The sequence below is a fragment of the Hymenobacter negativus genome (assembly GCF_017571495.1).
Lineage (GTDB): Bacteria > Bacteroidota > Bacteroidia > Cytophagales > Hymenobacteraceae > Hymenobacter > Hymenobacter negativus.
The window spans coordinates 288,358-346,028 of record NZ_JAGETZ010000002.1 but is presented as its reverse complement, the minus strand read 5'-3'; the positions used below and the strand labels follow the sequence as shown (position 1 = coordinate 346,028).

Annotated in this window: 52 protein-coding genes and 2 tRNA genes (1 of these 54 running past the window's edge); 28 read left to right on the top strand and 26 right to left on the bottom strand. The window is 57.1% G+C overall.

Annotation, left to right across the window (positions count from 1 at the left end):
• The 4 genes from truA to J4E00_RS05680 form a co-directional block, all read left to right on the top strand.
• Positions 1-608, top strand: the 3' portion of a protein-coding gene (truA, locus tag J4E00_RS05695; protein WP_208174130.1) for a tRNA pseudouridine(38-40) synthase TruA. The gene continues 148 nt to the left of window position 1, outside the view; only the last 608 of its 756 coding nucleotides appear in the window; its start codon lies off the left edge, out of view; its stop codon occupies positions 606-608.
• A gap of 116 nt (positions 609-724) precedes the next feature.
• On the top strand, positions 725-5,191 hold the full coding sequence (locus J4E00_RS05690) for a gliding motility-associated C-terminal domain-containing protein (protein ID WP_208174128.1): 4,467 nt from the start codon (positions 725-727) through the stop codon (positions 5,189-5,191).
• Positions 5,192-5,375: 184 nt separating this feature from the next.
• On the top strand, positions 5,376-7,154 hold the full coding sequence (locus tag J4E00_RS05685; protein WP_208174126.1) for an ABC transporter ATP-binding protein: 1,779 nt from the start codon (positions 5,376-5,378) through the stop codon (positions 7,152-7,154).
• 89 nt (positions 7,155-7,243) lie between these two features.
• A complete protein-coding gene (locus J4E00_RS05680) occupies positions 7,244-7,762 on the top strand; it encodes a hypothetical protein (RefSeq protein WP_208174124.1) in 519 nt (172 codons plus the stop codon).
• 6 nt (positions 7,763-7,768) lie between these two features.
• On the opposite strand, the gene J4E00_RS05675 is transcribed toward J4E00_RS05680, so the two are convergent.
• The 4 genes from J4E00_RS05675 to J4E00_RS05660 all read right to left on the bottom strand — a co-directional run bounded on the left by J4E00_RS05675 (position 7,769) and on the right by J4E00_RS05660 (position 9,754).
• A complete protein-coding gene (locus J4E00_RS05675) occupies positions 7,769-8,485 on the bottom strand; it encodes a hypothetical protein (protein WP_208174122.1) in 717 nt (238 codons plus the stop codon).
• Positions 8,486-8,607: 122 nt separating this feature from the next.
• Positions 8,608-9,294, bottom strand: coding sequence for a hypothetical protein (locus tag J4E00_RS05670; protein ID WP_208174120.1), 687 nt, complete (start codon positions 9,292-9,294; stop codon positions 8,608-8,610).
• A gap of 204 nt (positions 9,295-9,498) precedes the next feature.
• A tRNA-Pro gene (locus J4E00_RS05665) sits at positions 9,499-9,572 on the bottom strand.
• Between the two features lie 108 nt (positions 9,573-9,680).
• A tRNA-Pro gene (locus tag J4E00_RS05660) sits at positions 9,681-9,754 on the bottom strand.
• 189 nt (positions 9,755-9,943) lie between these two features.
• Between J4E00_RS05660 and J4E00_RS05655 the strand changes: the two genes are divergently transcribed.
• Entirely contained in the window at positions 9,944-10,423 is a 480-nt protein-coding gene (locus J4E00_RS05655) for a T9SS type A sorting domain-containing protein (protein WP_208174118.1), read from the top strand.
• Positions 10,424-10,495: 72 nt separating this feature from the next.
• Here J4E00_RS05655 and J4E00_RS05650 read toward each other — a convergent pair whose 3' ends face one another.
• Both J4E00_RS05650 and J4E00_RS05645 read right to left on the bottom strand, forming a co-directional pair.
• The gene (locus J4E00_RS05650) at positions 10,496-10,888 is read right to left on the bottom strand and encodes a VOC family protein (protein WP_208174117.1); all 393 of its coding nucleotides are present in this window, start codon (positions 10,886-10,888) and stop codon (positions 10,496-10,498) included.
• A gap of 70 nt (positions 10,889-10,958) precedes the next feature.
• Entirely contained in the window at positions 10,959-12,749 is a 1,791-nt protein-coding gene (locus tag J4E00_RS05645; RefSeq protein WP_208174115.1) for an ABC transporter ATP-binding protein, read from the bottom strand.
• Positions 12,750-13,011: 262 nt separating this feature from the next.
• Between J4E00_RS05645 and J4E00_RS05640 the strand changes: the two genes are divergently transcribed.
• From J4E00_RS05640 to coaE, 8 genes are all read left to right on the top strand, one after another.
• The gene (locus tag J4E00_RS05640) at positions 13,012-14,103 is read left to right on the top strand and encodes a Glu/Leu/Phe/Val dehydrogenase dimerization domain-containing protein (RefSeq protein WP_208174114.1); all 1,092 of its coding nucleotides are present in this window, start codon (positions 13,012-13,014) and stop codon (positions 14,101-14,103) included.
• 120 nt (positions 14,104-14,223) lie between these two features.
• The gene (nusB, locus tag J4E00_RS05635) at positions 14,224-15,420 is read left to right on the top strand and encodes a transcription antitermination factor NusB (protein WP_208174112.1); all 1,197 of its coding nucleotides are present in this window, start codon (positions 14,224-14,226) and stop codon (positions 15,418-15,420) included.
• A gap of 139 nt (positions 15,421-15,559) precedes the next feature.
• Positions 15,560-15,871: a YtxH domain-containing protein gene (locus J4E00_RS05630; protein WP_208174110.1), complete on the top strand. Its 312-nt coding sequence runs from the start codon at positions 15,560-15,562 to the stop codon at positions 15,869-15,871.
• A 126-nt stretch (positions 15,872-15,997) separates the two neighbouring features.
• Positions 15,998-16,996 carry an isocitrate/isopropylmalate dehydrogenase family protein gene (locus J4E00_RS05625; RefSeq protein WP_208174108.1) on the top strand — a complete coding sequence of 333 codons (999 nt, stop codon included), beginning with the start codon at positions 15,998-16,000 and terminating at the stop codon, positions 16,994-16,996.
• A gap of 72 nt (positions 16,997-17,068) precedes the next feature.
• Complete coding sequence (locus tag J4E00_RS05620) at positions 17,069-17,578, top strand: DUF1573 domain-containing protein (protein ID WP_208174106.1); 510 nt, start codon at positions 17,069-17,071, stop codon at positions 17,576-17,578.
• A gap of 12 nt (positions 17,579-17,590) precedes the next feature.
• Complete coding sequence (yajC, locus tag J4E00_RS05615) at positions 17,591-17,920, top strand: preprotein translocase subunit YajC (RefSeq protein WP_208174105.1); 330 nt, start codon at positions 17,591-17,593, stop codon at positions 17,918-17,920.
• A 3-nt stretch (positions 17,921-17,923) separates the two neighbouring features.
• Positions 17,924-18,643: a hypothetical protein gene (locus J4E00_RS05610; protein WP_208174103.1), complete on the top strand. Its 720-nt coding sequence runs from the start codon at positions 17,924-17,926 to the stop codon at positions 18,641-18,643.
• A 4-nt stretch (positions 18,644-18,647) separates the two neighbouring features.
• Positions 18,648-19,256, top strand: a complete 609-nt coding sequence (gene coaE, locus J4E00_RS05605) for a dephospho-CoA kinase (RefSeq protein ID WP_208174101.1) — start codon at positions 18,648-18,650, stop codon at positions 19,254-19,256.
• Positions 19,257-19,371: 115 nt separating this feature from the next.
• On the opposite strand, the gene J4E00_RS05600 is transcribed toward coaE, so the two are convergent.
• Entirely contained in the window at positions 19,372-19,692 is a 321-nt protein-coding gene (locus tag J4E00_RS05600; protein ID WP_168671712.1) for an ArsR/SmtB family transcription factor, read from the bottom strand.
• A 244-nt stretch (positions 19,693-19,936) separates the two neighbouring features.
• Here J4E00_RS05600 and J4E00_RS05595 point away from each other — a divergent pair, with 244 nt between their 5' ends.
• The 3 genes from J4E00_RS05595 to J4E00_RS05585 all read left to right on the top strand — a co-directional run bounded on the left by J4E00_RS05595 (position 19,937) and on the right by J4E00_RS05585 (position 23,566).
• A complete protein-coding gene (locus J4E00_RS05595; RefSeq protein WP_208174099.1) occupies positions 19,937-21,166 on the top strand; it encodes a Glu/Leu/Phe/Val dehydrogenase dimerization domain-containing protein in 1,230 nt (409 codons plus the stop codon).
• A 336-nt stretch (positions 21,167-21,502) separates the two neighbouring features.
• Entirely contained in the window at positions 21,503-22,246 is a 744-nt protein-coding gene (locus J4E00_RS05590) for a TIGR00730 family Rossman fold protein (protein WP_236049578.1), read from the top strand.
• A 129-nt stretch (positions 22,247-22,375) separates the two neighbouring features.
• Positions 22,376-23,566 carry a lycopene cyclase family protein gene (locus J4E00_RS05585; protein ID WP_208174096.1) on the top strand — a complete coding sequence of 397 codons (1,191 nt, stop codon included), beginning with the start codon at positions 22,376-22,378 and terminating at the stop codon, positions 23,564-23,566.
• Positions 23,567-23,571: 5 nt separating this feature from the next.
• Here the strand turns inward: J4E00_RS05585 and J4E00_RS05580 are convergent, their stop codons facing one another.
• The 3 genes from J4E00_RS05580 to J4E00_RS05570 form a co-directional block, all read right to left on the bottom strand.
• Positions 23,572-24,291, bottom strand: coding sequence for an ABC transporter ATP-binding protein (locus J4E00_RS05580; protein WP_236049507.1), 720 nt, complete (start codon positions 24,289-24,291; stop codon positions 23,572-23,574).
• A gap of 79 nt (positions 24,292-24,370) precedes the next feature.
• Positions 24,371-24,592 (bottom strand): DUF2795 domain-containing protein, encoded by a 222-nt coding sequence (locus J4E00_RS05575; protein WP_035561220.1) that lies wholly within the window; start codon positions 24,590-24,592, stop codon positions 24,371-24,373.
• Positions 24,593-24,693: 101 nt separating this feature from the next.
• Complete coding sequence (locus tag J4E00_RS05570) at positions 24,694-26,013, bottom strand: DUF349 domain-containing protein (protein WP_208174092.1); 1,320 nt, start codon at positions 26,011-26,013, stop codon at positions 24,694-24,696.
• A gap of 338 nt (positions 26,014-26,351) precedes the next feature.
• Here J4E00_RS05570 and ettA point away from each other — a divergent pair, with 338 nt between their 5' ends.
• A complete protein-coding gene (gene ettA, locus J4E00_RS05565) occupies positions 26,352-28,016 on the top strand; it encodes an energy-dependent translational throttle protein EttA (RefSeq protein WP_208174090.1) in 1,665 nt (554 codons plus the stop codon).
• Positions 28,017-28,105: 89 nt separating this feature from the next.
• Here ettA and J4E00_RS05560 read toward each other — a convergent pair whose 3' ends face one another.
• The 12 genes from J4E00_RS05560 to panC all read right to left on the bottom strand — a co-directional run bounded on the left by J4E00_RS05560 (position 28,106) and on the right by panC (position 41,398).
• Positions 28,106-31,177: a reprolysin-like metallopeptidase gene (locus J4E00_RS05560; protein WP_208174088.1), complete on the bottom strand. Its 3,072-nt coding sequence runs from the start codon at positions 31,175-31,177 to the stop codon at positions 28,106-28,108.
• A 199-nt stretch (positions 31,178-31,376) separates the two neighbouring features.
• Positions 31,377-32,234: an SMP-30/gluconolactonase/LRE family protein gene (locus J4E00_RS05555; protein ID WP_236049574.1), complete on the bottom strand. Its 858-nt coding sequence runs from the start codon at positions 32,232-32,234 to the stop codon at positions 31,377-31,379.
• Between the two features lie 178 nt (positions 32,235-32,412).
• A complete protein-coding gene (locus J4E00_RS05550; RefSeq protein WP_208174084.1) occupies positions 32,413-34,149 on the bottom strand; it encodes a hypothetical protein in 1,737 nt (578 codons plus the stop codon).
• Between the two features lie 88 nt (positions 34,150-34,237).
• Entirely contained in the window at positions 34,238-35,194 is a 957-nt protein-coding gene (locus J4E00_RS05545) for a hypothetical protein (RefSeq protein ID WP_208174082.1), read from the bottom strand.
• 136 nt (positions 35,195-35,330) lie between these two features.
• On the bottom strand, positions 35,331-35,693 hold the full coding sequence (locus J4E00_RS05540) for a hypothetical protein (RefSeq protein WP_208174080.1): 363 nt from the start codon (positions 35,691-35,693) through the stop codon (positions 35,331-35,333).
• 65 nt (positions 35,694-35,758) lie between these two features.
• The gene (locus tag J4E00_RS05535) at positions 35,759-36,352 is read right to left on the bottom strand and encodes a hypothetical protein (protein WP_208174078.1); all 594 of its coding nucleotides are present in this window, start codon (positions 36,350-36,352) and stop codon (positions 35,759-35,761) included.
• A gap of 230 nt (positions 36,353-36,582) precedes the next feature.
• Positions 36,583-37,206: a helix-turn-helix transcriptional regulator gene (locus J4E00_RS05530; protein WP_208174076.1), complete on the bottom strand. Its 624-nt coding sequence runs from the start codon at positions 37,204-37,206 to the stop codon at positions 36,583-36,585.
• 267 nt (positions 37,207-37,473) lie between these two features.
• Positions 37,474-38,151 (bottom strand): zinc metallopeptidase, encoded by a 678-nt coding sequence (locus tag J4E00_RS05525; protein ID WP_208174075.1) that lies wholly within the window; start codon positions 38,149-38,151, stop codon positions 37,474-37,476.
• A gap of 135 nt (positions 38,152-38,286) precedes the next feature.
• A complete protein-coding gene (gene rfaE2 / locus J4E00_RS05520) occupies positions 38,287-38,766 on the bottom strand; it encodes a D-glycero-beta-D-manno-heptose 1-phosphate adenylyltransferase (RefSeq protein ID WP_208174073.1) in 480 nt (159 codons plus the stop codon).
• Positions 38,767-38,896: 130 nt separating this feature from the next.
• Positions 38,897-39,949, bottom strand: coding sequence for a lysylphosphatidylglycerol synthase transmembrane domain-containing protein (locus J4E00_RS05515; protein ID WP_208174072.1), 1,053 nt, complete (start codon positions 39,947-39,949; stop codon positions 38,897-38,899).
• A 90-nt stretch (positions 39,950-40,039) separates the two neighbouring features.
• Positions 40,040-40,387 carry an aspartate 1-decarboxylase gene (gene panD / locus J4E00_RS05510; RefSeq protein WP_208174070.1) on the bottom strand — a complete coding sequence of 116 codons (348 nt, stop codon included), beginning with the start codon at positions 40,385-40,387 and terminating at the stop codon, positions 40,040-40,042.
• 165 nt (positions 40,388-40,552) lie between these two features.
• Positions 40,553-41,398 (bottom strand): pantoate--beta-alanine ligase, encoded by an 846-nt coding sequence (panC, locus tag J4E00_RS05505; RefSeq protein WP_208174068.1) that lies wholly within the window; start codon positions 41,396-41,398, stop codon positions 40,553-40,555.
• A 119-nt stretch (positions 41,399-41,517) separates the two neighbouring features.
• Between panC and J4E00_RS05500 the strand changes: the two genes are divergently transcribed.
• The 8 genes from J4E00_RS05500 (at position 41,518) to J4E00_RS05465 (ending at position 50,237) form a co-directional block, all read left to right on the top strand.
• Positions 41,518-42,330 (top strand): glycogen/starch synthase, encoded by an 813-nt coding sequence (locus J4E00_RS05500; RefSeq protein ID WP_208174066.1) that lies wholly within the window; start codon positions 41,518-41,520, stop codon positions 42,328-42,330.
• A complete protein-coding gene (locus J4E00_RS05495; RefSeq protein WP_208174064.1) occupies positions 42,314-43,822 on the top strand; it encodes a DUF4270 family protein in 1,509 nt (502 codons plus the stop codon). Before J4E00_RS05500 ends, J4E00_RS05495 begins: the two co-directional genes overlap by 17 nt.
• 82 nt (positions 43,823-43,904) lie before the next feature.
• Positions 43,905-45,740, top strand: coding sequence for a glutamine--fructose-6-phosphate transaminase (isomerizing) (gene glmS, locus J4E00_RS05490; protein ID WP_208174062.1), 1,836 nt, complete (start codon positions 43,905-43,907; stop codon positions 45,738-45,740).
• A gap of 51 nt (positions 45,741-45,791) precedes the next feature.
• Positions 45,792-47,276 (top strand): DUF6056 family protein, encoded by a 1,485-nt coding sequence (locus J4E00_RS05485; RefSeq protein ID WP_208174060.1) that lies wholly within the window; start codon positions 45,792-45,794, stop codon positions 47,274-47,276.
• An 81-nt stretch (positions 47,277-47,357) separates the two neighbouring features.
• Positions 47,358-47,741 carry a Rid family detoxifying hydrolase gene (locus J4E00_RS05480; protein WP_208174059.1) on the top strand — a complete coding sequence of 128 codons (384 nt, stop codon included), beginning with the start codon at positions 47,358-47,360 and terminating at the stop codon, positions 47,739-47,741.
• Between the two features lie 58 nt (positions 47,742-47,799).
• Positions 47,800-47,991 (top strand): hypothetical protein, encoded by a 192-nt coding sequence (locus J4E00_RS05475; RefSeq protein ID WP_208174057.1) that lies wholly within the window; start codon positions 47,800-47,802, stop codon positions 47,989-47,991.
• A gap of 148 nt (positions 47,992-48,139) precedes the next feature.
• Positions 48,140-49,687, top strand: a complete 1,548-nt coding sequence (gene gltX, locus J4E00_RS05470; RefSeq protein WP_208174055.1) for a glutamate--tRNA ligase — start codon at positions 48,140-48,142, stop codon at positions 49,685-49,687.
• Between the two features lie 154 nt (positions 49,688-49,841).
• The gene (locus tag J4E00_RS05465; RefSeq protein WP_208174053.1) at positions 49,842-50,237 is read left to right on the top strand and encodes a hypothetical protein; all 396 of its coding nucleotides are present in this window, start codon (positions 49,842-49,844) and stop codon (positions 50,235-50,237) included.
• Between the two features lie 102 nt (positions 50,238-50,339).
• On the opposite strand, the gene J4E00_RS05460 is transcribed toward J4E00_RS05465, so the two are convergent.
• On the bottom strand, positions 50,340-50,951 hold the full coding sequence (locus J4E00_RS05460) for a toxin-antitoxin system YwqK family antitoxin (protein ID WP_208174051.1): 612 nt from the start codon (positions 50,949-50,951) through the stop codon (positions 50,340-50,342).
• A 172-nt stretch (positions 50,952-51,123) separates the two neighbouring features.
• Between J4E00_RS05460 and J4E00_RS05455 the strand changes: the two genes are divergently transcribed.
• The gene (locus J4E00_RS05455) at positions 51,124-51,906 is read left to right on the top strand and encodes a TIGR00266 family protein (RefSeq protein WP_208174049.1); all 783 of its coding nucleotides are present in this window, start codon (positions 51,124-51,126) and stop codon (positions 51,904-51,906) included.
• 19 nt (positions 51,907-51,925) lie between these two features.
• Here J4E00_RS05455 and J4E00_RS05450 read toward each other — a convergent pair whose 3' ends face one another.
• From J4E00_RS05450 to lptB, 3 genes are all read right to left on the bottom strand, one after another.
• Positions 51,926-52,165, bottom strand: a complete 240-nt coding sequence (locus tag J4E00_RS05450) for a hypothetical protein (protein ID WP_208174047.1) — start codon at positions 52,163-52,165, stop codon at positions 51,926-51,928.
• A gap of 134 nt (positions 52,166-52,299) precedes the next feature.
• Positions 52,300-53,850 (bottom strand): GH3 auxin-responsive promoter family protein, encoded by a 1,551-nt coding sequence (locus J4E00_RS05445; protein ID WP_208174045.1) that lies wholly within the window; start codon positions 53,848-53,850, stop codon positions 52,300-52,302.
• Between the two features lie 131 nt (positions 53,851-53,981).
• Entirely contained in the window at positions 53,982-54,713 is a 732-nt protein-coding gene (lptB, locus tag J4E00_RS05440) for an LPS export ABC transporter ATP-binding protein (protein WP_208174043.1), read from the bottom strand.
• 151 nt (positions 54,714-54,864) lie between these two features.
• Here lptB and J4E00_RS05435 point away from each other — a divergent pair, with 151 nt between their 5' ends.
• Positions 54,865-56,193 (top strand): OmpP1/FadL family transporter, encoded by a 1,329-nt coding sequence (locus J4E00_RS05435; protein WP_208174041.1) that lies wholly within the window; start codon positions 54,865-54,867, stop codon positions 56,191-56,193.
• Between the two features lie 27 nt (positions 56,194-56,220).
• Positions 56,221-57,594 (top strand): SGNH/GDSL hydrolase family protein, encoded by a 1,374-nt coding sequence (locus J4E00_RS05430; RefSeq protein ID WP_208174039.1) that lies wholly within the window; start codon positions 56,221-56,223, stop codon positions 57,592-57,594.
• The last annotated feature ends 77 nt before the right edge of the window (positions 57,595-57,671 follow it).

Below are 57,671 nucleotides of genomic sequence, written 5' to 3'. Positions count from 1 at the left end.
CCGATACGGGGGTGCACGCCAGCCATCAGGTGGCCCACTTCGATGCCGAACTACCCGAAGCCCTCCCGCTAGACGTGCTGCTCTACCGCCTACGCCGCGCCCTGCCCCCCGACATTGGAGCCCTGCGCCTGCACCCCGTGTCCGATGAGGTCCATGCCCGCTTCTCGGCCGAGGAACGCAGCTACGACTACTTCGTGGTAACCCAGCCCGACCCTTTCCGCCGCGACCAGGCCCTGTACGTAGACCGTCCGCTCGACGTACCGGCCATGAACGAGGCCGCCCGCTACCTGCTGGGCCAATTCGATTTTACCTCCTTCTCCAAGGTGAAGGGCGGCGAAAACCATTATGTGTGCTACTGCACCGAGGCCGGCTGGCATCCCGCACCGGGCGGCTGGGTGTTCCGCATCCGGGCCAACCGCTTTGTGCGGGGCATGGTGCGGCTGGTGGTGGGCACCCTGCTCGACGTAGGCCGGGGCAAGATGACGCCCCGCGAATTCCAACTGTTGCTGTGGGCGCAGAAGCGAGTGGATGCTGGCGGGGCAGCTCCCGCCAAAGGACTGTTTCTGAGCCGGGTGGAGTATGAGCCGGGCATTGTACCTACAGGCTAGCAACCTTTTAGGAAATAGTCCGGTCATGCATTAGCTTGCGAATATCAGGGCAAGCGGGGCACTGTTTTTGTGCAGTAGCCATCCGCTTTATCCTATTTCTTTCCGACGGCTTGCTTATGCGTTCAACACCTACCCTGTTGCTGCTGCTGGTTGCCCTTTTCTGCCGGCCCGCCCGGGCGCAGGAGGCCATCCGCATCATCGAATTTAATGAGAACAAGGGTCAATGGGATGCCCGTGCCCGCTACGGGGCGCACGTAGCCACCGGGGCCTGGCTTTTTGTGGAGCGTACCGGCCTTACCTATGCCCTCACCAGCGGCCTGCCCGACCATGCGCCCCATCGGTCCGGGACCAAAGCCGCCAGCGCAGCCCCGGCCTTCAACGACCAACTGCCCAGCCATGGTCTGCGAGTTGAGTTCGTGCAGCCCGAAGCCACGGCCACCCTGCAAGCCGAAGACCAGGCCCCCGGCCGTCAGCACTACCTGCGCGGTAACGGCCCCAAGCAATGGGCTTCCGATATCCGCACGTTTCGCCAGCTGCGCTACCGCGCCCTCTGGCCCGGCACCGATTTGGTGCTGCACGAAAACACCACCCACCAACTGGAATACGACCTGCTGCTGGCACCCGGGGCCATCCCTGCCCGCGCCCGCCTGCGCTACCAGGGCGCCGACGGCCTGCGCCTCGACCCCGCCACCGGCAACCTCCTGGTGAAAACATCCGCTGGCCCACTCACCGAGCAACAGCCCCAGGCCTGGCAAACCGATGCCAGGGGCCAGCGCGAGCCGGTAGCCTGCGCCTTCGAGCTGCGCGGTACTGAGGTAAGCTTTCGGGTGGGGAAATATGACCGCCGCCGTGCACTGGTGATTGACCCGGTGGTGCGCTTTGCCAGCTACACTGGCTCAACGGTAGAGAACTGGGGCTTTGCGGGTACTTCCGATGCGGCGGGCAACATGTATTCGTCGGGTGTGGTGTTTGAGCCCGGTTACCCCACGACTACGGGTGCCTATCAAACCTCCTTCAGCGCCAACACCGACATCGCCCTGATGAAGTTCAACACGGCCCTTTCGGGGCCGGGCGCGCGGGTGTGGGCCACCCACCTGGGCGGCAACGGCCTGGAATTTCCGCACAGCCTGCTGGTGAACAGCAGCGGCGAGCTGATGCTCATGGGGACGACCTCCTCAACCAACTACCCGACCAGCAGCGGTGCTTTGTGCCGCACTTTCCAGGGCGGGAGCAGCATCGCGCCCTACGGCGTGGGGTCGGCTTTCGTACTCACGAATGGCTCCGACCTGTTCCTGACGCGGCTGAGTGCCAATGGCAGCCAGCTACAGGCCAGCACCTACCTGGGGGGGGCCGCCAACGACGGCCTGCTCGACCCGGCCGCCGCGGCCCCCAATCTACGCTACAACTACGGCGATGCCTTTCGGGGCGACCTAGCGCTTGATGCAAGCGGCAACGTGTACATCGCCAGCGTGACCAGCTCCACCAGTTTTCCCTGCCTCGCTACTACCCCGACCTACCGGGGCGGCACCAGCGACGCCCTTATTACTAGCCTCAACGCCAGCCTGAGTCAGGTGCGATGGACCACGCTGCTGGGCGGCTCCGGCGCCGATGCTGCCTACTCGCTCCAGCGCGACGATGCGACCGGCGACTTGCTGGTAGCCGGCGGCACCAGCAGCACCAACCTATCGGGGGCTACGGGTGGCTACCAGCCGCTTTCTGGCGGTGGTATTGATGGCTTTGTGGCCCGGATTTCGGCTAATGGCAGCCTTACCCAGAGCACCTATCTGGGTACCAACACGCAGGACCAGGCCTACTTTGTGCGGCGCGATGGCACCGGCCAAGTCTTCGTGTTGGGCCAAACGCTGTCCAACAACTGGCCGGGACTGACTCCCGGCCTCTTTGTCGATGCGCGGGGCCACCAGTTTATTCAGCAGTTAGCACCTAACCTACGCACGGCGGGTTTCGCCACCGTGTTTGGCGGCGGCCGGGCCGTACCGGATATTTCTCCGACGGCTTTTGAAGTGGACTGCTACGGCCGGCTTTTCATCGCCGGCTGGGGCGGCGGCCTCGACCCCAACAACGGCTCCACTGTGGGCCTGAGCGTGTCGCTCAACGCCCTGCAGCCCGTCAGCGATGGCATGGACTTTTACCTCATGCAGCTCTCCGATGGGGCTCGAACGCTGGATTACGGCAGTTTTTTTGGCACCTCAGCCGATGACCACGTAGATGGCGGCACCTCCCGCTTCGACCCACAGGGCAACCTCTACCAGGCCATGTGCGCCTGCAACCAGGGCACCGGCGCGGGCCTGCCCATTCCGGCGGGGGCCAATTATTACAGCCCGGTAAATGGCTCGGCACACTGCAATAACGCCGCGTTCAAATTTGCCTTTACGGCGGGCAGTACCCCAGCCGGCCCCGATACCCTCACGGTCTGCGCCCGGGCCGGGGCGCTTGCGCTGGGAGGCTCGCCAGCCGGCGGCACCTGGAGCGGGCCTTTTGTGACTGGTAACGTCACCTCGGGCTACGTCTTCACCCCGGACACCGCCCGACTCGGCACGTTTGTGCTCACCTATACCAGCCCCCTCACCGGCCTGTGCGCGGGCACCAGTATCCGGCGCATCACCGTCGCTCCGCAACTCCTCGCCCAGATGCAGACGCCGCCTTCCACCATTTGCATGCAGCCGCAGGGGCCGCCGCCGGCCACTATACCCCTGCGGGCTACACCGGCGGGGGGCGTGTTTGTGGGTGTGGGCGTGGTGGGCGGCAACGCACCTTACTTCGACCCCGTGCGGGCAGGACCAGGCAGCCACCTCATTCGCTACGTGGTGGCGGGCAGCACGGCAGCAGGGCAATGCGCCGCGCTGGCCTCGGTGACGATAAACGTGCTGGGGCTACGTGTTCTGGACCTGGGGCCGCCCTTGGTGCTGTGCGCCAACGACCCGCCTCAACCTTTGAATGGTAACCCCTCGGGTGGCGTCTGGAGCGGCCCTGGCGTGAGCATGAACGCCTTGGGCGCGTATTTTTTCACCCCCAGCCCAGCTCTGGTTGGCACCCATGCCCTGCGCTACACCTTCACTGGTACCCTGGATTGCGCAGGGGCCAGCGACACCCTCTACGTTCGGGTACGCGCTCAGGGGCCAGCTGTGCGCGTGCCCACCGATACAACCCTTTGCACCACCGGAGCCACTTTCCGGCTCCGCGGTGGGCTACCAACGGGCGGAACTTGGAGCGGCCCCGGCGTGACTGGCTCGCTGGCTACGGGCTTTACCTTTACGCCTACTCCGGCCCTGGTGGGTGCGCAAAGCGTGGTGTATACCGGGGCTGTTATCGACACTTCGCTGTGTCCGTCGCGGGCCGTGCGCATAGTAAGCCTCACGGCGGGACGGGTACAATTAGGCATTCAGCGGCCGGTGATGTGCCCGGCAGCCGGGCCCCAGCCACTTTATGCATCGCCAGCGGGTGGAATCTGGACGGGGCCGGGTATCTCGGGCAACTCTGCTACGGGCTATACCTTTACCCCCAGTTCCGCATTGATAGGCCGCCAAGTACTTTCCTACACGTCAGCTTCTTCCACCACGCCTGGCCAGTGCCCCGGCACCGGTACACTGGACCTGGAAATAGCGGCCCCGCCGCTGGTAAGCATCGATTCACTGCCTTCGCAAAGCTTTTGCACCGGAGTGCCGCCCCATGGTGAGGTACTGACGGCCCAACCGGCCGGGGGCATCTTTGGCGGGCCAGGCGTGGTAGGCAACCGCTTCAACCCAGCGTTGGCTGGGCCAGGCCGCCATGTCATCACCTACACCATTCAGTTCATGACCTGTACCATCGTGGCCACCACCGTGGCCGAGGTGACGCAGCTCACGGCCATTCGCCTGCCCGCCGACACGGTGCTCTGCCTCGACCAAACCCCGTTCCGGCTGCACGCCACGCCAGCGGGCGGCACTTGGAGCGGCCTGCATGTGACAGCAGCCGGCATGTTTACACCGCCGACCTCGCCCGGTACCACAGTGCTCACCTACACGCTGCCCGGCGGTTGCGGCACAGCCCCCTACCGCGTCACAGTACCGGCCGAGCCCACATTCAATGCCCACTGGTCGGCTCCTGATTGCTCGGGCAACAACATTGCCCCACGCTTGGTCCGCTTCGAAGCCACTGGCTCGGCCGCCGGGCAGGTGCAGTGGGACTTTGGCGATGGCAGCACCTCGGCCAGTGGAGCCGTCGTGGAGCATACCTACCTCACGGGCGGCCGCTTCGCGGTTCGGGCGGCGTTGCCGCCCACTAGTACCTCAGTCGGCCCCTGCCCGCGCCAGGTAGCGCTGACCCCAGTAGAAGTGCAGGCCAGCATGGTACCCAACATCATCACTCCGAATAACGACCGGCAAAACGACACCTTTGCGCCGCGCATTGGCGGCTGTCCGGGGCGGCTCCAGGTGTTTTCGCGCTGGGGCCAGAAGGTATTTGAAAGCGCCGTGTACCACAATGAATGGGGCGGTGAAGGCCTGCCCGCCGGTATCTACTACTACTTGCTGGGCAGCACCGAAGGCTCGACGCGGGTGAAGGGCTGGGTGGAAATCGTGCGCTAGGCTCACCAATTGTCATCTTAATTCAAAAGCCGTTCGGACCTTGGTGCGAACGGCTTTTTGACTATCACAAAGTGGATACGCACCTCGGTACTGCCGGCTTTTGGCAGTGCGGAAGCCCACCGCACCAAAGTCCAGAACACCTTTCGAGGGCCAACGCGGTTTACTTCCGACCTTTGCCCTACTTATGGACCCTACCACTTCCGCTACCAAAACCGGCCAGGTATTCGACTGGGCCGTGCTGCGCCGCTTGCTGAGCTACGTACGCCCCTACCGGCGCATCTTCATCGGCCTGATTGTGCTCACTGTTGCCACAGCAGTGCTGGGCACGCTACGGCCGTTTCTCATTCAGCGCATGGTTGATGTCAGTATTGAGCAGGGTGACATGCGCGGGCTGAACACCATGTTTTTGCTGCTGCTGGTGCTGCTGGTGTCCCACTCGGGGGTGAGCTACCTGCAGACCTACTACGGCGGCTGGCTGGGCCAGTACATCGTGCGCGACATCCGCACCGACCTCTACCGCCACCTGCTCAGCCTCAAGCTCAAGTTCTTCGACCAGACGCCTATCGGTGTGCTCGTCACCCGCAACATTTCCGACGTCGAAACCCTCTCTGATGTCTTCAGCGAGGGCCTCGCAGCCATGGCGGGCGACATCTTGCAACTGCTCTTCATCATGGCCTTCATGTTCTGGATTGACTGGCGGTTAACGCTGATTAGCTTGTCTGTGATTCCACCGCTGCTGTTCAGCACCTACGTGTTCAAGGAGAAAATCAAGGGTTCGTTTCAAGACGTGCGCACGGCCGTAGCCAAGCTCAACTCTTTTGTGCAGGAGCACCTCACGGGCATGAACGTGGTCCAGATTTTCAACAACGAAGAGCGGGAGTTCCGCAAGTTCGAGGCCATCAACAAGGAGCACACCGAGGCCAACATCCGCTCGGTACTCTACTATAGCATCTACTTTCCGGTGGCCGAGGTACTGGGCGCCATCGGCGTGGGCCTGCTGGTGTGGTACGCTGCGCAAGGCCAGATTGAGGGCTCGATTTCGAAGGGTGCGCTCATTGCCTTCATCATGTACAACGCCCTGTTTTTCCGCCCCATCCGCCAGATTGCCGATCGCTTCAACACGCTGCAGCTGGGCCTCGTGAGCACGGAGCGCCTGCTCAAGCTGCTCGACAACCAGGACCTGATAGCCACCACCGGCACCTACGCCCCAGCTGAGCTGAAGGGCGACGTCGAATTTAAGCACGTCAAGTTTGCCTACAACGAGCCCGACTGGGTGCTCAAGGACATCAGCTTCCATGTGAAGCCCGGCCAGACCATTGCCTTCGTGGGTGCCACTGGCGCCGGCAAAACCAGCATCATCAACCTGTTGAGCCGCTTCTACGATATCCAGGACGGCAGCATCTGCATCGACGGCCGCGACCTGCGCGAGTACGACCTCAGCCTGCTACGCCGCCAAATTGGGGTGGTGTTGCAAGATGTGTTCCTCTTCGCCGGCAGTATCCGCGACAACATTACCCTTGGCAACAAAACCATCACCGACGCCCAAATCTGGGAAGCCGCCGACCTTGTGGGTGCTCGCCGCTTCATCGAGCGCCTGCCCGAAGGCCTTGGCTACCCCGTGATGGAGCGCGGTGCCACGCTCTCCGTAGGCCAGCGCCAGCTCATCAGCTTCGTGCGGGCCATGGTGTACCAGCCTCACATCATAGTGCTCGACGAAGCGACCTCTTCCGTCGACTCTGAAACGGAAGAGCTTATCCAGTCGGCCATCGAAAAGCTAATGCAGGGCCGCACCTCCCTCGTCATTGCCCACCGCCTCAGCACCATCCAAAAAGCCGATAAAATCATCGTCCTCGACAAGGGCGAAATCAAGGAAACCGGCACTCACGAAGAGTTGCTGCGCATCGAGGGTGGCTACTACGCCCAGCTCTACCGCATGCAATACATCGTTGCGAACGAAGAATGAGGAATAAAGGAATGAGAAGTTGCCGTCTAAATCAGTCGTCGTTTCCAATCCTTTATTCCTCGTTCTTTATTTTTAATTAAGCGAAGCGCATGCGTTACCTCTTCCTTGCCATCATCCTGCTTACCCTCGCTGCTGCCGGCACCTACGTGTACCTAGGCGGCACCCGCGAGTCGAAAATTACACTTGAAACCACAGCCGCCCCGCTTTACCTGGCCGGACAGCCCTTCCGCGGCGCAGTGAGCAGCGAGGCCTTCGGCCAGCTCTTCCGTCAGGCGAAGGATACGCAAACCCGCGTGCCCGGCGACCTGACCAACCTTTACCTCAATAACCCCGAAACCGCCCACGACACCATCACTGCCTTCATCGGCCTCGCCGTGGCCGATACCACGAAGGCCCTGCCAACGGGTTTCCGCTACCGCGTGGTGCCGGCCGGGCAGCGCGTGCTGGCAGCCCGCCTCCAGGGCGTGAGCTACCTGCTCGCCCCCAACAAGCTCTACCCCGACGCTTTTGAGGCCATCAAGAAGCAGAAGCTGACTCAGCGCGGCAATTTCTACCTGGAACGCTTCGGAGCCAAAGAGGCTTCCGAAGTTTTAATTGGAGTAAAATAACGTGGGCTATTTGCGCTTGCTCGGCGCGTCGGGCAGGCTCACGCCCACACTCAAGACGTAGGCCGAGAACTGATTGAATGTGGCAAAGGGCGCGGGGTCGGCCCACTGCCGGTAGCCGCCACGTAGCGTCAGCCACGGAGCGTTGTTGCTGCGTAGCTTGTACGTAGCTGCTAGGCCAATCTCCGTAATGGGCGAAGTGGCAGAGGCTATTTTTTCAGCTGTTGTGCAGCCGCATGAGCCTTTCACGGGCACCTGCCGGTTCTTGTCATATAAATTGGCACCGCCCAACCCAATCCCTGCCTGGAGCGCCAGCCGCCACGTGGGCCCATCACTTAGCAGCAGGCTGTTGCTCCATGTCACACTGTAGAGCATAACCAGGGGCCGCAGCACGCCGCCAAAGCCCTCCGCCACCGCATGGGCCGGCATTTGCCCCGTAATAGTGCCGCGCAGGCCCGTATTCCAGCGCGGATGTACCCAATACCCTCCCTCCAGGTCGCCGCCGACGTAGGGCGTCCCCCGGCGGTCGGCCAAACCTAACAGGCCCATATAAGCCGCCCAGCGTCCCGGCACCAGCGGTTTCTCTACAGCGCAAGAGTCGCGCTGGTGGTGGCAGCCTTGGTAAAAGGCTGGCGAAAGGGCAACATGGCATTGCGCCTGCGTGCGTTGTGCGCCTATGACACCAGCGGCACTTAGCAGCGCCAGCAGCGTAACCGTCTTTTTCATGGCATTTAGCGTTTAAATGATGCTATGAAAATACGTAAATAATCTGTCGATTTTATGAATCCAGCAAAAAGCCCTGGCCGCGACTGCAGCCAGGGCTTTTTGCTGGATTTAAACACCTGAAATTACTTGCGGCCGAAATAGTAGTTGGCCCCAAATTGCAGTTGCGTCAAACCAAAACCAGCATCAAATGAGCTAGCCGTTTCATCAGCATCTTTAACTTTCAAATGGTTGTATCCTAAACTACCAATGGAAGCTGTCAAACCAAATTTAGGCACCGGAAAAAAGACGATGCCCGGCGTAACCGCAGCATAGTAGCCGGTCGCTTTCAGCGTTGAATAATAATTGATTGGGTATCCGTTGTAGTACTGGGTCGATTGCTGAGCCTTCACGTCCGATTCGTACCCTGCTCCCACAGTAGCAGTCAGACCAAACTGCTCACTCAGCATTTTGTAGTACTGCACCATTGGTCCCACCCGCAGGGTAGAAGTAGAGGGCGGCCCCGATGGCTGGGAGTTAGAATTAGAAGAAGACTTGTACGACCCACCCGTAACGGTGTGATGGAACTGCAGGCCTAAAGCAAGATTGTCGGCCACAAAGCCTCCAACAGCAAAGTCCAGGCTGAATGTCCCTAGCTTAACCGTAGTGGTAGTTGAGGTGCCATTAAAGCTAGGGCTGGTGTATTCATCAGTATCGGTGTGGTAGCCCACGCTGCCCGTCAGCAAGCCTGTGCCTTTGCCAATGGTAGATTGTGCCTGCGCGGCAGAAAGGGTGCCAGCGAATGCAGCAAGTAATAGTACGGTATTTCTCATTGTGAAGGGAAAGTGAATTTGGGGCAAAGGTCCTGACGACACCCCCGTATTCAATGTCCTTTAACAACTATTTTTTCATCTACCATCTGCTAAAACCAGTCATGGCGAATGCTGTGTATCAGCTGAATGGATGGATTATGAACAGCATCAGAAAGCACAACGCCCCCACTGAAAAGGTGGAGGCGTTGAGACTTGCGGAAAATGTCGGGGTGGCAGGATTCGAACCTACGGCCTCGTCGTCCCGAACGACGCGCGCTACCGGGCTGCGCTACACCCCGAAAGCAGGCCGATGGGGCGACCTGTTTTCTTGTTCCAATAGTAAGCGGCCGAAAAAAGCCTCCGAACTCGTAAGTTCGAAGGCTTTTGAGAGAGCGGCTGCTCTTCCGTCGGAGTGGCAGGATTCGAACCTACGACCTCCAGCACCCCATGCTGGCGCGATACCAGGCTACGCTACACCCCGATTGGTATTGGAGCGACAAAGGTAAGGTTTTATTTGATTCTTGTGCAAGCCGGAATCAAATAAAGTTTTGCAATGGACGTTGTCGGAGGGTACCTCAGCCAAAGTTCTGGTTGCTTTTCCGGCAAACCGGCCTTAGAATTGCTTAGCTTTACAGTAGCCATTTTACTCCATCCCGTTCTTATCCTACTTATGAAAAAGTTATTACTATTCGTGCTAGCCAGTGCATTGGGTTTGGCCACTGCCAGCGCTCAAACTCCGGCTCCTACCAGTGCCCCGGCTACTGCTTCTGCTCCCGCGGCACCAGTTAAAGAAGAAGCCATTTTGCCCAGCGGCGTTGTGGCGGCCCCGGCGCCAGCCATTGCCCCCGCCACTACCCCCAGCGGCACCGCTCTCATTGCCCCGGCCCCCGAAACCCCAACTGCCAATCCCAACGCCATTAAGGTAAAAGCTGAATCAGCGGCGGGTAAGCTCACCGTGAAAACCGATAACCCCGGCCCCACCCGTGTCGAAGTAACCGACGCGGGCGGCCGCCCCGTTATTACGCACACCATGATGAACGGCCAGACGGCCGCCATCCTTAACGTAAGCCAACTGCCGGCTGGTGCCTACATCGTCCGTTGTACTGCCTATGAAAAAACCGGCATGCGCCGCGTCATGATTGGCCAGTAACAGCAAGTAATTGGCACAAATAAAAGAGGCCGGCATGCTACGCATGGCGGCCTCTTTTTTATTGATAGATAACTACTCTAATGGCTCCAATAGGTCCCATTTGTTGCCATACAGGTCCTCGAATACGGCTACGTGCCCATAGACTTCACTGCGCGGCGTTTCCAGAAACTTCAGGCCCCGGCTTTGCAGCACCGGATGGTCGCGCCAAAAGTCATCGGTGTGCAGAAACAGCCAGACGCGGCCAGCGCCCTGGCGGCCCACAGCAGCCTTCTCGTCTGCAGTTTTAGCTTCGGCCAGTAGTAAGCCGCAGCCAGTTGCGCCGGGCGGTGTGACCACTACCCAACGCTTGCCACCGCCCATGTCCAGGTCAGAATCCAAGGTAAAACCTAGCACATTGGTGTAAAAGGCAATGGCTTCGTCGTAGCTCCGGACGAGCAAAGTAACGTGGGCAAGGCGCTGGTTCATGGGCAGTAGCACGGATTTTTAGTCCGCGAGTGAACTAGTTTATTCGTGGACTAAAAGTCCGCACTACGAGTTAAGCTTCTTCGGTTTGCAGTTGTCGCTCGTAGAGGGCACGGTACAAGCCGTCGGTTTCGGCCATCAGGGCATCGTGGGTGCCGTGCTGCACAATGATGCCATCGTCGAGCACCAGAATTTCATCGGCCAGTTTCACGGAACTCACACGGTGCGAGATAATTAGACTGGTGCGGGCCGTCATGATACGCTGCAAGCTGCCTAGGATTGCATTCTCCGTCTTGGTATCAACAGCAGAAAGTGAGTCGTCTAGGATGAGGATTTTGGGCTCCTTAACCAAGGCGCGGGCCATGCTTACGCGCTGCTTCTGACCGCCGGAGAGCGTAATGCCGCGCTCGCCTACTTTGGTATCGAAGCCCTCGGGGAAAGCCACAATATTTTCGTACACGTCGGCGTCTTTGGCAGCTTGCAGCATTCGGGCTTCGTCGGGTTGGTCGAGGCCAAAGTTAATGTTGTTGCGGATGGAGTCGGAGAACAGAAAGACATCCTGCGGCACGTAGCCAATCTGACCGCGCAGAGCCCGCAGGGAGTAATCGCGCACATCCACGTCGTCTATTTTGATGTCGCCGGCCGTCACATCGTAGAGGCGGCAGAGCAACGCGGCAACCGTGCTTTTACCCGAGCCGGTGTTGCCGATAACGGCCAGTGTCTGGCCCGGTCGCACGCGGAAGCTCACGTTTTTCAGAGCCTGGATGCCCGTATCGGGATATGTGAAGGAGACGTTCTCGAACACAATATCGCCAGCCAACTCGCGCTCGACATTGTGACGCGAAATGATGTCGGTTTTCTGGTCCAGAAACTCGTTGATGCGAGCCTGCGAAGCTTCAGCCCGCTGCACCAGCGAGGAAGTCCAACCCAGCGCCGTGACCGGCCAGGTAAGTAGGTTCACATAAATTAGAAACTCCGCGATGGTACCCGTGGTGATGGTGCCGCGGATAACTTCTTGGCCCCCAACCCACACCGTAATGAGCGTACTCAAGCCAATCAGGAATAGGATGAGCGGAAAAAACAGCGAGTTTACGAAGTTCAGGCTCAGTGACTTTTCCTTGTATTCATTACTGGCTTTGGCGAATTGCTCGTGCGAATCGGCCTCCCGCACGAAAGATTTCAACACCCGAATCCCCGAGAAAGCTTCCTGCACAAACGTTGTCATGCCCGACAAGGCTCGCTGAATTTCGTCAGATTTTCGCTCAATTAAGTTATTGACGTAGAAAATACTGACTGACAGAATGGGCAGCGGCAGCAGCGTGTAGAGCGTCAGCTTCACGTTCACCATGAGCATGAGCGGCACAATAAGCAGGAACAACAGCACCAGCTGCAGGAAATACATAATGGCCGGCCCGAGGTACATCCGCACGCGGCTCACATCTTCGGAAATACGCGACATGAGGTCGCCAGTGCTGTGGCGGCGGTAGAAGCTGAGCGGCAGCGACTGGTAGTGCTGGTAAATCTGGTTTTTCTGGTCGTTCTCAATATGACGCGACATCACGATGAGCGTCTGGCGCATGAAGAACAGGAAGATTCCGCGCAGCAGGGCCAGGCCAATGATGAGCATGCCATAGAACAGCACGTTGCGCCCAAAGAGCTGGTACACGCCCTTCTGCGCCTCGGTGCCGGCATAGAGGTGGTAGAGGTCGATGCCCTCGTTCACCAAATCGAAGGCATAGCGCACCAACTGGGCCGGGAAAATGGCCAGTAGCGTACTCAACGCCACGAATAGCACTCCGGCCAGGAAATGCCACTTATAGCGGAAGATGAACGGGTTAACGGCGGATAGTGCGCGTACGGGCATGGCTGGGGAGGGGCCGGTTCGGGAAAATAGCGGTACTTTTGCGGCCTGAAACGTTGAGTCAATGGTCAAACCGAACGTCATGCTGAGCCTGCCGAAGCATTTCTACCGCTGTAGTAATTATTTACTTACGTGGTAGAGATGCTTCGGCAGGCTCAGCATGACGTTCTGGATTTTCGTATAAGCCCAAAGACCCAACAAAGTTACGCCGCACTGTTCCCAACCATCCATTCTCACAATTCCCACCAACCTTCAATTCATTCCCATGATTGAAACCCAAATTGTCGCCCCGGAGTCTATTTTCGACCAGATTGCTGAGCACCAGCACGAGCAGGTCGTGTACTGCCACGACCACGAGACTGGCCTCAAGGCCATTATCGGCATCCACAACACCGTGCTCGGACCGGCCCTCGGCGGTACCCGCATGTGGCACTATGCTTCTGACGCAGAGGCGTTGAACGACGTGCTGCGACTTTCGCGCGGCATGACTTATAAGGCAGCTATTTCGGGCCTGAATCTAGGCGGTGGCAAGGCCGTCATCATCGGCGACGCCAAAACACTGAAGACCGAAGCCTTGCTGCGCAAGTTTGGCCGCTTCGTGAAGAACCTGAACGGCAAGTACATCACCGCTGAGGATGTGAACATGACCACCAAGGACATGGAGTACATCCGCATGGAAACCACTCACGTTGCGGGCCTGCCCGAAAGCATGGGTGGCTCCGGCGACCCCTCGCCCGTAACGGCCTACGGCGTGTATATGGGCATGAAAGCCGCCGCCAAAAAAGCCTATGGCTCCGAGAGCCTGACTGGCAAGCGTATCGGTGTGCAAGGCGTGGGCCACGTCGGCACCTATCTGCTCGAGCACCTGCAAAAAGAAGGCGCCAAGCTCATCGTAACCGATTACTACGAAGACCGCGCCTTGGATGCGGCCAACCGCTTCGGCGCTACCGCCGTGGGCCTAGAAGCCATTTACGAACAGGAAATGGACATCTACTCGCCCTGCGCGCTCGGTGCTACTCTCAACGATGAAACCATCCCGCGCCTGAAGTGCCAGGTAGTGGCCGGCTGCGCCAACAACCAGCTCAAAAATGAAAACCAGCACGGCCCTGAGCTCGTGCGCCGCGGCATTGTGTACGCCCCCGACTTCCTCATCAATGCCGGCGGCCTCATCAACGTGTATTCTGAGGTGACCGGCGCCAGCCGCCAGGGCGCCCTCACCCAAACCGAAAAAATCTACGACTTCACCCTCCAGGTTTTGGCCCGTGCCGAAGCAGAAGGCATGCATCCCCAAGCCGCCGCTATCCGGCAGGCCAAAGAGCGCATTGCCAACGTGGGCCGGGTGAAGTCGACCTACTAAAGGAGAGTTGAGTTTTGAATGTTGAGTGTTGAGTTGCCAGACTTACTGTTTTAACGGACTGCCAATTCAACTCTCAACTTTCAACTCAACACTCAACATTCAAAACCCAACACTTCTAAGATGCTCAACCGCCGCCTCCTCCGTATCAAAGTCATGCAGTCGCTCTACTCCTACCACCAAGCGGTGGGAGCCGATTTGATGCTGGCACAGGACCGCATCGCGGCTGCTTTCGAGCCCGACCTGACGGCCAAAGAGGCTCCCGACCGCCGCAAGCTGGAAGGCCAGCGCAAGCTGGGCGAAGCTCAGCTGCGCGACTGGTACCGCACCGGTACCGCCCCCGAAAAAACGGATGATAAAGCCGTTGACAAGGCCGTGACCGACGCCATCAATTCCTTCCAGAACCAGGTGAAGAAGGACGGCGAGTTCTACGCCGGACAGCTACTGGTGGGTGCCGAAAGCATTCACGACCAATACCTGCACTTGCTCAACCTGCCCAAAGCGCTGCTCGGCGTGCTGGAAGAAGAGCAGAGCCGTGAGGAGCGTCGCCGCCTGGGCCCGAGCGAAAACGCCTTAGATACCAGCCGCCTGCACCAGAACAAGGCCATTGCCAAGCTGATGGCCAACGAGCAGCTGCAAGGCCTCACCATTCGGCGCAAGCTGGCTTGGGAAGGCGCCGAGGAACTTGAAGCGCTTACTGCTGCCTGGCAGGAAATGAAGGCCGACGAAACCATCCTCTCCTATCTCAGCGCCAAGCTGACGGATGAGGCCGAGATGGACTACGATGCCGACCTCGAAATCCTGCGTCACATCTACAAAGATTTTGTTTTCAAGGGCGAAGCGCTGCCACGACAGCTCGAATCGGCGGATTTGAACTGGGAGGAAAACCGGCCCATCGTGCGTAATCTGGTGCTGAAGACGCTGAAAATGCTGCCCTTCGGCGCTGACGAAAAACAGGAGCTGATGAACCTCTCCGCCAACTGGTCTGACGACCGGGAGTTTGCCGAAACGCTTTACAAGCAGACACTCCTCGAAGACGACAAGATGGAGAAGCTCATCGCCGGTTCGGTGCAGAACTGGGATGTAGAACGTGTGGCCCTGCTCGACAAAATTATTCTGAAAATGGCGCTCACTGAAATGCAGCTTTTCCGCGGCATCCCGGTGAAAGTCACTATCAACGAATACATTGAAATCAGCAAGCTCTACAGCACGCCCAAGAGCAAGCAGTTCGTCAATGGCATCCTTGACAAGCTGGCGACGGATTTGGCCGCCAGCGGCGACATTCGCAAATCAGGCCGCGGACTTTTGGATAACCAGTAGCGTAAGGCGTAGCTGGCAACAACTTTATTGCCCGTGGCCGAACATTGGCTCGATATAGCCACTTTTGCATCTACAGCCGCGCTTCCCCGTACGCAGCCCTGAAAACACTCTCATTTACTCTCATCCCCCTTCGATAACCATGGCCAGCAAAACCACCACCGGCATCCTGTGCTTCGCGGGCGGCGCCCTCACCGGCGCAGCCCTTGGCTTGCTCTATGCCCCCGAACCCGGCACTGAAACCCGCTCTTGGCTCAGCTACCAGCTGGAGAAATACCGCTCTGTGCTGGCTGACCTCACCGATAGCCTCGTGACCAGCCGCGAAGGCGCAGGCCAGTCATCAGCTAAAAGCGAAGGCCAGCGTGTGATTTCCGATGCCAAATCCAAAGCCGAGCAGTTGCTCGGTGATGTCGACCAGCTCATCAACCAAATCAATTCCCGCAAGGGCGCTTAATTTTTTTCGGGCATCTAAGTACTTGACGGAATGGGTGAAGGAGTGAACGACCGATAAATTTCAGTCTTTGCTCATTCATCCATTCCGTCCTTTGTGCTTACTCCCAATCACTCATTACCCCGTACAATGCACGTAGTAACCCTTATTCCCGGCGACGGCATAGGCCCCGAAATCACGAAAGCGGTAACCGATATTTTCGCGGCGGCGCAGGTGCCCATTCAGTGGGAAGAGCAGAATGCGGGCCAGACGACGTTCGACCAATCGGGCGAACTGCTTCCGACCTCGCTCCTCAAGTCGTTGGAAAAGAATAAGGTGGCCCTCAAAGGTCCGATTACCACGCCGGTGGGCAAGGGCTTCCGCAGTATCAACGTGACGCTGCGCCAGAAGTACGACCTCTACCAGAACGTGCGCCCCAGCAAAACCACGCCGGGCATCAAGACCCGCTACGAAGGAATTGACCTCGTGCTGTTTCGCGAAAATACGGAGGGCCTGTATTCCGGTCTCGAAATGTGGGACGAGCGTCTTGGTATTGCCGATTCCATTGCTCGCGTTACGGTCGAAGGCGCCCGCAAAATCTGCCGCGCGGCCTTTGCTTACGCCGTCAAACATGGCCGCAAAAAGGTGACGCTGGCCCACAAAGCCAACATCATCAAAATGGCTGGCACGCTGATGATTAATGCGTGTAAGGAAGCCAGCCTGGAGTTTCCGCAGATTGTGTTCGAAGATAAAATCATCGACAATATGTGCATGCAGCTGGTGGGCAAACCCGAGCAGTTCGATGTGATTGTGACGACCAACCTGTTTGGCGATTTGCTATCCGACCTCTGCGCCGGCCTCGTGGGCGGCCTTGGTGTGGTAGCCGGCGCCAACATCAGCGATAACATGGCCATTTTTGAAGCCGTGCACGGCTCCGCTCCTGACATTGCTGGCCAGGGCAAAGCCAACCCCACCGCCCTGCTCCGCTCGGCCATTATGATGCTGCACCACCTCGGCGAACATGCCAAGGCCGACCGGATTGATACCGCCCTGGAAAACACCCTGCTGAACCAGGAAGAGTGTACCGGCGACTTGGGTGGCAAAGCCAGCACCAGCGAGTTTGCCCAGAGCATTATTGCTAAATTGTAATTTCTAGGCAGTTTTTGCCCTATCTGTCGTCCTGAGCAGAACGAAGGACGACAGCAGTTGCTTCCCTATATTATGAAATACCAGATTCTTTTGGCTGCTACGCTCTTACTGGCAGCCTGCAACAACGATAAGAAGGCAGAAGTCGGCACCGAAGGCATGAATGCTGCCGCCACTGCCGAGTCTGATGCGGCCAACCCTACGATTGATAACCCCAACGTAGTAAATGAAAGCGAAGCGCCGAACCCTAATGCCCCGGTGATGAAGTTTGCCGAAGCGGAATTCGATTTCGGTGATATTCAACCAAACACCAAGGTCCGCCACACCTTCACATTCACCAACACCGGCAAGTCAGCGCTGCTGATTGAAGACGCAACCGCTTCCTGCGGCTGCACTACTCCAAGCTGGACCAAAGAGCCCATTGCACCAGGAGCCGAAGGCAAGATGGAAGTGCAGTTCGACAGCCAGGGCAAGCAGGGCATCATCAACAAGCAGGTTGCGGTGCGAGCCAACACCCAGCCCAGCATCTCTACCATCGTCATCAAAGGCAACGTTCTGACGGACGATGCCAAAAAGCCTCTTTAAGTTCTCTCCATCATGTTGTTGACCCTCCTACTACAAGCCAGCGGCGGCGGCGAATACATGCAGCTGCTTTTTCCAATTGCCATTGGCCTGGTAGTGTATATTTTTATGATTCGGCCCCAACAAAAGCGCACGGCCGATGCAAAAGCCTTCCGGCAGGCGCTCACCAAGGGCGCGCGCGTCGTCACCATTGGCGGACTACACGGGCTAGTAGTTGATATAACCGAAGAGACAGTGGTAGTGGAAGTTGACCGTGGCACCAAGCTACGCTTCGACCGCTCGGCTATTGCCCGCGAGGTGGGCAATAAAACTACTGCTGGCCCGGATACTTCCCTCGCCTCCTAAGCCATGCAGGGGCCGCTGACTCGGGCGGGCCGGCTGGTGCGCTGGTTCGTGCGGCCCTTCGCCGGCCAAGAAACCAGCTTTTACCGTGCCATCACGGCCTGCCTGCTGGCGGCGGGTCTGTTCTGGCAGATGAATGCGCTGAACAAAACCTACACCACGCGCATCAATTTCCCGCTGAACTGGCACTACGACTCGGTGCATTATGTACCGCTCCGGCCGCTGCCAGCGGCGTTGCCAGTTACCGTCACGGGCCAAGGCTGGCGGCTGTTGCGGGCCAATATGGGCTGGGGCACCCGTCCCGCCGACCTACGCCCCGTGCCCTTGCCTGGCACCCGCTACCTACCCGCCGAGGCTTGGCACCGAGGCTTGCAAAATGCTCTGGAAGGCGTGCAGGTCACGGAATGGGCCGGCGATACGTTGCGCCTGACCTTCGACCGCTATGCCAGTCGGAGGCTACCACTGGGGCTCCCAGCCGATTCGGCCAGTCTTTACAAAGCCCGTTTTTCACCGGCATTTGTTACGTTTCAGGGGCCAGCTACTTTGGTGAATGCGCTGCCGAACCCTTACCCCGTTGTGCTACCCCAAGCAGGCACGGACACCGATGCGGAAGTATTCATCATTGCGCCGGCGCGGGTGCGGGCCACGTCCTCATCGGTGCACATCAACCTGACCCGTATCACGCAGTCTCGTAGCGGGCGGCACCGCTCCTCCATTTCACACTAACGCTATGCTTCGCATCGGCATCACTGGCGGTATTGGCTCGGGCAAGAGCATTGCCAGCCGCTTATTTCACGCCCTCGGCACGCCCATCTACGACGCTGATACTCGGGCCCGCTGGGTAATGGAGAATGACCCAGAGCTTCGGCAGCAGCTAGCCGCTGCTTTTGGCCCGAATACGTACGATGAGAATGGACGCATCAATCGGCCCATGCTGGCAGGAACGGTGTTCAATACTCCGGCGCTGCTGGCTCAGCTCAATGGCTTGGTACACCCACAGGTCGGCCTCGATTTTGAGCGCTGGGCCGCGGCGCAGCAACAGGCCGGATTTCGGTATGTGCTCAAGGAAGCAGCATTGCTCTTCGAAGCAGGGTCATACAAGCAGCTCGACCGCATCATTACGGTATTTGCGCCGTTGGCAGTACGGGCAACCCGGGTATTGCGGCGCGACCCACACCGCTCCGCAGCCGATGTGAAGTCTATTATGGCCAAGCAGCTGAGCGAGGAAGAAAAGATGCAGCGCGCCGACTACATCCTCACCAACGATGACGTGCACCCGCTACTGCCGCAGGTACTGACGCTACACAATACTTTTAGTGCTCCGCTACAGCCTCACTGATAAGAAAGCCGTTGTGAAATGCCGCAAAGCAGGACTGACAACGAGAAACTGGATAGAAATAAAGAAAGGCTGCCTCTCACGAAGCAGCCTTTTCTTTTCGAACTAACCCAATGGATTAAATCCGACCCGAGTAATCTTCCAAGGTATCAATTACCTTGAGTAATTGCGGGACGGCCAACGAATAATAAATCTTCGTGCCGATTTTGCTGGATTTCAGCACACCCCGGTCCTTTAGGGTGATGAGGTGCTGCGAGGCAATAGCCTGAGGCAGGTCGAGGGCTTGGTAGATATCAGTAACGGACATTTGGCTGTCTTTGCCTTTGGTTTTACCTAAGAGGTCAACAATAGCCAGTCGCTTGGGATGGGAGAGAACCTTGAGCATAGCCGCGGCACGGTCCAACTGTTGCGCTTCTACACGCGAATGCAATGGTTTCATGAAATCGATAAAAAGTGAAGGGAAAATGGAAGAGTAGAATAAGTGCAATACATCGGTACTACGGGGGTAGTTCCGAAACCAATACGCAAAATAGCGGTAAAGGGGTTTATTATCCCTAATATAATTAGATATTTATTGTTTTTTATTCCTTTTTTAGAATCGTTGTCAATTCCCTCCGGGCTCCGGGTCTATTCCTACCTTTGTGGCCCTGCTAACTGGCAGGCTTTCCCTTTTCTATTGCCTAATGCTGGACCTGCTCACAAAGTTTGAAAACAAGCGCCCCGAAATTGTCTTTGAGTGGAAAGACGCCGAAACCGAAGCCGAAGGCTGGGTAGTAATCAACTCGTTACGTGGTGGGGCGGCTGGCGGCGGCACTCGCATGCGCAAGGGCCTGGACAAGCGGGAGGTAGAAAGCCTGGCCAAAACAATGGAAGTAAAATTCACCGTGTCCGGCCCGGCCATCGGTGGCGCAAAATCAGGCATCAATTTCGACCCGCAGGACCCCCGCAAGCGCGGCGTGCTGGAACGCTGGTACCGCGCCGTATTTCCGCTGCTAAAAAATTATTATGGCACTGGTGGCGACCTCAACGTGGATGAGATTCACGAAGTAATTGCTATTACCGAAGAGTACGGCCTCTGGCATCCACAAGAAGGTGTGGTGAATGGCTACTACCGCGCTACCGAACCCCAGAAAATTCAAAAGCTGGGCCAGCTCCGGCAGGGCGTAGTGAAAGTAGTAGAAGATGCTTCTTTCTCGCCCAACCTAACCCGCAAATACACCGTAGCCGACCTCATCACCGGCTACGGTGTAGCCGAAGCAGTGGGCCATTACTACCGCCTCTGGCCCGGCACCGACTTGCGCGGCCAGCGCGCCATCATCCAAGGTTGGGGCAACGTGGGCGCGGCGGCGGCTTACTACCTAGCCGGCCAGGGCGTACGCATTGTGGGCATCATCGACCGGGCCGGCGGCCTGCTAAACCCCGAAGGCTTCGGGCTGGAAGAAATCCGGTCGCTGCTGCTGGCCCGCAAGGGCAATGCCCTGACGGCGGATAATTTACTGTCATTTGAAGAAGTGAATGAGAAGGTCTGGTCGATGGGCGCCGAAATTTTTATACCAGCAGCTTCGTCGCGCCTTGTGACACGCGCGCAGGTAGAGCAACTGGTTGCTAATGGCCTCAAAGCCATCAGCTGCGGCGCCAACGTGCCGTTTGCTGACCCGGAAATCTTCTTCGGCCCCACCGGCGTTTTCGCTGATGAGCGCGTGGCGGTCATCCCCGATTTCATTGCCAACTGCGGCATGGCCCGCGTGTTTGCCTACCTCATGGAAACCGGCGCCGAAATCACCGACCAAGCCATTTTTGCTGATACGTCGCGCATCATCGGCGGGGCACTGGAGCGCACCTACCAGGAAAACACGCAGGCGACCGGCATCGCGCAACGCTCGTTTGAGATGGCGTTGCGGCAATTGGTGTAATTTTTTACCTGTGGGGAATGAGAGAAATGCGATAGGACGAAAAAGGCGACAATGAATTGTTCACATTTTTCACCCTACCGCATTTCTCTCATTCCCCACATTTTGTAAGGCATTTTTATTTGGTAACAATTCGATAACTTTGACGCCCTACTTTTGGTCGCCCCGCTTCCGGGGCGATTTTGTTTTTGTAGGAATTCCCAACTGAACAATATGTCTACTTTGAAAAAACCCAAAACCAGCAAGACCAAAGTTGCTGATGACCTGCTGAATGCCGGCAGCGGCAAAACCATTAAGCAGCCCAACGTAAACGACGACAAGCTCACGTCCATCACCGAGATGCGCCAGACGGCCAACGGCGAAACCGCCATGGCTCTGGAAGACGAGCAGCGCCTGCGCAAAGCCTTTGTGGATAAGGACTGGAACGAGATTAAGATTGCCGATAGCTGGCAGATTTTCAAGGTGATGGCCGAGTTTGTGGAGGGCTTCGAGAAGATGTCCAAAATCGGTCCTTGCGTGAGCATTTTCGGCTCGGCCCGCACCAAACCCGAGAACCCATACTACCAGATGGCCGAGGAAATCGCGGCCAAGCTGGTGCGCCACGGCTATGGCGTCATCACGGGCGGCGGCCCCGGCATCATGGAAGCCGGCAACAAGGGTGCCCGCTCGGAAGGCGGCAAATCGGTGGGTCTCAACATTGAACTGCCCTTCGAGCAGACCCACAACATCTACATCGACCAGGACAAGTGCATCAACTTCGACTACTTCTTCGTGCGGAAGGTGATGTTTGTGAAGTATGCCCAAGCTTTCGTGGGCATGCCCGGCGGCTTTGGCACACTCGATGAGCTGTTTGAGGCCATGACGCTGATTCAGACCAAGAAAATAAGCCGCTTCCCCATCGTGCTGGTCGGCTCGGCCTACTGGAACGGCCTGTTTCAGTGGATTAAAGACGTGATGCTACACGAGGAGCACAACATTTCGGCCGAGGACCTGAACCTGGTGCAGATTGTGGACGATGCCAGCGAAGCGGTAAAAATCATCGACGACTTCTACCACAAATACCTGTTGTCGCCGAACTTCTAAGACTGCCGTTTCTGCTGGTTTGTATAGATAAGGCAGATTGTTCGAAGTTACTTAGTGCCCAAAGGCCGCTTCCTATGGAGCGGCCTTTTTGCTGGGTAGCTTTGCGGCGGTTACTGCCACTGACTGCCTATGCCATTGCCCACTCAAGCTGCCGTAGAATACGACTACCTTATTGTGGGTGGCGGCGCAGCAGGCCTAAGTCTGGCATACCACATTGCCCAGGAGCCAAGGTTAGCTAATAAGAATGTGCTGCTGATTGAGCCGGAAGCCAAGGAGCAAAATGACCGAACTTGGTCGTTCTGGGCTGATGAACCGGGCTTGTTCGATGACATTGTGGCGCACGAGTGGCGGCAAATTGCGTTTCGCAGCCCCGGCTTCGATAAAGTAATTGACTTGGGGCGCTACCGCTACAAGACCATCAATGGGTTGGATTATTACCGCTTCGTGCACCGGGCGCTGGCAGCGAAGCAGCAGTTCACCCTGATGCGGGGCACGGTTGAGCACATTGAAAACACTGCCTCCGGCATCAGTGTAATTTCCTCTGCGGGCACTTTCACGGCCCGCTACGCCTTCGATAGCCGCCCGCCGAACCTGGTACAGCTGCGGCAACCGCAGAAGCACCGTTACCTGTTGCAGCATTTCGTGGGCTGGGAAATAGAAACTACTACCGACGTCTTCGACCCTACTACAGTGGAGTTTATGGACTTTCGTGGAGAGCAGCACCACGAGGCGCGGTTCATGTATGTATTGCCGTTTAGCCCGCGCAAAGCACTGGTTGAGTACACGTTATTTTCAGAAACGCCCTTACCAAAGAAAGAATACGAGGGTGCTATTCGGGAGTATCTGAACACGGCCTTGAGCCTCGAGAACTACCGTATCACCGCCGAGGAGGCGGGCGCGATTCCGATGACGGACCACCCGCTACCGGCCCGTACCGGCCGGCATATCATCAACATCGGCACGCGGGGCGGGCGGGCCAAACCTAGTACCGGCTACGCATTCAAGCGCATTCAGCAGCACTCTGCCCGGCTAGTGGATGCCTTGGCCCGCACCGGCAACTTGCCGGCCGATGTGAGCGGTGACAAGTGGCAGTTTCGCCTGTTTGACACCTTATTGCTCGACATCATGCAGCGGCGGGGCGAAACCACGCGGGACATTTTTCGGCAGCTATTTGAGCGAAACCCTATTGAACGCATTTTCCGCTTTCTGGATGAACAGACCTCTTGGGCTGATAACCTGCGGGTGATGAATTCGGTAGCGCCGGGACCGTTTATGCAATCTATTGCCCACGTACTGCGCGGGCAGCCCGGACGGCGCTAACAGCTTTATTTGACGAGTAGCGGGGGCATTTCCAACCACTTGCGGGCTTCCTGCACGGTGGCGGATGACAGCGGGCGCAGCTGCGGCTCCGGCTCGGAAAGGTTGAGCAGGTAGCCAGTCAGCTCCGGCAGATTGTCGAGGTCGTGGGTACTACACAGCACCGATTTATTACCCTGCACGGCCCAACTGTGAATCAAGCTGAATACCTGACGACGGTAGTATACGTCGAGCTGCTGGGTGGGCTCATCAAGCAGATATACCTGCGCGTCCTGTAAGCTGAGCTGGGCCAGCCATACCAGCTGCTGCTCGCCGCCGGAGAGCTGGGTGAAGTCGCGGGCGGCCAAATGCGCCATGCCCACGCGAGCCAGCGCGGCGTCAGCCAATGCATAATCGGTGGGATTGTAGGCGCTTAGCAGGCTATGATGGCGGTAGCGGCCCATCACCACGAGCTCGCGCACGGCGATGGCAAAATCCAAGGTGCCGCGCTGGGGCAGGTAGCCCAGCAGGCCCGTGGTGGCGGCACGGCGCAAGTGGCGCACTTCGTGCCCGTGCAGCTGCACACTCCCCTGATACGGCAATTGGCCCGTAAGCACCCGGAATAAGGTGGTTTTGCCACTGCCGTTGTGCCCCACTACGGCCACAAAAGCCGGTGCGGGCAGGCACAAAAAAAGGTTGCGGACTAGCACCCTTCCGGGGTAGCCCGCAACCAAATTTTCTATATTCAATGAAGATTGCGGAATGAGTGATGAGGAATTGGGAGCGGTTCCTAATCCATCATCGCTCATTCTTGCTTCTTCACTCACGCTAGTACTCGTCCTCGTTGAACATGAAGTCCTCTTTGGTCGGGTAGTCGGGCCAAACTTCCTCGATGTTTTCGTAGGGCTGACCGTCATCTTCCAGGGCCTGGAGGTTTTCCACCACTTCCATGGGCGCACCCGAGCGGATAGAAAAGTCAATCAGTTCGTCTTTGGTGGCGGGCCAGGGGGCATCTTCCAGATAAGAAGCCAGTTCGAGAGTCCAATACATAGTAAGGGTGGATAAAAAAAGGTTGGCGAAGGTAAGAGTTTCCCGTCAAGATACAAACGAGCTACCAATTGAGAAACGACAACGCAAAACGCTGGCGAAGGTTAGCTGGCGGCTTGCGCTTGCTGACTAAATAGGGCTATTAAATCGTTTTTCGTCCGAATTTTCCGCTCAAACGAGCGGATTTTGGTTTGTAGCATTTGCCGGAAGGCGTCGTTGGCGGTGCTGGGGCTGAGGTTGTCAAGGTTGTCGCGCAGGGTGGCCAACTCCTGGTGGTCGTCCTTGAGTAGCGTACGCAAAGTATCAGCCCGGAAGCGTGCCCGGTCGGCGGGGGCAGTTGGCATGGGCTCGCCATCGGCGCGCTTGCGCAAATGGTATTCCAACGCACTGAGCTCAAATATCTTATCACAAGCTACCATGAAGCGTTGCCAGATGCGGTCTGACTCTTCGCCGCGCACTGTGCCTACCTGTTTCCACTCGGCCTGCAGGGCTTTGGCCTGATGGATGGCTTCCTGAGGCGGAATGTTCATCAGGGCTTCGGCCCGCTCGGCGAGGGCGCGCTTGCGAGCCAGCAGCACTTCGGGCGTGGCCGGCGCACCGGGTACACCAGCCGTCTGCTGGGCGGCAATATGAGCTTTTAGGCGCTCAAAGAAGTGGTTGTTGGCGGCCCGAAACTTTATCCAGAACTCCGAAGCCTGCTTTTTGGGAAGGTTACCGTTCACCTCGCGCCACGCTTGCTGCAACTGCTTGAGCTGACGGGAAGTGGTTTCGAACTGGTCGGAGTTCTTGAGGGCTTCGGCCTGCTGAATGAGGTCGCGGTAGCGGGTCTGGACCCGCATGGTCATGGCCTTTTTATCCGACTGGAAAGCTTTGCGGCGGTCGAAAAACTCTTGGATGGCAGCCTGAAAGCGGCGCTCCAACTCGTCGGTCATGGCCTTGTCGACGGGGCCGGTTTTGAGCCAGCCCTGGCGCAGGTCTTTCACCTTTTCGCTGGCCGATATCCATTCGATGCTGTCGCGCAGAGTTTCTGCTTCCTGCACAAAACCGATTTTGGTGGCCAGGTTTTTCTCGCGATTGCGGGCCACGGTCACGGCCACGGCATCTTCGGCTTCGGTTAGGCGGCGGTGCAGGCTGGTAAAATCGCCAAGGCCATCGTACGTCAGGAGTTGCTCTTTGAGGTGCAGGGCCTTCATCAAAAAGGAGCCCTTGTTTTCGCTGGCTTCCATTTTTTCCAGCAGGGCATCCACTTTGGCGCGGAAGGTTTCGAAGCGTTGGGCAAAATACCGCAGGGCGGCATCGTCCGATTCTTTTACCAGCCCAATCTGGCGGGCGGGTTGGGAGAGCACGGGGCGCAGCCACACGCCATCGGCTTCCACGTAGCCGTAGCGCTTGGCTTCGGCCAGCAGGTGGTCGGTTGGTTCCATACAGAAAGGTAAACTCGTGGGTAGGAGAGTGAGAGGGTTGGGGGAAAAGGGAAGGGTATGCGCTGGGGCTGTGGCTGAAATGTGGTTCGGGAAGGAACTACAAGTTTACGGTAAAAAGGTGATGATGCGATGTAGTTTGTGGGAACGAAGCAGATGGCCCGGACTTGCAACCGCAGTAAGCGGCAGCAACGGCTACTTCGGAGAGCAAAAAAGTGCGGCTGCCCGGCCTACTTTGCCGTTCTTTGCGGCCCGCAGTGCCGGCCGGCCAATTGGCTTTTGCCTTACGATACGGCATCAGGGCCCTACTCAGTTCATTCTCTCACCATTTCCGCATTCCAATGAGCGACCAGACCATCATTTTCAGCATGGCCGGCGTGAGTAAGATTTACCCGCCCCAGAAGCAAGTTCTCAAGAATATTTACCTCTCGTTTTTTTACGGGGCCAAGATTGGCGTGCTGGGTCTGAACGGCTCGGGCAAGTCAAGTCTCCTGAAAATCATTGCCGGCGTCGACAAGCAGTTTCAGGGCGAAGTGGTGTTTTCGCCCGGCTACTCCGTAGGCTATTTAGAACAGGAGCCCCAGCTCGACCCCACCAAAACGGTGCGCGAGGTGGTGGAAGAAGGGGCCGCCGAAACCGTGGCCTTGCTAAAGGAATACGACGAAATCAACGAGGCTTTTGGGGCCGAAGATGCTGATTTCGACAAGCTGCTCGACCGGCAGGGCAAGGTGCAGGAGCGCCTGGACCAACTCGACGCCTGGAACCTGGACTCGAAGCTGGAACGTGCCATGGATGCCTTGCGCACCCCGCCGCAGGAAGCCATTATTGGTAATCTCTCGGGTGGTGAGAAGCGCCGGGTGGCCCTGTGCCGCCTGCTGCTACAGGAACCCGACGTGCTGCTGCTGGACGAACCCACCAACCACCTCGACGCCGAGAGCGTGCTGTGGCTGGAGCAGCACTTGCAGCAATACAAGGGCACTGTCATTGCCGTGACCCACGACCGGTACTTCCTCGATAACGTGGCCGGTTGGATTCTGGAGTTGGACCGCGGCTCGGGCATTCCATGGAAAGGCAACTATTCATCGTGGCTGGAGCAGAAAACTGACCGCATGGCCCGCGAGGAAAACACCGAGAGCAAGCGCATGAAAACCTTGCAGCGCGAGTTGGACTGGGTTCGGATGTCGCCCAAAGCGCGTCAATCAAAGGGCAAAGCCCGCCTAGCCAACTACGACAAGCTGGCCAGCGAAGAAGCCAAGGACAAGGAGCAAAAGCTGGAGCTATTCATTCCCGATGGCCCGCGCTTGGGCGCGCAGGTGATTGAGGCCGAGGGCATCACGAAAGCATTTGGCGACAAGCTGCTGTTTGAGAACCTGAGCTTTGCACTGCCCCAGGGTGGCATTGTGGGCATTATCGGGCCGAACGGCGCGGGCAAAACCACGCTGTTCCGCCTCATCACGGAGCAGATGCAGCCCGACGCGGGTACGTTCGTGGTCGGGCCCACGGTGCAGACGGCCTACATCGACCAGCAGCACGACACGCTGGAGGGCAGCAAGTCGGTATTCGATACCATCACGGGCGGCACCGAAACCATGCTGCTGGCCGGCCGGCCGGTGAACTCCCGCGCCTACGTGAGCAAGTTCAACTTCGGCGGCGGCGACCAGGAGAAGAAAGTAGGCACGCTCTCGGGCGGCGAGAAAAACCGCGTACACCTAGCCATGACGCTCAAGCAAGGGGCAAACCTGCTGCTACTTGACGAACCGACCAACGACTTGGACGTGAACGCTATTCGGGCGCTGGAAGACGCGCTGGAGAACTTTGCCGGCTGCGCCGTCATTATCAGCCACGACCGGTGGTTCTTGGACCGCCTGGCCACTCACATCTTAGCTTTTGAAGGTGATTCGGAAGTGGTGTGGTTCGAGGGCAACTTCACAGATTATGAAGAAGCCAAGCGCAAACGCCTGGGCGACGTGGAGCCGAAGCGCGTGCGATACAAGAAGCTAGGGTAACAACTGCTTCGGAAACCGGGCGTTTATTAAAATCAAAAAGGCCGGCGTTACTCAGCGCCGGCCTTTTTGATTTTAATAAACGCCCTCTCCTACTCCACCACTACGCGACGCACGGCCGGCGCCTGGCCCACAACCTGCACCGCCAACAGGTAGGTGCCTGCGGCCAGCCCAACCGTAGATAACTCAGTTGCTGAGCCCACAAATGCTCGCTGTGCTACTCGCTGGCCCAGCACGTTGCACAGCGTGGCGGTAGCAGCGGTAGTCGGGGTGGCCAACGTTATGCGGAAAGCACCACGGGTGCCCGCTGGATTAGGCCACACCTCAAACGTGGCGGCAGCCGCACTAGCCGTGGCCGATACGGTGGCGCAGCTAGCTAGCAGCGCGTAGTTGCCTTTGTCGCCGCCGTAGCCCGACACAAAAACCAGGTACGAAACGCCCTGTACCGAATTGAACGTGACGGTAGAAGGCTGAGCACAACCCGCAGCATTGGTGTCGTCGTTGCCGGCAATGCAAGTGTAGGGGCCGCCGCAGGCCCCTTGGTACACGAAGAGTTTGGTATCGTAATCGGTGGCTAAGTCGCAATTGGTAAGGGTGATGCTGCCACCGGTGCCCGCAATGGTGTAGAACACGCCACCACCGTCTACGCTCTCGCCGCAGAAGGTGGTGGGGTCGCCGGTGGCGGTGGCGCTTTCGGTACTGCCCGTAACCCGCTGGCCGCAAGCCAGAGGCAGCGCATTGCTGCATAAATCATTGGTGGGCACCAGCGGCACGGTGCGGAAGCGCAGGCTGGCAGCGGCTGAAGTGGCACCGTTTGCGCAGTTGCTCACTACCTGCACCGTGTAGGTGGTTCCGGCCGTCATGCCCGTTAGCGTCACGGGCCCGGCAGCCACGGTTTGACTGGTAGTGGCGGGGATGGTTGTTATGGTGTAGCTGGTGGCGGTTGAAGAGCCCACGAAATTGAAGGTTCCACCCGTCATAGTTCGGCTGGTCACGGCCAGGTCTGATGGAGCGCCACACAGTGGCGGTGCCATGGTCGTGAAGCTCGCCGAGCCCGCAACCGAAGTACTCCCGCCGCTACAGGTGCTGGCCACGTACACCGTGTAAGCCGTGCCGGGCAGCAGGCTAGTTAGGGTTATCGGCGAGGTTGTTACGGTTTGCGCAGTAGTAGCGGGCACAGTCGTTACCACGTATTGTTGAGCAGCGCTGCCGGGATTGAAAGCTACCCGTGCACCGGTATTGGTGATGTTGCTTACGACCAATGCCGTGGGCGGCGGGCATACGCTGGGGCTGCTGATAGTGAAGTTGGCATTTGAAATATCAAAGAAGTAGTTATCAGCGGCGGCCACCATGATACGGGCCTGCGTGGTAGTCACGCTGGGCAGCGTAATGGCGGTGGTACCGTTGTTCGGCACGTTCAGGGCCAGGGCGGTGGGATAGGTATAGCCACCATCGGTGCTCAACCGTACATTGACGAGGGCGCAGTTCACACCGTTGGCAGTGGTGCCGGCCACGCTCCAAGTCACGTTGTAGGTCGAGCCACCTACCCAGCTCAGCGCCGTATTGGGACTGGTAACCACGAAAGGCCCGGCCGCACTAGTCACGCGCAGCTTCACCGAGTCGCTGGTTGTGACGCCACCAATTACTCCGAGGGCGCTTTGGTGCAAGTCCTTGGCCACGCATTTAAATGTGAGCCGGCGCGTGACTGTGGGCAGTCGCTCGCCAATTGTGGCAACATTATTCACCACATCATTCAACTGGGGAAAATAGCGGGTGGGCACCGTAGTGGGAGGCAAAGCACGGAATAAGGGAATATTGTCGTTGGCTGCCTGCGGCACCGTTGGCCCACCGGGTGAGCCCAGGTCAAGTTCCTGCCAGCTATACACGAGGGCATCGCCCTCGGCATCGGCTCCACTGGCCGTGAGCACAAATGGCGTACCAATAGGCAGTGTGAGGCCACCTTGTGGAACGCTCACCTGGGGCGGCGTATTGCCGGTACCGGCAACCACGGCACAGGTCGTGGTCACGATGAAGGCCCGCATTTCCTCATAGCTGCCGATGTTGTAGTACGGGTCCGAGTAATTCTGAATATCCTGGCCGGGGCATAGCCCGGAGTACGACATAATGGTGCTGCCCGAACCCGGCTCCCAAGCCGTACCGGCCGTCCGGTTAGGGCCGCAATTGGTAACCGCATCACTGTTGAAAATGTGGTGTGCCCCGAACTGATGGCCAAACTCATGGCACACATACTTCACGTTGAAGAAGTCCCCGACCGGATTCAGCAGTGCCGTAGCGCCCTGCGCCTTGGTAGCCGGCTGGCATACGGAGGTGTAGGCACCACGCCCACCAGCATTCTGCCCCCCGAATACGTGCCCCATGTCATAATTAGCCGTGCCGATGACGTTGTCGATGGTCGCCTGGTTTTCGGGTAGCATGGCCATGGAGTCGCCGTCAGTGTAGGGGTCGGTGGTGGGGTCAGTGTAAATGAGCGCGCTATTGTTGGCAATCAGCACGAAGCGCACGGCTACCTCGGTTTCAAATAGACCATTTATGCGGTTGACACTCGTTACAATGGCCGCCATGGCCTGCGGTACCGTGCCACCGTGGAACTGGGTGTACTCGCCGGTAGCAGCCACGGCCAGGCGGTAGGTCCGCAGCAAGCCACCGCTACCAATAGCCGCCGGCCCGCCACCGCCCGGCTGCACTACCCGCGCAGCCCCAGTAGCCAGCTCCTTGGCTTTAACGGGTGGTTGCTGGCACACCATGCCAGGCCTGGCCTCTGGGCGTGCATCACGGCTAAAAAAGCTGAGGTAGTGCCGGGCATCGCCGCGCTGGCCGGGTTCGATGTAAACAGTGCCTACGGCCGCCGACAGCACCTGCGCATGAAAGCCGGCCGGGGTGATGTCGAGGCGCACGGTGGCCGTGGCATCGTCGAGCCCCCGGCCGGCGTAGGTTTGAATCTCGGGGTAGCGGGTGGCCAGCGCTGGGGCCATCACGGCCGTTTGCCACACGGCGAAGCGACCGGTGCCTCCATTTGGCAAGGGCAGCGCCAGCACCAGCGGCGCAGCAGTAGCACGGCCCTCGGGTGGCGCGGCAGCCAGCGCGAGGCGGGCGGCAGCAACATCCAGCGCTAGCGGCCGGGCACGTTCGAGGGCCGAGAGCAATGGAGATGTCCTTGGCGCTTCATCTTGAAATAGCGCAACAGGCAAAGAAGTCTGCCCATGCGCAACGGGTTGAATGCTGAGCAATAGCACCAAGCTGCCGAGCCAGTGTCGGGCATTGGATAAGTAGTTTTTTCTCAACGGAGTAGGCTAAAAATGTAGTCAGCCAAATATAGCCGCCTAATCCGTTGAAACAACTCCATCAATTCACCCCATGCACGCGCAGTGGCAAGATGTAAACCGCCTCCGAGGCGGTGATAAACAAGGTTTTTCGGTCCTTGCCGCCGAAGCACACATTGCCGGTCCATTCGGCTGGCACGTCGATGTGCTGGATTTGTTGGCCAGCGGCATTATACACCGTCACGCCCTTGCCGGTAAGGTACACGTTGCCCTCGTTGTCGATGGTCATGCCATCGGAGCCTTTCGGTACGAAAAGCTCGCGGTCGGTCAGCTTGCCGTCGGCCGCAATCTGGTAGCGGTAGGTTTTGTTGGCTTCGATGTCGGCCACGTAGAGCAGCTTGCCATCGGGCGTGCCCACAATGCCGTTAGGCTTCTGCAGCTTGTCATCTGCTACCACGGGCTGTGACTGGTCCTTGGGCAGATAGTACAGCTTCTGGCCGCCGAGGGCGGGGTCAGGCGCTTTGCGTGTCCAGTAGTCGCGCTGGTAGTAAGGGTCGGTGAAGTAGATGATGCCGTTGGTGGGGTGCAGCCACAGGTCGTTGGGGCCGTTGAGCTGGTGGCCTTGGGCGTCTTTCAGCAACACGGTGGCTTTGCCGTCGGGCGCGATGGACCAGATTTCGTTGTGCTCGTCGGCGCAGGCCAGTAGGTTGCCTTTTTTATCAAAGTAGGTCCCATTTGCCCGGCCCGATTTCTCCAGGAAAACGCTGAGCTTGCCGTCGGTGGAATACTTCCAGATTTTGTCGTTGGGCTGGTCGGTGAAGTAGACGTTGCCGGCCTTATCCACGGCCGGGCCTTCGGTAAATTTGAACTGCCGGGCCACCAGCTGCGGGGTGGCGGAACCGGCGAGAATGGAGTTGGGAGCAGGAGTAGTTTGGGCCATGAGCAGATTGAAAGGGCCAATGCCCAACAAAAACAATGATGAGCTGGCGCGCAAGAAAACAGATGGCATTTAGAAGAATGTAGAGCTATACAATGTGTCGCGGATTAACTTTTTAACGAAGTAACGCCAAAAAGGTAGCAGCGCGCACAGCCATTTGCTTCTTAGCTGGATTGACTCGTTATAGCCAAGTAACTATTTTCCAAATCACTGCGAGATATATTCCGAATGCCAATACCCGTACTTCTCCTGCTGTCCAACTGAGTCCGTGTAGCAGGCAGTATCCTAAGTAGAATAATCCGATGGCTGCCAATAGCAACACTGGCAGTTTACTACCGAACGAAATCCACGAAACTTGTTCATTTCTATGCAGCACTTTCGGTATGATTTGCTGCTGTTGAGCACTTGGCCCCGACACAATAAAATCGGCAATTGAGTCCCAGTTTTCTTCTTTAAGGGCTGCATCGTGTCTTCCTTCAACGTATTTGGCTTGCTGAATGAGGGCTGGGCCGTTATGTTGAGCATATCCATCCTTGAATCCGTCGTGTCCGGCGCTGCCCAAATCCTGCCAGTGTAGCATTTCCAATGTCTTAGGACAAAAAGCAACCACCCAATCGGCCGTTGCTACATAGTTCAGAACAGCTTTTACTCGCCCCTGACGAAGCAATGGTTCCCACGCATAATCAGTACGGACCACACTTCCGGCAAAAACAACGTTTTCAAAATGACAGGCAGGGTACTGCGTTAGTGCTTTGGCTAGCATATAAGTGCCATTACTGTGCCCGAAGTAGGAAAATCGGGCATTGGGGTACAGCGCTTTGTTCTGCGTGTACTGGTCCATCAGCCATTCTACCTTGGCGCGCCGAACCCACGGCAGAATGAACGGCAGCATCGGGAAATAGCCGTAGCTGGAAGTCTCGGTTGCAAATACTTTTCTCGGCAAGGCCTGCCGCCCTTTTTCTTTGATATGACGGGCAATTTTTTGAGTCCAGAAACCTTCATCGCGAATGCCGTGGATAACAAAGATGACATCTGTTACCTCTGGTAAGGGGGGCTGAGGACGCAAGTCTTCCAGCTCCACCGACCTGGCTTTTAACGCTGCATCTGAGATTATTAAAGCATCCGCAAATACGGCTCGACGACCAGCGGCCGCACCCGGGCCGCTCATCTCAAGAATATTCTGATGGCCTGATGCTGGCACATCCAGGTACACAAAGTCGCTGCCCGTAATCAGGTCAATGTTATCCTGCGGAGCAACTACGTCGTCCTTCGTGCCCAATAGCTGCACCGTCAGAGCTCCTCCTATTCCCTTTCGGGCAGCAGCCTGGCGCATTGCAAGCCATTGCAGCCGAAGCTGGGTAATGAAGGGGGCCCCTAGCCGAACCTGATTGATGAGTAGCCGGCCACCTCCAAGCAATCGAAATAGAATAGTCAGCACTGTCCCCAAGCTGAATATAATAGCAGTGGGAATAGAAAGGTGATGGGAAATGCTCCACCCTCGGTTCATACCAGCCAGCAGTATCAGGCGCTCCACTTTTGCAGCCCACGGCTTCGGGCCAGCCAACACCAGGTCAGGTTCTAATGGAGCCCAATCATTTTGTCCGCAGGCGGCTACGTACACCTTGCGTGCCAGCAGGCCGCCTATGCTATGCCCAATCAGAACAATGCTACCGTACGGTCTTTCTGAGTTAGCGCTTTCATTCCACCTCTCGTCTATTCCAGCCAAAAGGTGGCTGACAATGGCATTAGGGTCTGCGGTCGACCACATGTTGGTAGGCAAAGCCGGCACCCAAATTTCAGCTACTGGATAAGCGGTAGCGACTACTTGGCGCACAGCGTGCAGTGCCTTCGGTGAAGAAGTGTAAGCATGCAGCAGGACAATGAGCTTGCGCGAAACCGTGTTCTCGTACTCGCTCATGGGGTTTGTTCCGGACAGGGGTTGCATAGACCGATGTTAGATTATCAGCACTGGCCCGTTATCCAAACAAGCCTGTTTCTTATAGTTGCTAGCGTGCTTGTTGCGACTGTGTAGCAAAGCCGAAGTTGATACCCAGCAAGGCCACAACCGGGTGTTTTGGCCCAAAATCCTCGCCAAACGTACCCGTCAAATAAATACCGTCCGTCACCTCTGCCTCCGTTACAAAGGCTACCCGTTTGCCTGCTACAGCCTTGTCATCGGCAAACCGCCGCAGGTATTCCAGCGACAGGTACCAGTCGCGCTGAAGCCCTGGTAGCGGGATGTTGAACCCGCCCCGAAAACCTAAATCGACGGCATCGGCGGTGCTCTTAGCTTCGCCCTGGGCCGTGGTGCCCGCAGTAGGCAAATGCTGCCAACGCGCTACCAGAAGTGCTTCGAAGTATCGTTTGGGGCGCCAGTCGGCGGTGAGCCAGGCGCCGTAACGCTCACTCTTTCGGGCGCGCAGGTCCCGGTCGGGGTATTGGTAAGCGTAGGCACCGGCAAGGCTAACTTGAAACGCCGGCTCGTTATACTCCGCCACCAACACCTGCTGCAGTTTATCGCCATAGTGCGTAGCCGAATCCTTTGCTGCATTAAAGCCAGGGTCAGCAGCAGTCATTCCGGCCACTTCCAGCGCCCAGAAGTCGACTTTAGCCTCGTACTTCTTCCGTAACGTGGCGTTCAGCGGGTCTTTGCGGGCAATGCGAAACAGGTTTGTCCGCAGTCCTACCGCCGCATTGCTCGTCGAATCAGTTGCAGAGACGACGGCGCCCGACACATCAACATCCCGCACAATCTGGGCCACTCGATTCGCAAAGGTTGCATCCCGGTACTTCGCATAAGTAAGCCCAGGATGGTTGAACAGCCAGTAAGGAGCTACCGCTAAAGCAAAATCCTTGCCCTGCAAGCCGTTGAGCAGTGTCACGCCCAGCGCATGCGGGGTGCTGGCCCTCTCAATGTTGGTTGGTGCTTTATCGAGTAGCGCAATGCCGGGAGATATGGGCACCCGCAGATTTTTAAGCACCACTTTCAATGACTCAGGACTTCCTACAGTAGGTGCGGGAGCCACTGACTGAGCAACGGCAGCCCAACTGCTGACCAAGCAGAAAAACCCTGTTAGTAGCGTAGTTTTCATTGGTTCGCTAGTTAATCGTGTAGCTAATTGTATAGCGAACCAGCCGGTCATCGGGCGCCTCTTCGTGAAAATCCTCCCTTATAACTACTTGATTACCGGCAGTCAGCTGATGTGTGACATTTGTCCAGTTGCTATCAGGGTTCACGTCCACCACTACCGTAATGACCTGCATTACACCACCGCGTAGCGAACTTCCGGTTCCGACAATAACGCCCGTAATTTCATTGGCCCGGGCCAGCTGCGTCGAAACGCCGTTGCGTTGAAGCCGGATAATCGAACCGCCGCGCTGCACATTGCCAATGCGCAGGGTAACGGACAGAGGTTGGTCATCGGGCAATGTAACAACCCGGCTTTCAGCTACTTCTTTCATAAACGGACGCACGAGAAGCTATAACTAACAGCGAGCCAAAAAATTGACCCTTAAATCTTCATATGCTATTTTGATTTCAGCTTGGAGGCTAATTCTGTGAGCATACTTTCAGCGCTGCTCTGACCGGCGGCCAATTCAAGCGCCAACTCATCAACCTTGCTTTCAACCGGTGCAGGTGCTGATTCAAAGACTTGTTCGGCAATCTGCACTGCTTTAGAAGGGGATGCTTGAGCCAATAGGCTGGCCTTACTGGCGTCAGCAGGCGCAGCTGCTACTTTGGTTATCGCAAGCCGTAGCATCGTTTTATCGACTTCGTTTGAGAGCCAGCGGGCCCCTGCAACGCCCACCATCAGGGCCCCCATTAAGTTGGCTAGCGAAAGTGAGACGCTAATCACCTTGGCGCCATCGGGCACAGATACTGGCGGCGAAACAACTAGCACAGCGTTAGCTGCTGGCCCATATAACCCCCACGATACTAGCGCGGCAACTGTACTCACCAAAATATTGCCCAGATACCCTGGCTGCCACATCGTACCACGCTCGGTAGTAGTGCTTACTGGCAGAAAGAAGCCGTTGTCCGACATAAAGGCATTGACGACACCTCCAACTGCTCCGGCTCCAGCTATCCAAGCCATTATGACCAGCATTCCTTTTTCCATGGCAGTTAGTGTTAAAGGCTTATCGAATAGCAAGCTGCTCTTTTCTGTTCTCAAGCAATACTGGTTCTCAAAAAGCAGGCTTATCCTCCTGCAATGGCCCTTGGGCAAGCATCGCTGATTATCAGCTGACCAAGAAGCAAAATCTAGCTCCTGATATTGCACGGCAGGTAAATATGCTGGTAAAGCACGCCTTTTCCAGCCCCATACGCATCAGTGCCAACACTGAAACTTCACGCCACCCAGCCCTCCCGCACGGCCCGCGCCGCCAAGCCCACCAGCGTGCGGGTCCCGGCCTTGTGCAGCAGGTTGCGGCGGTGCGTTTCTACTGTTCGCACATTAATAAACAGACGGTTGGCAATTTCCTCGTTGCAACAGTCGGCCACCACGAGCCGCAGCACCTCCAGCTCGCGGCGGCTGAACGGGTCGGGCATGGTGTCGGAATTAGTACGCTGAGCTATGAGGGCCGACTCTATTGGCGCATCAAGCCAGGTTCTTAAAGCCGCAACCAAGGCGTGGGGCAGCACATGGCGCGGCAAACGCAACGGATTACCGGGCCAGGGCGGCATACCCGCTAGCTGGGCAGGCGAGTTCGGGTCGGTGAGGACCGCCAGCCGCTGGGCCGGCCGGGTACGATACATCCGGCCTAGTAGCTCCGGCAGGGCCCGGCCCGGCAGTGCCTCATCCAGCACCAGCAGCCCAAACCGGCTGCTGGCCACCAAATCAGCTACTTGCGTGGCATCAGCAGTGAGGGCAATGCGCAATTGCGGCCACCACTCTTTGAGAATGGCAATCAAGCCCTTGCGCCATAGTGTGGGGGCAGCCGCAATCAGGGCCGTAGGGGTAGAGTCGGTCATAGCATTGGCAGAAAAAAAGGCGCAGCACCCAAAGATTTTTGCTTGGAAAGCGTTGAAATTCTACAGCAAACCTCTTAGATTGAAATAGTCCAACAAAAAAGCATCTTTATTTTATTCGTGTCAATACCCAATAGTAGGTATATTTCTACATAAGTCCACTATCTTCTCTCAATTCGGATTATTTAGGTACACTAGCTATCTGATAACACATAAAAAGCCGCCCTCTGCGAACAGAGAGCGGCTTTTCGGATGCAGCAACGCTTGTGACTAGCGTCGGCGCATGAAAATACTCACGTAATAGAGCAGCGTTGCCAAGGAAGCCAGAGCTGCTACCACGTAAGTCATGGCGGCCCACCAGAGGGCATCTTTGGCCATGGCATGCTCCTGCACGGTGACCACGCCCCGCTTATCCATCCAAGCCAGAGCGCGACGGGAGGCGTCGAACTCCACCGGTAGGGTGATGAACGAAAACAGCGTGGTGAGGGCAAATAGCGCAATGCCCACACCCAGCGGAATCACCGACGTGCGCAGCAGCAGAATACCGCCCATCAGAATCCAGGGCATGAAACGCGACACGGCGCTAAGGGTGGGCACCAGTGCCGAGCGAAACTGCAGCATCGAGTAAGCAGTGGCATGCTGCACGGCATGGCCGCACTCGTGGGCGGCTATGGCTGCTGCCGCCGCACTGCGCTCAGCATACACGCCCTCGCTCAGGTTCACGGTTTTATCCGTCGGGTTATAATGGTCCGTCAGCTGGCCGTCGGTACTGATGATGCGCACATCGTGAATGTTGTGGTCGGCCAGCATTTTGGCTGCGACCTCGGCACCGCTCAGCCCCGAGTGCAGCGGCACGAGCGAGTATTGCTTGAACTTGCTCCGCAAGCGCCACTGGATGCCCCAGCTGGCAATCATCAGCACGATAATGAGCAAATAGGGAGAAGACATGGTTAGGAAATGAGGTTAAATTCAGGATTCATCGGCCTGTATGCAACGCCTGTGCTGCCACATCGCGGCGCCTGGCCTTCGATGCTGTAACAGTCATTTTCGCAAAAAGATGCCCTCTTTTCCCTGTTGCCAGAGCTACTGCGTGGCCAGAATGCGCGCCACGATGCGCGAAGTGCTGTAGCCCGGTACCAGTGCCACCGTGCGCACCGTGCCGCCATGGGCCAATACCACTTCGTGCCCCACAATGGCTTCAATGGAATAATCATCGCCTTTCACCAGCACATCGGGCTGCACCAGCTCAATCAGTTCCAATGGCGTGGGTTCGCCAAACAGCACCACAGCATCCACAAAGGCCAGTGAGGCCAGAATCCGGGCCCGCGCCGCTTCGTCCTGAATGGGCCGGCCGGGCTTCAGGCAGCTCACGGAGGCATCGGTGTTGAGGCCCACCACCAGGGCATCGCCTAAATGCCGCGCCTGCTCCAGATAATCGACGTGGCCGAGGTGCAACAAATCGAAACAGCCATTAGTGAACACCACTTTGCGTCCGGCAGCCCGCCAACCATCCAGCGTGGCAGGCAATTGCTCGCGGGTCAGAATTTTATCTTTCGTCCACATAAAGAAGAGTTGAGTTTTGAATGTTTAGGGGTTGTAGGATGCGCTGTTTTGAATGCAGCTGTTAGCGCTTGGGGGTGCGTTAAAACCTCAACATTCAAAACTCACCCTCAACATTCAACCCTTAAAAAAATCAGATTCCTTCCGTCGTGAGCGGCTCTTCGGCCAGTGCTTCGGCTTCGGTGAGGACGCTGCCTTTGTCGGCGGCGGCCACCGCCACGAAGCTGATGCCGCCCATGAGCACCACCAGCAGGGTTTGGGCGCCGTGCACCACCAGCGCGTAGGCAATGCCGGCTTCCTTGCTAATGCCGTACACCAGCAAAATGCCCTGCACCATCACGTGAAACGGGCCGATGCCGCCCGCTACCGGTGCCGCCATCCCAAACGCGCCAAAGGTGAGGACCGCCAGCCCCGCGCGCATATCGAGGGTATAGGTCTCGGGAAAACAGAAAAAAGCGAGGTAGTCCATCAGGTAGTAAACCACCCAGGTAAATACGGTATGAAGCAGGAACAAGCCCTTATTCTCCAGCTTCAGTACGCTAAAAACGCCCGCTAGCAGACCTTTGACAAAAAGCACCCCTTTGTTGAAAACAGCATTCTGACGCAGCCGCTCCAGGTTGCGAAACAGCGCGTAGCCCACCGACAGCAGCAACACCAACCCAATGATGGCGGCAATGAGCAGCGGCGTACGGTTGCGCGCCAGCGCATCATAGCGCCCACCCAGCACATTGTCGGTCACAAACCGCCAGAACGTATTGAAATCCAGCAGCAGCACCGAACCAATCAGGCTCAGCAGCACCAGCACATCAATCACTCGCTCGGTCACCACCGTGCCCAACGCCACCTGCACCGGCACGCCGCTGGTGCGCCGCAGTACCGAGCAGCGAATAACCTCCCCCATGCGGGGCAACACAATATTGGCCAGGTTGCCCACCATAGAGGCGTGGTATACCGGCCAGTATCCGACTTCGTGCTTGGAGGCGATGAGCTGCATCCGCCAGCGGTAGGCCCGGCTGAAGTAGCCCAGCACCGACAGCGCCATGGTGAGGCCCAGCCACCAGTAGTTGGCCGTGCGAATCGCCTGGCTGATGTCGTCCCACTTCAGGCCGCGCATCGCATACCACATCAGCGCGCCCGAGATGCTCAGCAGCAGCACATATTTAAGAACTGTCAGAAAGTGTTTCATCAATGAGTGAGTGAATGGACGAATAGGCAAATAGCTGAACAGTCGGGATTAATCATCCGCTATTCAGCCACTCGCTCATTTAGCCATTGATTAGGCCAGTCGGTTGTGCTCGTTGGGAAAAATGACGGTGGGCTTGTGCTGCCGGGCCTCGGCAAAATCAACGAAGCCATAGGAGAAAATAATTACGACATCACCCACGGCCACCTTGCGCGCCGCCGGTCCATTCAGGCAAATAGTGCCCGAACCGCGCTGGCCCCGAATGGTATAGGTTTCGAACCGCTCGCCGTTGTTCACATTCACGATGGTCACCTTTTCGTTTTCCACGAAGTTGGCCGCATCCATCAAGTCCTCGTCAATGGTCACGCTGCCAATGTAGTGCAGCTCGGCCTGCGTGACCGTGACCCGGTGAATCTTGGACTTCATTACTTCGATGTACATAGCTCGGATTAATAGCGTTGATAAAGGCCACAAAGATAACCCCACTCTAAGTCTAGGGCAGAATGGCAAGGAGGCAGGAAAGTGTTGAAGGCAGGAGCGCACCGTTTTAATCGAGACAAGGAAATGCCTCTTGCCTCCTATCCTCTTGCCCCTACACCTCAGTCCCTACTCCACCACCACGTTATCAATCAGGCGCACACCGCCCAGGTGCGCGGCCAGGCACAGCACCACCGCACGGCCGGACACGTAGGCGTTCAGCGGCTGTAGCGTTTGAGCATCGGCTACTTCAAAATACTCGGGTGTTATCAGCGGTTCGGCCACGAGGGTAGCGTTGGCTTCGGCCTGCACCTGGGCCGGCAGCACACCCTGTCGCACCTGGGCAGCGGCGGCGGCCAGCACCTGATGCAGCAGCGGCGCCACAGAGCGAGCCCCGGCATCGAGCCGGCGGTTGCGCGAGGACATTGCCAGGCCATCGACTTCGCGAATGGTGGGCCTGGCCACAATTTCTAGGTCGAACGATAGGTCGGCCACCAGCTGGCGCACCACGGCCACCTGCTGCCAGTCCTTTTGCCCAAAATATGCCCGGTGCGGCCGCGCCATGTGAAACAGCTTGCTTACCACCGTGGCTACGCCATTGAAATGACCAGGCCGATGCGCCCCTTCCATTACCCGCTCCAGTTCGCCAAAATCGAAGCGCAGCACGGCGGGCTGAGGATACATTTCCGCCACTGAGGGCTCAAACAGCACCGTGCAGCCGGCTGGCCCCAACAGAGCAGCATCAGCCTCCGGCACCCGGGGATAGAGCCGAAAATCTTCGGCATTGTTGAACTGCGTGGGATTAACAAAGATGCTGACGATGACTTCGTCGCATTCGGCCCGCGCCGCTTGTACCAATTGCAGGTGGCCGGCGTGCAAAGCGCCCATGGTGGGTACCAGGCCCACGCGGTGGCCAGCTTGACGAGCCCGCTCGGTATAAGCTTGCAACTCAGCGGCGGTAGTTAGTATCTGCATAGTAAAGGAAGGCAATTGGAACGCCCCCCGGAGTAGGTTTTATTGATTTTCCGCTCAAAATTGTTTAATTTTGTGCACCCATAGCATGGCCTTGTCCCATTCTCTTCAATAATTCCTTTATGTCGAAGCTACGAATCCTTTACGCGGCCACCGAAATTGACCCATTTCTGCAGACCACGAAAGTGGCTGAGATGCTCCGGCGCCTACCCGCCAGCATGCAGGAGATGGGCTGCGAAATTCGCATTTTCGTGCCTCGTTTCGGCATTATCAACGAACGCAAGAACCGGCTGCATGAAGTAGTGCGCCTGTCGGGCATCAACATTGCGGTAGGCGACGACGAAAAGCCGTTGGTTATTAAAGTGGCGTCGATTCCGACCGCCAAGCTGCAAGTTTACTTTATCGATAACGAAGATTATTTCCACCGCAAGTCGGCTTTGGTCGACAAAAATGATAAGTTTTATGCGGATAACGACGAGCGCGCCATCTTTTTTTGCAAAGGTGTGCTCGAAACGGTAAAAAAACTGGGCTGGTCGCCCAACATTGTGCATTGCTCCGACTGGATGACCGGCCTGATTCCGCTCTACCTAAAGACGACCTATAAGAAAGACCCGGTATTCAAGGATGCCAAATCGGTGTTCTCGATTTACAACAACGAGTTTGACGATAAATTTGAGGGCAACATTCTGGAGAAAGCCAAAATGCTCGACATTGACGATGCCATGCTGGCTTCGTTGAAATCGGCTGATTTTAGCGGCTTCATCAAAATGGGCATGGAGTATGCCGATACCGTGGTGCGGTCCGACGAGGACTTTAGCGAAAATATGAACGGCATGTTCCATGAGTACGCCCTCAACAACAAGCTTAGCCAGGTAGCTACTGATGAAAACCTGCACTCTTCTTACCTAGCGCTCTACAATGAATTGGCTAACTAGCCGCGGTGCTCCTCTGGTAGCTTTTGTCGCCCTGGCCCTCACGGGCTGCGACACGGGTACGGCCCTGAACGTGGACCTGCCCGATACCACATCGGTGAACACGCAATACCAGGACTTGCCTTTGAGTGCCTCGACTGTGCGTCTGGCCCCGGTGCACACCCTGAAAACGGACCACTATCTGGTGGGCTGCCTCGAAGACAATGTGGCGGGCAAAACCACGGCCAACGCCTACCTCAACGTGCTGGATGCAGCAGCTATTACGGCTGTTGGCGGTAGCGTAACCGACTCTCTGCCTTCCACCGTGGCCACGCCGGCTGCGCCCGCTGTAATCGATTCGGTGGTAATGGTGATGGGGTTCGACCAAGTGTACGGCAGCACAACCACTCCCGCCCGGTTCGATATTTACCAGCTGCAGGCCCCGCTCGACGACCGGCAGGTGTACGATGCCAGCATGGCGCAGCCAGCAACGGTAATTGCCACCAACGTAGCCAGCCGCCTCAACCGTACGCAGCAAGTGATTGTGACAGCTGCTGTTGCGGCCACAAATACTACGGCGGCCATTCCGGCTGTTACCTCCACTGCTTCCGACCCCACGGTGCGCCTGTTGTTGCGCCGCCGTGCGGCTGGGGGTGCCATTACGGAGGTTCCCTCACCCTATATTGATGGCATCTTCACGCAGCTTACTCAGGCAGGCTTCAAACAATCCACGCTGAACGGCCTACTGAAAGGGCTGGCTATCAAACCCAATACTACGTATCGAAGTGGAATTGTGGCCTTTAGCCGGGGCTACCGCCAGCGCATGATATTCTACTATCACACCGATGCGACTACCCGCCGCTCGTACTCCTTCTACTTTGGTCCCGTATTCAGCAGCCTGAACCTGTCGGGCAGCAGCGACCCGCGTTACTACACCGAGATTAAGAATGAGTTTCCAACAAATCTGTTGGCACTGGACAACCGGACGGGGTCAGTTAATCCATCGGTGCTCAATGGCCTGAGCTATGCGCAGGAAGGCACGGGCCTGGCCACACGCATTTCATTTACCGGCCTTTCGGACTTAATAGCTGCTGCTACTACAGGCGGCCTGACCATCAACCGGGCCGAGATTCGCGTGCCTGTAAAACCCTATACCAACGCGCTATTTCAGAATCCCAATCTGCTGTATGGCGTAGAGGTTGACGCCAGCAATAATGTGCTGCAGCGCGTGGTCAACTTTATTCCGACCGACCGGGTAGTACAGGCCGACGGCACCGACCAGACGGGTGTTGGGTCGTATGCAGCCGGCGGCCTTGTCGATGCTCTTACCAACCAGGCTTACTATAGCTTGCCCATCACCAGCTACCTGCAGGCTTATCTGTATGACAAGCTTGGCGGCAACCCGACAGCCTTGGTATTGGCCCCCAGTATCCAAGCCTCAAGCACGTTAACCCTGAACCGGGCAGCGCTCGATGCAGCGAACATTAAGCTGCGCGTATATTACTCCAAACGCTAGTTACCTGGCCCGCTCCCATAGCCACTTGGTATGGGAGCGGGCCAGTGTTTTTCTTTTTCATTAGAACTTAACCATTCCTGCCATGTGCGGCATTGTTGCTTACCTGGGCCATCGTGAGGCCTGCCCCATTATCCTCAAAGGCCTGCACCGGCTCGAATACCGCGGCTATGATTCTGCGGGCGTGGCCCTGCTCAACGGCGACCTCACCGTTTACAAAAAGAAGGGCAAGGTCAGCGACCTCGAAGCGTTTATTTCCCAAAAAGATACCCACGCCAATGTGGGCATGGGCCACACCCGCTGGGCAACTCACGGCGAGCCTAACGACGAGAATGCTCACCCCCACTATTCTACTTCGGAGCGCATTGCCATCATCCACAACGGCATTATTGAGAATTATGCGGCTCTGAAAACGCACTTGCAGTTGCAAGGCCACGTATTCCATTCCGATACGGATACGGAAGTTTTCGTAAACCTGATTGAAGAAATTCAGAAGCAAAACACCTGCTCACTGGAAGAAGCGGTGCGCTTGGCATTGCACGAAGTAGTAGGTGCCTACGCTATTGTGGTGCTCAGCAAGGATGCGCCTAACCAGCTCATCGCGGCTCGTAAAGGCTCGCCGATGGTGATTGGCATTGGCGAAGGCGAATTTTTTATTGCCTCGGACGCCACGCCAATTATCGAGTATACCAACGAAGTGGTATACGTGAATGACTACGAAATCGCCGTTATTCGCGATGGCCAGCTGGAAATCCGCAGCAAGGAAGACGTGAGCCAGACTCCCTATATCCAGAAGCTGGAAATGGAGCTTGACTCCATCGAAAAAGGTGGGTATGAGCACTTCATGCTGAAGGAGATTTTCGAGCAGCCACGTTCTATCCTCGACTCCATGCGCGGCCGTCTGGAGCTGGAAGCTGGCCACCTGAACATGGGCGGCATCCGAGCCTACGAGCAGAAGTTTGTGAACGCTCAGCGCATCATCATCGTAGCCTGCGGCACAAGCTGGCACGCCGGCCTAGTAGCAGAGTACCTGATTGAGGACCTGGCCCGCATTCCGGTAGAAGTAGAATACGCTTCTGAATTCCGTTACCGCAACCCAATTATTACGGAGCGCGACATCGTTATTGCCATTTCGCAAAGCGGTGAAACCGCCGATACGCTGGCTGCTATTGAGCTGGCCAAGAGCAAGGGCGCCACTATTTTCGGCGTGTGCAACGTTGTAGGCAGCAGCATCGCCCGAGCCACCGACGCCGGTGCCTATACCCACGCCGGCCCCGAAATCGGCGTAGCCTCAACCAAAGCCTTCACAGCCCAGGTAACGGTATTGACCCTATTAGCCATGATTATGGGCCAGAAGCGCGGCACCATCACCGATACCAAGCTGCGCGAGCTGATGGTGGAGCTGGAGACGATTCCGGCCAAGGTGAGCAAGGCGTTGGAACTGGACACGGAAATCCGTGCCATTGCCGAAATCTTTAAGGATGCCACCAACTTCCTGTACCTAGGCCGGGGCTACAATTTCCCGGTTGCCTTGGAAGGCGCCCTCAAACTCAAGGAAATCAGCTATATCCACGCCGAAGGCTACCCAGCCGCTGAGATGAAGCACGGCCCTATTGCTCTGATTGACGAGAACATGCCGATGGTGGTAATTGCTACCCGCGACAGCTCGTACGAAAAAGTAGTGAGCAACATTCAGGAGGTGAAAGCCCGCAAGGGCCGCATCATTGCCATTGTGAGCGAAGGCGACACCGTGATTCCGCCAATGGCCGAGTTTGTGATTGAAGTACCTCATACCAGCGAAATTCTGATGCCGCTGGTGTCGGTGGTGCCGCTGCAATTGCTGAGCTACCACATTGCCGTGTTGCGCGGCTGCAATGTGGACCAGCCCCGCAATCTGGCCAAATCGGTAACGGTAGAATAAGCGTCCTGGCAGTCCGATAGGACTAGCTTGAATACGCTTTCGCCTTTTCCAATGAGCAGTTCCACTAGTTTGGTTACCCGATTTTTTCAACGCCACCAAAACCTGCTGACTACCATCAGCGTGGTTTTGGTGGCGTTGCCATTTGTAGCCCTCTCCTACTACAATCACCCTTCGCTCGACGACTTTCTGGATGCGGTGACGGTGCAACGACTGGGATTCTGGGAGTCGCAGAAATATTTTTACCTCAACCACACGGGGCGCTACGCCACTACCGTCTTACTGGCACTAGTAAACCCGCTACTGTATGGCCACATGGAGGGGCACTGGTGGATAGTAGCGCTAGGCTTTATTCTGGGCACATTTTTCACGTTTCGGCTTTGTATCACACTCTTGCCGGGCGTTTCTGGGCGCGCCGCCTGGTTAGGAGCCAGCATACTATTAGCGATGTGGCTGGCTTATGCGCCGGGGCAAGCTGAAGGGCTTTATTGGTTTACTGGTGCCTACACGTATGTAGTGACGGGGTGGCTGCTGCTGCTGTGGCTGGTATGCCTGGGGCACTACGCAATTGCCCGGCAAGCCAAGAGGTCCACCGCCGGCTGGCTGATTTGTCTGGTCATTCTGACGGTTGCTATTGCGGGTTCGACGGAGCCGGTAGCCCTTCCTTTTTTGCTGATACTACTAGCCTATGGAATGTTAAGCTGGTGGCACAACCGTAGTTGGGTATTGCTATTAATGGCAGGCTTGACGGCCGTTGGCTGCATCGTTTCGTTTTCGGCACCGGGCAATTTTGTGCGTATGCAAAGCATGGACGAGTCATTTGGCTTAATCAAAGCCTTGGCTTACTCTCTCTTCACCACTGCCTACTTACTCCTAACCTGGATTGGCAACCCGGTACTGCTGGCTCTTTCGGCCCTCATACTGCCGGTGCTCTACCGTGCAGCTCAGCAGCGTGAGCACCTATTAGTGGCGGTGCTGGCCCGCTTTCCGGCCGGATGGCTGACCATTGGACTGGGTTTGTTGCTGGCAGCCGCCAATTGCCCGGCCTACTATGCCAGTGGCACCGGCCTGCCGTTGCGCGCGCGAACGACTCTTTATATGTTGTTTCTGGTTGCTTGGTTTGGGGTGCTGCTAGCTTGGTGCTGCCGTCAGATACGCCAAGGCCAGCCATCTGGGCTGCTTCAGGAATTGGCAACCGGCCGACTGGCCCCACTGTGGGTTAGCTTACTGGTCCTGTTTTTCTTTGCCGACTATAACGTCCAGACACGCCGACACCTGCTGGGCTTTGGCAGCAACAATGTACTGCGTGCTTACCAGCAGTGGCTGGATGGCGAAGCCGCCCGCTACGATGCGGAGCTTCGGACACGCTACCAGACGATGAAAACCGGTGGCCCCGTGGTCGTTATCCATCCGTTGCGCAATAAACCGGAGCTGTTGTTCAGCTTCGGCGTGGCAGATGTGGGCTCGCGGGAAGCCCTAAATGGCTATGGCCAATATTTTGGTGTGCCCCGCATCGTTGTTGCGAAGGATAGTCTTTGAGAAACTATCAGCCTCATGTATTTATACTGTATGTGAGCTGCAGGCTGTTACTTTGGCATAAAAGCACTCAATCCTTGCATCATGGCTCACCAGATTATTCTCACCGACCAAGCCCCCGCGCCCATTGGGCCCTATTCGCAAGCAGTAAAGGCGGGCAACACCGTATATGTATCGGGCCAGATACCGCTCGATGCCGCCGGCCAACTGGTGCCCGGCGACGTAGCCGCCCAAACCCACCAAGTGCTACAAAACCTGACCGCTGTGCTGGCTGCCGCTGGCCTGGCCCTCACCGATGTGGTAAAGTGTAGCATCTTCGTGAAAGACCTGGGCAACTTCGCTGTCGTCAACCAAGTGTATGGTTCGTACTTCGATGAGGCCGTGGCCCCGGCCCGTGAAACGGTGGAAGTAAGCCGCTTGCCCCGCGATGTGGAAGTGGAAATTTCCTGTGTAGCAGTAGGAGCATAATATCCTGGCTGGCGGGGCGTTGACACGAAAATCATTCGCCCCTTTTTTCCCAGCTTTTATGAAAGAACTTGGACTCGGCTTGCTCATTATTGGGCTTATTTCATTGGTACTGCCGCTGATTAACCCCAACCTGCACTACGCTTTTCTCACTTGGATTGAGAACTGGGGCACCACCATGGCCTGGATAATTAGGGGTGGTATCGCCTTGCTGGGCTTGGTGCTATGGCTGGGCTTCAAGAACCGGGACTGATGTAGCAGAGACAGGGGGCCTTTGCGAGCAAACAATAATAAGGTTGCTGTTCATAGCTCTTTGCCCACTGCTCATTGGCAACTGCTAACGGCCCTTCGCCTTACCTTTGCGGCGCGTTCCGAACCCCGGGGCGCGCTTTTCATTTGCCATGACTGAGAGAGAAGTTCGAGTGCGTTTTGCGCCCTCGCCCACCGGACCGCTGCATATCGGCGGCGTGCGCACCGCACTATACAACTACTTGCTGGCCCGCAAGCTGGGCGGCAAGATGCTACTCCGCATCGAGGACACCGACCAGAACCGCTTCGTGCCCGGCGCCGAAGAGTATATTCTGGAAGCCCTAGCTTGGTGCGGCATCGTGATTGACGAAGGACAGGGCGTGGGCGGCCCCCATGGCCCCTATAAGCAGAGCGAGCGCAAGCCCATGTACAAGCAGTACGCCGACCAGCTTATTGCCGACGGACACGCCTACTACGCCTTCGACACAGCCGAGGAACTGGACGCCATGCGTGCCCGCTTACAGGCTGCCAAGGTGCCCAATCCGCAGTATAACTCTATCACCCGCGCCCAAATGCGCAACTCCCTCACCCTACCCGAGGACGAGGTGAAGGCACTGCTCGACGGTGGTGCACAATACGTGATTCGCTTGAAAGTCCCTCGTAAAGAAGAAGTTCGCTTTCAGGACTTGATTCGCGGCTGGGTGGTGGTGCATTCGAGCGCCATTGATGACAAGGTGCTGATGAAATCGGACGGCATGCCGACCTACCATCTGGCCAACATCGTGGACGACCATTTGATGGAAATCTCGCACGTAATTCGGGGGGAGGAATGGCTGCCCTCGGCGCCGCTGCACGTGCTGCTCTACCGCTATCTGGGCTGGGAGAAGACCATGCCGCAGTTTGCCCACCTGCCCCTGCTGCTCAAGCCCGATGGCACCGGCAAGCTGAGCAAGCGCGACGGCGACCGCCTCGGCTTCCCCGTATTCCCGCTGGAGTGGCACGGCACCGACGCCGATACTGGAGAAGCCACCATCAGCCGCGGCTACCGCGAAGACGGCTACCTGCCCGAAGCACTGGTGAACTTCCTGGCTTTCCTGGGCTGGAACCCGGGCACCCAGCAGGAAATTTTTTCTATGGATGAGCTGATTCAGGCCTTTTCCATTGAGCGTGTGAGCAAGTCGCCGGCCAAATTCGACCAGAATAAGGTGAAGTGGTTCAACGAGCACTACCTGCGCGCCAAATCCAATGCCGAGCTAGCGCCCTACCTGCTGGATGCCCTGCACGAGCACGCCATTGTAGGCTCACAGGAGAAAGCCGAGCAGATTGTAGGCGTGATGAAGGAGCGTGTAAGCTTCCCGAAAGACTTCTGGCAGGAGGCTAAATACTTTTTCCAGGCTCCTACTGAATACGATGAGGCCGTTGTCAGCAAGAAGTGGAATGCGCCGGTGGCTACCGCCCTCACGGCTTATGCAGAAGCCTTGCCCGGCGCCCCCGAAGTTTCGGCCGAAGGCCTGAAAACCTTGTTCAACGACACGATGGCGGCGCAGGGTCTCAAGCCCGGCCAGGTACTACAGGCCCTTCGTGTGGCCGTAACCGGCGCTGCTGCCGGCCCCGACCTGTTCGAAACACTAGTCATTTTGGGCGTGTCCGAAGTAGCTGAGCGGCTGCGTGGAGCCGTTGCTACGCTGCACACAGCTTAGCAACGGCTGCGCAAAGGCTCCGAATGAAGACCTTTTACAAAAAGAGGCTGGTCGGTGCCAGCCTCTTTTTGCGTGTAGGCTGACCATCGGTGGCCACTTCCCGTATTATTTTTCGTAAAGCTGCAGAACTTCTTTTTGCTCTACTTTCTCCGTCATGGCCAAGAAACCCGTCAAACCTAAAAAAGCCGCCGCCGACCCCAACAAAAAAGCCCGCGTCCATAAGGAATTGGAAGGGTTCGAAATCGGGGTAAATCCGCTGGGCGAAATCACCTCTAATTACAGCATCGAGCAAATCAACCAGTTTCTGGGACGGCATGTGCGCGATAAGAAGTTGGTGGACCGTGCCGGCCAGTTTGGCGAAAAGCCCGGCCCCGGCGAGAGCGAAGACGATGCTTTCCCCATTGAGGACGGCCACCACGAAACGGAGCCCGAAGAATCGGAAGAGGACTTCATCAAGCGCACCAGCCGCGAAGCCAAACGCAAGAAAACCGTAGACGACCCCGAGAAGGAAGCCGCTGAAACCCGTAGTGAGCTGCCCTCCGACGAGTAGGATAGAACGAGTACCCCGGATTTTTCATTTGGCCCATCAGGACGTCATTGTTCAGGCGGGCCAAATGGGAAATCCGGGGTACTCGCTTTTGCGGCCTCAATCCTACAGCGTATTGGTTGTGCCGGTGCGCAAGCCTTTTTCGAAGCTCTCTACCTTAAGCAGTTGGCCATCGGCGTAAGTTTCGACGCGGGTTCGCTTTTCATTGTCGAATATTTCAACCTGCGTCAGCTTGCCATCCTCATACGTTTCGGTGCGGACCTGCTTGCCGTCTTCATATGTTTGGACACTGGTAATCTGACCGTTGACATTATAGCTCGTCCAGGGGCCGTACCAGTAGAAGCGTGGTTGCCGGTCTTTGCCGGTCACCCACTGGGCGTGGCCCTTACGGGCTACCTGCCCGCCGGGGTGCCAGTACGTCACCTCACAAAATCCGTCGCGCTGGTACTGTTCCGAGCGGTCGAGCTTGCCGGTCGGGTCGTAGTAGCTGAACGTTTTCACCGGCCGGCCGTGCTTGTAGCGCCCGGCCGTGAATGGCTGTTTACTGCCATCATCGTAGTACGTGCGCCAACGGCCGGTTTCGAGACCGTGCCGGTCGAAGCGGTTGGGCTTCCAGAAACCATGGGGACCATAGTGGCGGGTTGCCGGCAGCGAGCCTGCGCAGGAACTTAGCAGAACCGTACCACTCAGAAGCAAGAGAAACGAAGGAAGACGCATATGCAGAGAAAGTTGGGACTAACTATAAAGTTAGTTTGAAACCCTTTGGTAACGCTGTACCCGCAAATTATTGCAGTTCCAAGCCTAAAGTTTTGCGCAGTTGCTTTCGCAATATTGCCGCCCCACTATCTTTGACTCAAGCAACCCAATAACTGTCCCATCTCCTCCTGCTATGACTTCGCACGACGTTGACTACCGCATCCTAGGCTCCGACATTCAGGTACTCGAAGTCGAGCTCGACCCCAATGAAACAGTTATTGCCGAAGCCGGCGCCATGGTGTACATGGACGAGGGCATCGCCTTTGAAACCAAGATGGGCGACGGCTCCGAGCCCGACCAGGGCTTTATGGGCAAGCTATTTTCGGCGGGCACGCGCCTGATTACGGGCGAGTCGCTGTTTATTACCCACTTCACCCACCGCGGCGGCTACGGCAAAAGCCGGGTAGCCTTCTCGGCTCCTTATCCCGGCACCATTATTCCCATTGATTTGCGCGATTTGCCTGCTGGCCTTATCGTGCAAAAGGACGGCTTTCTGGCTGCCGCACGGGGCACTAAAATCAGCCTGCACTTCAACCAGAAATTAGGAGCTGGTCTGTTTGGCGGCGAAGGCTTTATCCTGCAAAAGCTTACCGGCGATGGCAAAGCCTTTGTGCACGCCGGCGGCACTATCATCGAGAAACGCCTCAATAACGAATTGCTGCGGGTGGATACTGGCTGCGTAGTTGCATTCGAGCCGGGCATCGATTTTAGCGTAGCCCGCGCCGGGGGACTCAAGTCGATGATATTTGGGGGCGAGGGGCTATTGCTCGCCACACTGCGCGGCACCGGCCGCGTCTGGATTCAGTCGATGCCCATCAAAAAACTAATCCAAGCACTGGCACCCAGTGGCGGCAATGCGCAAAAAGAAAGCGGCAGCGTACTCGGCGGCCTGCTGGGCGGCATTTTGGACGAATAAGCGACGCGGCGAGTTTTATTTATTGCCCGGTTGGTAGGGAAGCGGCTTCAACGGCACTGCGTTCCGCAACTCCCTGGGCCATAAAGCCGATGGCAATTAACAGCAGAATGGCGACGGCTCCGGCCATCCACATCAGAAACTTGCGGTCCTTGGATTCGTCGTACTTTTTGCGGTCAGCCAAACGCCGCTGCTGACGGGTTTTGTACGGACGCTTATAGACCGCTTTTTGGCTTACGGAAGCTTCGGGGATATAGGTCATGGGTGGGATTGTTACGGTAATATTACATAATATTATTTGATAACAACACAACATTTTCGGCAAAAAAGCGCCTACAGCCCACCAAATTATGGTTTGGCTCCGCCAACGTTTTTTTTGACCTATTAAGTTGACCTTTAGGGCCGGCTGGCAGCTATCGTGGCAACTTGCAGCACTGCTTCCAGCACTTCCCGTGAGTTGAGCAGGCGAGGCACTTTGTGCTGGCCGCCCAGCTTGCCCTGCCGCGCCAGCCAAGCCTCGAAGGTGCCGCTTGGCACGGCCCGCAGCCGAGGCGGCGCCAAGGCCAGGCTACGGTGACGCTTGGCTGCATAATCGGAATTCACTTCGCATAGCGTGGCGTCGAGCACGGCCCCAAAACGGGTGAGGTCGGGGCTGACGGTATTGGGCGCAAACTCAACCAGCCACTCGTGCCCGCCGCGCGAGGTAGCACTATCGGCTGTGAACCAGACCGGGGCAGCCGTGAAGTCGCGCACGGCTGCCCCAGTCGCCTCGCTGGCAGCGGCTACGGCAGCCTCGGCGTTCTCAATCACCACTTCTTCTCCGAAAGCGTTGAGGAAGTGTTTGGTACGCCCGGTGATGCGCACCCGGTAGGGTGCCAGCGAGGTGAAGCGCACCGTATCGCCCACCACATAGCGCCAAAGGCCCGCATTCGTACTGATAACCAAGGCATAGGGGCGATGCAACTCTACTTCGGTCAGCGGCACGGGGCGTGGGTCGGGCGCAGCCCACTGGTCAGCAGGCAGAAATTCATAATAGATTCCGTGGTCGAGCAACAGCAGCAGGTCTTCGCTTTCAACTTGGTCTTGCAGCGCGAAATAGCCTTCCGAAGCATTATAAATCTCGAGGTAGCGCATACGCGCATCGGGCACAAGCTGACGAAACAGCTCCCGGTAGGGACCAAATGCCACAGCCCCGTGCAAAAACAAGCGCAGCTGCGGCCACACCTGGGTGATATTGTCGGCACCGGCCAGGGCTACCACCCGGCGCAGCATTACTACCATCCAAGTGGGCACGCCGGCCAGCACCCGCACGTCCTGGCGCAGCACGTGTGCAGCAATGCGCTCAATCTTTTCCTCCCATTCATCCAGTAGGGCCAGTTGGAGCGGCGGCGTGCGCAACTGCTCGGCCCAGGAAGGCAACTGCGCCATGATAACGGCCGATACATCACCCGCCCGCGAAGCCCCCTCCTGTTCCCGAAACGGATTGGCCGTGTGCGCTCCACCCAATGACAATGTTTTGCCGGCTAGCAGGCGCTCCCGTGGGTACAAGTGCGTGGACAGGGCTAGCATGTCGCGCCCGGCGCGGTAGTGGCAGTCGTGCAGTGCCTCAGTTGTGACGGGGATGTACTTGCTGCGGGCATTGGTAGTGCCGCTGCTTTTGGCAAACCAGCGGGGCCGGCCGGGCCACAGCACGTTGGTCTGGCCACGCAGCACTTTTTCCAGCTCTGGGTACAACTGCTCGTAGGTATTCACGGGCACGCGCCGGCCAAAGGCAGCCACCGTCATTTGCTCCTGAAACCCGTAGCGCTGCCCCCACTCGGTACCCTGTGCGCGGCGTAGCAGCCCACGCAGTAAGCGGGCCTGCACCTCGTGCGGCTGCTGCCGAATACGGGCCAGCCGGGGCAGGCTGCTCCATTGAACGGCATGAGCAAGTAGCTGGTCGAGCATAGGCAAAAGGCAATTAAAAATTAAAAATGAAGAATTAAAAATGGCTCAACGCAGGGCCCTGGCAAAAAGCCGAGCAGGCGGTTGGCACGGCTCCAGCTTTTTATTTCTTAATTCTTCATTTCTAATTGCCCCTACACGTTGCGCTTCAGCTCGAAATTTTTGCCCAAGTACACGCGGCGCACGGTTTCGTCGCCGGCCAACTCTTCGGCGGTGCCGGCTTTCAGGAGCTTGCCTTCGAACAGGAGATAGGCCCGGTCCACAATGCTAAGGGTGGAGTTTACATCGTGGTCGGTGATGAGCACGCCGATGCCACGGTGCTTAAGCTTGGCCACGATGCCCTGAATTTCCTCCGTGGCAATGGGGTCGACGCCAGCGAAGGGTTCATCAAGCAGCACGAATTTGGGGTCTACGGCCAGGGCACGAGCTATTTCGGTGCGCCGGCGCTCGCCACCGCTCAGCACCTTGCCCAAATTTTTGCGTACGTGGCCTAAACTAAACTCCTCGAGCAGCTCCTCTACTTTGGCTTGGCGGGCCTCCTTCTTCATGCTGGTCATTTCGAGCACGGCCATGATGTTTTCTTCTACACTCAAGTCGCGGAACACGCTGGCTTCTTGAGCCAGGTAGCCCACGCCCAGCCGCGCCCGCTGGTAGATGGGCATAGTAGTTATCTCGGTAGTGTCTAGAAATATCCGTCCCGAATTAGGCTTCACCATGCCCACCATCATGTAGAAGCAGGTGGTTTTGCCAGCGCCGTTGGGTCCGAGCAGCCCTACGATTTCGCCCTGCTCTACAGTCACCGACATGTCGTTGACGACGGTACGGGCTTTGTATTTCTTGATAAGATGGTCGGCGCGAAGAATCATATGGACAAAGGTACGGGCTGGCGGCGGGGAGTGAAATCACGCAACAAACGTTTGGAATCGCAGAAATTATTCTGCTTGCCTAATAATTGACTTGAAATTTTCCGTTACTTTTAACCCCATAGAACCTTACCCACCTAACATTCTTACTTGTATGGTCATTAAAAAATTACTCCTCACGGGGGGCGCGCTGCTACTCGGCGCGTCAGCGGCATCCGCCAGCGGCTTCCAGGTTAATCTGGGCGGTCAGAAAAATAACGGCATGGGCGGGGTGGGCGTAGCCCTGTCGCTCGACCAGGCTGCCATGTTCTACAACCCCGGCGCACTGGCCATGGTGCGCGACAATGGGGTGCAGGTAGGGGTAAACTTTGCCATGCCCCGCAACTCATTCATCGCCGAGAGCGGTGGCGCCCAGAGCCAACTGCGCAACAAGATGGTCACTCCAGTTAATTTCTATGCGGCTTTTGGCCCCAAAGAGGGCAAGTGGAAAATCGGTATCGGAGCCAACACACCTTACGGGAGCGAACTGCACTATGCCAACGACTGGCAAGGCCGTTACTCCCTCACGGACATCAATCTGCGCTCAGTATTTGCGCAGCTCACCGCCTCTTATGCCATCACACCGCAACTGAGTGTGGGAGCGGGCTTGGTGATGCTGGCTTACGGCGACGTAGACCTGCAGCGGGATGTGCCACTATCGGCCCAGAATGGAGCTCCTACACCCCATGTCACCCTTTCAGGTAAAGCCAAGCAGACATTTGGCTACAATGCGGGCATTCTCTTTAAGCCCAGCGATAAGCTGAGCGTGGGGGTGAGCTACCGTTCGCAGGTAGATGCCAAGATTGAGAACGGCGACGTGCGCTTGCGCGACGTGATTGCTTCAACGGGAGGCAATTTCACCGCTACCAACTTCAATGCCACGCTACCGCTGCCAGCTACGGCCAGTGCGGGCGTAGCCGTGATGCCAAATGAGAAGCTTACGGTTTCGCTTGAAGCGAACCTAGTGTACTGGAGCGAATATCGCACGCTGGATTTCACGTTTAGCGGCAACAACGGCTACGGCGACCGACCTGCTGCTGGCAGCACCCCAGCCGTAGCAGGTACGCCCGGCTTGCTGGGCGGCAATACTATCTCTTCGTCAAAACGCTTTTACCAAAATGCGCTGGCTTTCCGCCTAGGTGGCCAATATAAAGTAACTGAAGGCCTGACGGTGCGCGCAGGCGGCTTCTTCGACCAAGCAGCTGTGAAAGACGGCTATGTCACTCCCGAAACGCCGGATGCTGACCGCATTGGCCTATCGGCTGGGGCTTCATATGAGTTTGCCAAGCGATTTGGTATAGATGTGTCGTTCTTATATGAGGATTTCCTCAAGCGCAGCCAAAGCCAAAGCGACCTACTTAACAACGGCACGACGGACCGCGTAGCGGGTACCTATAAGACCACCATTGCCGTTCCCGGCGTGGGGCTGTACGTTAAATTCTAATTCCCACCGACTTCCCGACGCACGAACATGAAACGCTATACTACTTACTCACTGCCAGCGCTGGCCCTGCTAGGCTTGGTGCTGGGCGGCTGCCAACCCGACTTAGACGATACTCGCCCAGCAACTGATGCCGGTTCACTCAATTTTAATAGTTACGTAGCGGTAGGCAACTCCCTCACCGCAGGCTACTCCGACGGCGGCCTTTATAACGAGGCCCAAGCCACATCTTACCCGGCTCTGCTGGCTCAGCAGTTTGCTAAAACCAGCAAAGGTCCCGCATCTTTTGTGCAGCCTTCTTTTGCCACCACTCAGGCCGACGGTTCAGGCTACATCAAATTGCAAATTGTGAACGGTGCCGCCTCACCGGTGCCACCATCAGCAGCAAACAACTACTTAGATGAGAAGGTAGCTTTCACGACGCCCGCTGTCAATTTGCCTGGAGGCCGACAACTCGCCCCATATGCAGGTACTACACAACCCGATAACCTAGGTATACCAGGAATTTCGGTACTTAGCAGCTTGTCAGCACTCACGGGTGGTTTAGTACCATATGGTACGCTCAATCCTTTTTATGAGCGCCTGCTGACGACGGCTGAAAAGTCAACGAAAGACTACGTGACGTATATCGGCCAGAAAACACCAACTTTCTTCACCTGCTGGATGGGCAACAACGACGTGCTAGCCTATGCTACTAATGGTGGCGTGGTTGAAAACATCGCTCCTGGTGTTCCAAACCCGTTTGGTGACCTTACCGACACCACCCGCTTTGGTATCGGTTACCGCGCCATTCTGCGTACTATCTCTCGTAATGGTACCGTGCAGGGGGTGGCCGCAAATATCCCGAACGTAACCAGCGTTCCGTACTTTAATACGGTGACTGTAGCAGCAGTAGCGGCGGCTTTTAAAGCGCAGAATGCGGCTTCTCCGGGTGTGTTCATCGCTACTGGTCCTACAACTGCACCGGTGGTGCGCCTAGCTACCTCGGCTGATTATTTGACGCTGACTGCACAAGCCTACATTGCGGCAACGGGCGCTGGCAGCCTGCCCACCAACCCGTTGCCTAGCAAGTACGTATTGGATGCCACCGAGGCAGCAGCCGTAGTGAACCGCACTACTCAACTCAACAACATCATCGCTAAAACCGCTCGGCAGAATAAGGTACCGCTAGCTGATATGAATACCTTTTTTACTGGCATTGCCCAGCAAGGTGTAGTTACCAATGCGGTGAACAATACGGCCACGTTTGCCTCTGGCAACCTGTTTAGCCTTGATGGTGTGCACCCCACGCCTCGTGGCTACGCTGTGGTAGCCAACGAGTTCATCCGTGTTATAAACGCTAATTACGGTTCTAAAATACCCAATGTGGCACCGAACGACTACCGCGGCGTGCTGTTTCCGTAGTTTGGCTCCTGCCCAAACTCAAAAAGCGCCAGCCCGGTTTGGGCTGGCGCTTTTTTTAAGCATAACTCACAAGAATA

Bases quoted from the DNA above. Each gene is read 5' to 3' on its own strand.
- J4E00_RS05690 (WP_208174128.1), top strand. From the start codon at position 725: ATGCGTTCAACACCTACCCTGTTGCTGCTGCTGGTTGCCCTTTTCTGC.
- J4E00_RS05685 (WP_208174126.1), top strand. From the start codon at position 5,376: ATGGACCCTACCACTTCCGCTACCAAAACCGGCCAGGTATTCGACTGG.
- J4E00_RS05680 (WP_208174124.1), top strand. From the start codon at position 7,244: ATGCGTTACCTCTTCCTTGCCATCATCCTGCTTACCCTCGCTGCTGCC.
- J4E00_RS05675 (WP_208174122.1), bottom strand. From the start codon at position 8,485: ATGAAAAAGACGGTTACGCTGCTGGCGCTGCTAAGTGCCGCTGGTGTC.
- J4E00_RS05670 (WP_208174120.1), bottom strand. From the start codon at position 9,294: ATGAGAAATACCGTACTATTACTTGCTGCATTCGCTGGCACCCTTTCT.
- J4E00_RS05655 (WP_208174118.1), top strand. From the start codon at position 9,944: ATGAAAAAGTTATTACTATTCGTGCTAGCCAGTGCATTGGGTTTGGCC.
- J4E00_RS05650 (WP_208174117.1), bottom strand. From the start codon at position 10,888: ATGAACCAGCGCCTTGCCCACGTTACTTTGCTCGTCCGGAGCTACGAC.
- J4E00_RS05645 (WP_208174115.1), bottom strand. From the start codon at position 12,749: ATGCCCGTACGCGCACTATCCGCCGTTAACCCGTTCATCTTCCGCTAT.
- J4E00_RS05640 (WP_208174114.1), top strand. From the start codon at position 13,012: ATGATTGAAACCCAAATTGTCGCCCCGGAGTCTATTTTCGACCAGATT.
- nusB (WP_208174112.1), top strand. From the start codon at position 14,224: ATGCTCAACCGCCGCCTCCTCCGTATCAAAGTCATGCAGTCGCTCTAC.
- J4E00_RS05630 (WP_208174110.1), top strand. From the start codon at position 15,560: ATGGCCAGCAAAACCACCACCGGCATCCTGTGCTTCGCGGGCGGCGCC.
- J4E00_RS05625 (WP_208174108.1), top strand. From the start codon at position 15,998: ATGCACGTAGTAACCCTTATTCCCGGCGACGGCATAGGCCCCGAAATC.
- J4E00_RS05620 (WP_208174106.1), top strand. From the start codon at position 17,069: ATGAAATACCAGATTCTTTTGGCTGCTACGCTCTTACTGGCAGCCTGC.
- yajC (WP_208174105.1), top strand. From the start codon at position 17,591: ATGTTGTTGACCCTCCTACTACAAGCCAGCGGCGGCGGCGAATACATG.
- J4E00_RS05610 (WP_208174103.1), top strand. From the start codon at position 17,924: ATGCAGGGGCCGCTGACTCGGGCGGGCCGGCTGGTGCGCTGGTTCGTG.
- coaE (WP_208174101.1), top strand. From the start codon at position 18,648: ATGCTTCGCATCGGCATCACTGGCGGTATTGGCTCGGGCAAGAGCATT.
- J4E00_RS05600 (WP_168671712.1), bottom strand. From the start codon at position 19,692: ATGAAACCATTGCATTCGCGTGTAGAAGCGCAACAGTTGGACCGTGCC.
- J4E00_RS05595 (WP_208174099.1), top strand. From the start codon at position 19,937: ATGCTGGACCTGCTCACAAAGTTTGAAAACAAGCGCCCCGAAATTGTC.
- J4E00_RS05590 (WP_236049578.1), top strand. From the start codon at position 21,503: ATGCGCCAGACGGCCAACGGCGAAACCGCCATGGCTCTGGAAGACGAG.
- J4E00_RS05585 (WP_208174096.1), top strand. From the start codon at position 22,376: ATGCCATTGCCCACTCAAGCTGCCGTAGAATACGACTACCTTATTGTG.
- J4E00_RS05575 (WP_035561220.1), bottom strand. From the start codon at position 24,592: ATGTATTGGACTCTCGAACTGGCTTCTTATCTGGAAGATGCCCCCTGG.
- J4E00_RS05570 (WP_208174092.1), bottom strand. From the start codon at position 26,013: ATGGAACCAACCGACCACCTGCTGGCCGAAGCCAAGCGCTACGGCTAC.
- ettA (WP_208174090.1), top strand. From the start codon at position 26,352: ATGAGCGACCAGACCATCATTTTCAGCATGGCCGGCGTGAGTAAGATT.
- J4E00_RS05555 (WP_236049574.1), bottom strand. From the start codon at position 32,234: ATGGCCCAAACTACTCCTGCTCCCAACTCCATTCTCGCCGGTTCCGCC.
- J4E00_RS05550 (WP_208174084.1), bottom strand. From the start codon at position 34,149: ATGAGCGAGTACGAGAACACGGTTTCGCGCAAGCTCATTGTCCTGCTG.
- J4E00_RS05540 (WP_208174080.1), bottom strand. From the start codon at position 35,693: ATGAAAGAAGTAGCTGAAAGCCGGGTTGTTACATTGCCCGATGACCAA.
- J4E00_RS05535 (WP_208174078.1), bottom strand. From the start codon at position 36,352: ATGGAAAAAGGAATGCTGGTCATAATGGCTTGGATAGCTGGAGCCGGA.
- J4E00_RS05530 (WP_208174076.1), bottom strand. From the start codon at position 37,206: ATGACCGACTCTACCCCTACGGCCCTGATTGCGGCTGCCCCCACACTA.
- J4E00_RS05525 (WP_208174075.1), bottom strand. From the start codon at position 38,151: ATGTCTTCTCCCTATTTGCTCATTATCGTGCTGATGATTGCCAGCTGG.
- rfaE2 (WP_208174073.1), bottom strand. From the start codon at position 38,766: ATGTGGACGAAAGATAAAATTCTGACCCGCGAGCAATTGCCTGCCACG.
- J4E00_RS05515 (WP_208174072.1), bottom strand. From the start codon at position 39,949: ATGAAACACTTTCTGACAGTTCTTAAATATGTGCTGCTGCTGAGCATC.
- panD (WP_208174070.1), bottom strand. From the start codon at position 40,387: ATGTACATCGAAGTAATGAAGTCCAAGATTCACCGGGTCACGGTCACG.
- panC (WP_208174068.1), bottom strand. From the start codon at position 41,398: ATGCAGATACTAACTACCGCCGCTGAGTTGCAAGCTTATACCGAGCGG.
- J4E00_RS05500 (WP_208174066.1), top strand. From the start codon at position 41,518: ATGTCGAAGCTACGAATCCTTTACGCGGCCACCGAAATTGACCCATTT.
- J4E00_RS05495 (WP_208174064.1), top strand. From the start codon at position 42,314: ATGAATTGGCTAACTAGCCGCGGTGCTCCTCTGGTAGCTTTTGTCGCC.
- glmS (WP_208174062.1), top strand. From the start codon at position 43,905: ATGTGCGGCATTGTTGCTTACCTGGGCCATCGTGAGGCCTGCCCCATT.
- J4E00_RS05485 (WP_208174060.1), top strand. From the start codon at position 45,792: ATGAGCAGTTCCACTAGTTTGGTTACCCGATTTTTTCAACGCCACCAA.
- J4E00_RS05480 (WP_208174059.1), top strand. From the start codon at position 47,358: ATGGCTCACCAGATTATTCTCACCGACCAAGCCCCCGCGCCCATTGGG.
- J4E00_RS05475 (WP_208174057.1), top strand. From the start codon at position 47,800: ATGAAAGAACTTGGACTCGGCTTGCTCATTATTGGGCTTATTTCATTG.
- gltX (WP_208174055.1), top strand. From the start codon at position 48,140: ATGACTGAGAGAGAAGTTCGAGTGCGTTTTGCGCCCTCGCCCACCGGA.
- J4E00_RS05465 (WP_208174053.1), top strand. From the start codon at position 49,842: ATGGCCAAGAAACCCGTCAAACCTAAAAAAGCCGCCGCCGACCCCAAC.
- J4E00_RS05460 (WP_208174051.1), bottom strand. From the start codon at position 50,951: ATGCGTCTTCCTTCGTTTCTCTTGCTTCTGAGTGGTACGGTTCTGCTA.
- J4E00_RS05455 (WP_208174049.1), top strand. From the start codon at position 51,124: ATGACTTCGCACGACGTTGACTACCGCATCCTAGGCTCCGACATTCAG.
- J4E00_RS05450 (WP_208174047.1), bottom strand. From the start codon at position 52,165: ATGACCTATATCCCCGAAGCTTCCGTAAGCCAAAAAGCGGTCTATAAG.
- J4E00_RS05445 (WP_208174045.1), bottom strand. From the start codon at position 53,850: ATGCTCGACCAGCTACTTGCTCATGCCGTTCAATGGAGCAGCCTGCCC.
- lptB (WP_208174043.1), bottom strand. From the start codon at position 54,713: ATGATTCTTCGCGCCGACCATCTTATCAAGAAATACAAAGCCCGTACC.
- J4E00_RS05435 (WP_208174041.1), top strand. From the start codon at position 54,865: ATGGTCATTAAAAAATTACTCCTCACGGGGGGCGCGCTGCTACTCGGC.
- J4E00_RS05430 (WP_208174039.1), top strand. From the start codon at position 56,221: ATGAAACGCTATACTACTTACTCACTGCCAGCGCTGGCCCTGCTAGGC.